The 57,671-nt window shown below is 66.9% G+C and carries 50 protein-coding genes, 2 tRNA genes and 2 pseudogenes (1 of these 54 running past the window's edge); 15 read left to right on the top strand and 39 right to left on the bottom strand.

Annotated features, from left to right (window positions below; genetic code table 11):
• Positions 1–102 carry the 5' portion of a type B 50S ribosomal protein L36 gene (gene ykgO / locus IFT71_RS17325; protein WP_003046794.1) on the bottom strand. It extends 24 nt beyond the left edge of the window, so only the first 102 of its 126 coding nucleotides appear in the window; its start codon is at positions 100–102; its stop codon lies off the left edge, out of view.
• 157 nt (positions 103–259) lie between these two features.
• On the opposite strand from ykgO, the gene IFT71_RS17320 reads away from it, so the two are divergent.
• The 5 genes from IFT71_RS17320 to IFT71_RS17300 all read left to right on the top strand — a co-directional run bounded on the left by IFT71_RS17320 (position 260) and on the right by IFT71_RS17300 (position 4,578).
• On the top strand, positions 260–874 hold the full coding sequence (locus IFT71_RS17320) for a hypothetical protein (protein WP_031395071.1): 615 nt from the start codon (positions 260–262) through the stop codon (positions 872–874).
• An 11-nt stretch (positions 875–885) separates the two neighbouring features.
• On the top strand, positions 886–2,022 hold the full coding sequence (locus IFT71_RS17315) for a M14 family metallopeptidase (RefSeq protein ID WP_192142500.1): 1,137 nt from the start codon (positions 886–888) through the stop codon (positions 2,020–2,022).
• A gap of 91 nt (positions 2,023–2,113) precedes the next feature.
• A complete protein-coding gene (gene gpmA / locus IFT71_RS17310) occupies positions 2,114–2,800 on the top strand; it encodes a 2,3-diphosphoglycerate-dependent phosphoglycerate mutase (RefSeq protein WP_192142498.1) in 687 nt (228 codons plus the stop codon).
• A 243-nt stretch (positions 2,801–3,043) separates the two neighbouring features.
• On the top strand, positions 3,044–3,499 hold the full coding sequence (gene purE, locus IFT71_RS17305) for a 5-(carboxyamino)imidazole ribonucleotide mutase (protein WP_192142644.1): 456 nt from the start codon (positions 3,044–3,046) through the stop codon (positions 3,497–3,499).
• Between the two features lie 11 nt (positions 3,500–3,510).
• Positions 3,511–4,578, top strand: a complete 1,068-nt coding sequence (locus IFT71_RS17300; protein ID WP_192142496.1) for a 5-(carboxyamino)imidazole ribonucleotide synthase — start codon at positions 3,511–3,513, stop codon at positions 4,576–4,578.
• Positions 4,579–4,597: 19 nt separating this feature from the next.
• On the opposite strand, the gene IFT71_RS17295 is transcribed toward IFT71_RS17300, so the two are convergent.
• Positions 4,598–7,204 carry a glycoside hydrolase family 9 protein gene (locus IFT71_RS17295; RefSeq protein ID WP_192142494.1) on the bottom strand — a complete coding sequence of 869 codons (2,607 nt, stop codon included), beginning with the start codon at positions 7,202–7,204 and terminating at the stop codon, positions 4,598–4,600.
• Positions 7,205–7,571: 367 nt separating this feature from the next.
• On the opposite strand from IFT71_RS17295, the gene IFT71_RS17290 reads away from it, so the two are divergent.
• The 5 genes from IFT71_RS17290 (at position 7,572) to IFT71_RS17270 (ending at position 14,110) form a co-directional block, all read left to right on the top strand.
• Complete coding sequence (locus IFT71_RS17290; RefSeq protein WP_342212688.1) at positions 7,572–8,210, top strand: acetylxylan esterase; 639 nt, start codon at positions 7,572–7,574, stop codon at positions 8,208–8,210.
• Between the two features lie 43 nt (positions 8,211–8,253).
• Positions 8,254–9,693, top strand: coding sequence for a family 43 glycosylhydrolase (locus IFT71_RS17285; RefSeq protein ID WP_192142492.1), 1,440 nt, complete (start codon positions 8,254–8,256; stop codon positions 9,691–9,693).
• 167 nt (positions 9,694–9,860) lie between these two features.
• On the top strand, positions 9,861–11,429 hold the full coding sequence (locus tag IFT71_RS17280; RefSeq protein ID WP_192142490.1) for an alpha-N-arabinofuranosidase: 1,569 nt from the start codon (positions 9,861–9,863) through the stop codon (positions 11,427–11,429).
• A gap of 51 nt (positions 11,430–11,480) precedes the next feature.
• Positions 11,481–12,548, top strand: coding sequence for an alpha/beta hydrolase (locus tag IFT71_RS17275; protein ID WP_192142489.1), 1,068 nt, complete (start codon positions 11,481–11,483; stop codon positions 12,546–12,548).
• A complete protein-coding gene (locus IFT71_RS17270) occupies positions 12,545–14,110 on the top strand; it encodes a glycoside hydrolase family 43 protein (RefSeq protein ID WP_192142488.1) in 1,566 nt (521 codons plus the stop codon). The genes IFT71_RS17275 and IFT71_RS17270 overlap by 4 nt, the downstream gene beginning before the upstream one ends.
• Before the next feature lie 18 nt (positions 14,111–14,128).
• On the opposite strand, the gene IFT71_RS17265 is transcribed toward IFT71_RS17270, so the two are convergent.
• The 21 genes from IFT71_RS17265 to IFT71_RS17165 all read right to left on the bottom strand — a co-directional run bounded on the left by IFT71_RS17265 (position 14,129) and on the right by IFT71_RS17165 (position 35,437).
• Entirely contained in the window at positions 14,129–16,033 is a 1,905-nt protein-coding gene (locus IFT71_RS17265; protein WP_192142487.1) for an NPCBM/NEW2 domain-containing protein, read from the bottom strand.
• Entirely contained in the window at positions 16,030–18,702 is a 2,673-nt protein-coding gene (locus IFT71_RS17260) for a glycoside hydrolase family 3 C-terminal domain-containing protein (RefSeq protein ID WP_446740771.1), read from the bottom strand. Before IFT71_RS17260 ends, IFT71_RS17265 begins: the two co-directional genes overlap by 4 nt.
• A gap of 38 nt (positions 18,703–18,740) precedes the next feature.
• Positions 18,741–20,684 (bottom strand): sialate O-acetylesterase, encoded by a 1,944-nt coding sequence (locus tag IFT71_RS17255; protein WP_192142486.1) that lies wholly within the window; start codon positions 20,682–20,684, stop codon positions 18,741–18,743.
• A 23-nt stretch (positions 20,685–20,707) separates the two neighbouring features.
• Entirely contained in the window at positions 20,708–21,040 is a 333-nt protein-coding gene (locus tag IFT71_RS17250) for a hypothetical protein (protein ID WP_192142485.1), read from the bottom strand.
• A 332-nt stretch (positions 21,041–21,372) separates the two neighbouring features.
• Positions 21,373–21,448: transfer RNA gene (locus IFT71_RS17245), tRNA-Phe, on the bottom strand.
• 53 nt (positions 21,449–21,501) lie between these two features.
• Entirely contained in the window at positions 21,502–21,675 is a 174-nt protein-coding gene (locus IFT71_RS17240; protein ID WP_192071526.1) for a DNA gyrase inhibitor YacG, read from the bottom strand.
• Complete coding sequence (locus IFT71_RS17235) at positions 21,675–22,631, bottom strand: ribonuclease (protein WP_192142483.1); 957 nt, start codon at positions 22,629–22,631, stop codon at positions 21,675–21,677. The genes IFT71_RS17240 and IFT71_RS17235 overlap by 1 nt, the downstream gene beginning before the upstream one ends.
• Positions 22,624–23,193 carry a Maf family protein gene (locus IFT71_RS17230; protein ID WP_192142642.1) on the bottom strand — a complete coding sequence of 190 codons (570 nt, stop codon included), beginning with the start codon at positions 23,191–23,193 and terminating at the stop codon, positions 22,624–22,626. The genes IFT71_RS17235 and IFT71_RS17230 overlap by 8 nt, the downstream gene beginning before the upstream one ends.
• Positions 23,194–23,238: 45 nt before the next feature.
• Entirely contained in the window at positions 23,239–23,457 is a 219-nt protein-coding gene (infA, locus tag IFT71_RS17225; RefSeq protein ID WP_031441079.1) for a translation initiation factor IF-1, read from the bottom strand.
• Between the two features lie 156 nt (positions 23,458–23,613).
• Positions 23,614–25,089, bottom strand: a complete 1,476-nt coding sequence (locus IFT71_RS17220; RefSeq protein ID WP_192142481.1) for a DNA methyltransferase — start codon at positions 25,087–25,089, stop codon at positions 23,614–23,616.
• A gap of 175 nt (positions 25,090–25,264) precedes the next feature.
• On the bottom strand, positions 25,265–27,421 hold the full coding sequence (locus IFT71_RS17215) for a sodium-translocating pyrophosphatase (protein WP_192071528.1): 2,157 nt from the start codon (positions 27,419–27,421) through the stop codon (positions 25,265–25,267).
• Between the two features lie 96 nt (positions 27,422–27,517).
• Positions 27,518–28,405: a thiamine-phosphate kinase gene (gene thiL / locus IFT71_RS17210; RefSeq protein WP_192142479.1), complete on the bottom strand. Its 888-nt coding sequence runs from the start codon at positions 28,403–28,405 to the stop codon at positions 27,518–27,520.
• 108 nt (positions 28,406–28,513) lie between these two features.
• A complete protein-coding gene (nusB, locus tag IFT71_RS17205; protein ID WP_031396492.1) occupies positions 28,514–28,969 on the bottom strand; it encodes a transcription antitermination factor NusB in 456 nt (151 codons plus the stop codon).
• A 214-nt stretch (positions 28,970–29,183) separates the two neighbouring features.
• On the bottom strand, positions 29,184–30,479 hold the full coding sequence (hisD, locus tag IFT71_RS17200) for a histidinol dehydrogenase (RefSeq protein ID WP_192142477.1): 1,296 nt from the start codon (positions 30,477–30,479) through the stop codon (positions 29,184–29,186).
• A complete protein-coding gene (gene hisG, locus IFT71_RS17195) occupies positions 30,476–31,141 on the bottom strand; it encodes an ATP phosphoribosyltransferase (protein ID WP_166747068.1) in 666 nt (221 codons plus the stop codon). The genes hisD and hisG overlap by 4 nt, the downstream gene beginning before the upstream one ends.
• Before the next feature lie 98 nt (positions 31,142–31,239).
• The gene (locus tag IFT71_RS17190; protein ID WP_037530847.1) at positions 31,240–31,719 is read right to left on the bottom strand and encodes an RcnB family protein; all 480 of its coding nucleotides are present in this window, start codon (positions 31,717–31,719) and stop codon (positions 31,240–31,242) included.
• Between the two features lie 222 nt (positions 31,720–31,941).
• Complete coding sequence (locus IFT71_RS17185; RefSeq protein ID WP_192142475.1) at positions 31,942–32,817, bottom strand: alpha/beta fold hydrolase; 876 nt, start codon at positions 32,815–32,817, stop codon at positions 31,942–31,944.
• Positions 32,818–32,964: 147 nt separating this feature from the next.
• Complete coding sequence (locus IFT71_RS17180; protein ID WP_183936763.1) at positions 32,965–33,864, bottom strand: pirin family protein; 900 nt, start codon at positions 33,862–33,864, stop codon at positions 32,965–32,967.
• The gene (locus IFT71_RS17175) at positions 33,854–34,300 is read right to left on the bottom strand and encodes an NUDIX hydrolase (protein ID WP_056408949.1); all 447 of its coding nucleotides are present in this window, start codon (positions 34,298–34,300) and stop codon (positions 33,854–33,856) included. The genes IFT71_RS17180 and IFT71_RS17175 overlap by 11 nt, the downstream gene beginning before the upstream one ends.
• 142 nt (positions 34,301–34,442) lie before the next feature.
• Complete coding sequence (locus IFT71_RS17170; RefSeq protein ID WP_192142471.1) at positions 34,443–35,150, bottom strand: glutathione S-transferase; 708 nt, start codon at positions 35,148–35,150, stop codon at positions 34,443–34,445.
• Positions 35,150–35,437 carry a BolA family protein gene (locus IFT71_RS17165; protein ID WP_031396501.1) on the bottom strand — a complete coding sequence of 96 codons (288 nt, stop codon included), beginning with the start codon at positions 35,435–35,437 and terminating at the stop codon, positions 35,150–35,152. Before IFT71_RS17165 ends, IFT71_RS17170 begins: the two co-directional genes overlap by 1 nt.
• Positions 35,438–35,559: 122 nt before the next feature.
• On the opposite strand from IFT71_RS17165, the gene IFT71_RS17160 reads away from it, so the two are divergent.
• Positions 35,560–36,096 (top strand): J domain-containing protein, encoded by a 537-nt coding sequence (locus IFT71_RS17160; RefSeq protein ID WP_183936760.1) that lies wholly within the window; start codon positions 35,560–35,562, stop codon positions 36,094–36,096.
• Positions 36,097–36,100: 4 nt separating this feature from the next.
• Here IFT71_RS17160 and IFT71_RS17155 read toward each other — a convergent pair whose 3' ends face one another.
• The 9 genes and pseudogenes from IFT71_RS17155 to IFT71_RS22020 all read right to left on the bottom strand — a co-directional run.
• Positions 36,101–36,688 carry a DUF922 domain-containing protein gene (locus IFT71_RS17155; protein ID WP_192142469.1) on the bottom strand — a complete coding sequence of 196 codons (588 nt, stop codon included), beginning with the start codon at positions 36,686–36,688 and terminating at the stop codon, positions 36,101–36,103.
• Complete coding sequence (locus tag IFT71_RS21595) at positions 36,681–37,364, bottom strand: Fe2+-dependent dioxygenase (protein WP_192142467.1); 684 nt, start codon at positions 37,362–37,364, stop codon at positions 36,681–36,683. The genes IFT71_RS17155 and IFT71_RS21595 overlap by 8 nt, the downstream gene beginning before the upstream one ends.
• Entirely contained in the window at positions 37,358–38,104 is a 747-nt protein-coding gene (locus IFT71_RS21590; RefSeq protein ID WP_192142465.1) for an SEL1-like repeat protein, read from the bottom strand. The genes IFT71_RS21595 and IFT71_RS21590 overlap by 7 nt, the downstream gene beginning before the upstream one ends.
• An 8-nt stretch (positions 38,105–38,112) precedes the next feature.
• On the bottom strand, positions 38,113–40,620 hold the full coding sequence (locus IFT71_RS17140; RefSeq protein ID WP_192142464.1) for a TonB-dependent receptor: 2,508 nt from the start codon (positions 40,618–40,620) through the stop codon (positions 38,113–38,115).
• Positions 40,621–40,694: 74 nt separating this feature from the next.
• A complete protein-coding gene (locus tag IFT71_RS17135; protein ID WP_031393924.1) occupies positions 40,695–40,937 on the bottom strand; it encodes a ribbon-helix-helix domain-containing protein in 243 nt (80 codons plus the stop codon).
• 22 nt (positions 40,938–40,959) lie between these two features.
• Positions 40,960–42,783 carry a cobaltochelatase subunit CobT gene (gene cobT / locus IFT71_RS17130; RefSeq protein WP_192142462.1) on the bottom strand — a complete coding sequence of 608 codons (1,824 nt, stop codon included), beginning with the start codon at positions 42,781–42,783 and terminating at the stop codon, positions 40,960–40,962.
• Positions 42,784–42,787: 4 nt separating this feature from the next.
• Positions 42,788–43,792, bottom strand: a complete 1,005-nt coding sequence (cobS, locus tag IFT71_RS17125; RefSeq protein ID WP_031393922.1) for a cobaltochelatase subunit CobS — start codon at positions 43,790–43,792, stop codon at positions 42,788–42,790.
• A gap of 155 nt (positions 43,793–43,947) precedes the next feature.
• Positions 43,948–48,612, bottom strand: a complete 4,665-nt coding sequence (locus tag IFT71_RS17120; RefSeq protein ID WP_192142456.1) for an NAD-glutamate dehydrogenase domain-containing protein — start codon at positions 48,610–48,612, stop codon at positions 43,948–43,950.
• Positions 48,613–48,898: 286 nt separating this feature from the next.
• A pseudogene (locus tag IFT71_RS22020) lies at positions 48,899–49,711 on the bottom strand (PAS domain-containing protein); the annotation flags it as partial.
• Positions 49,712–49,854: 143 nt separating this feature from the next.
• Between IFT71_RS22020 and IFT71_RS17110 the strand changes: the two are divergent.
• Positions 49,855–49,930: transfer RNA gene (locus IFT71_RS17110), tRNA-Thr, on the top strand.
• Positions 49,931–49,951: 21 nt separating this feature from the next.
• On the opposite strand, the gene IFT71_RS17105 is transcribed toward IFT71_RS17110, so the two are convergent.
• The 6 genes from IFT71_RS17105 to IFT71_RS21225 form a co-directional block, all read right to left on the bottom strand.
• On the bottom strand, positions 49,952–51,289 hold the full coding sequence (locus tag IFT71_RS17105; protein ID WP_192142454.1) for a hypothetical protein: 1,338 nt from the start codon (positions 51,287–51,289) through the stop codon (positions 49,952–49,954).
• Between the two features lie 160 nt (positions 51,290–51,449).
• Positions 51,450–51,767: a hypothetical protein gene (locus IFT71_RS17100; RefSeq protein WP_192142452.1), complete on the bottom strand. Its 318-nt coding sequence runs from the start codon at positions 51,765–51,767 to the stop codon at positions 51,450–51,452.
• Positions 51,764–51,997, bottom strand: coding sequence for a hypothetical protein (locus IFT71_RS17095; protein ID WP_031393990.1), 234 nt, complete (start codon positions 51,995–51,997; stop codon positions 51,764–51,766). Before IFT71_RS17095 ends, IFT71_RS17100 begins: the two co-directional genes overlap by 4 nt.
• Before the next feature lie 107 nt (positions 51,998–52,104).
• Positions 52,105–52,458 carry a transcriptional regulator gene (locus IFT71_RS17090; RefSeq protein WP_342212687.1) on the bottom strand — a complete coding sequence of 118 codons (354 nt, stop codon included), beginning with the start codon at positions 52,456–52,458 and terminating at the stop codon, positions 52,105–52,107.
• A complete protein-coding gene (locus tag IFT71_RS17085) occupies positions 52,455–52,970 on the bottom strand; it encodes a hypothetical protein (RefSeq protein WP_051916349.1) in 516 nt (171 codons plus the stop codon). Before IFT71_RS17085 ends, IFT71_RS17090 begins: the two co-directional genes overlap by 4 nt.
• Positions 52,967–53,263, bottom strand: coding sequence for a carph-isopro domain-containing protein (locus IFT71_RS21225; RefSeq protein ID WP_206757457.1), 297 nt, complete (start codon positions 53,261–53,263; stop codon positions 52,967–52,969). Before IFT71_RS21225 ends, IFT71_RS17085 begins: the two co-directional genes overlap by 4 nt.
• Positions 53,264–53,348: 85 nt before the next feature.
• Here IFT71_RS21225 and IFT71_RS17080 point away from each other — a divergent pair, with 85 nt between their 5' ends.
• Positions 53,349–53,873, top strand: coding sequence for a helix-turn-helix domain-containing protein (locus IFT71_RS17080; RefSeq protein WP_156363505.1), 525 nt, complete (start codon positions 53,349–53,351; stop codon positions 53,871–53,873).
• 984 nt (positions 53,874–54,857) lie between these two features.
• A pseudogene (locus IFT71_RS17070) lies at positions 54,858–55,419 on the top strand (tyrosine-type recombinase/integrase).
• Positions 55,420–55,507: 88 nt separating this feature from the next.
• Here IFT71_RS17070 and IFT71_RS17065 read toward each other — a convergent pair.
• Positions 55,508–55,870, bottom strand: coding sequence for a hypothetical protein (locus IFT71_RS17065; RefSeq protein ID WP_192142446.1), 363 nt, complete (start codon positions 55,868–55,870; stop codon positions 55,508–55,510).
• A gap of 861 nt (positions 55,871–56,731) precedes the next feature.
• On the opposite strand from IFT71_RS17065, the gene IFT71_RS21900 reads away from it, so the two are divergent.
• The gene (locus IFT71_RS21900) at positions 56,732–57,577 is read left to right on the top strand and encodes a ribonuclease E inhibitor RraB (protein WP_192142444.1); all 846 of its coding nucleotides are present in this window, start codon (positions 56,732–56,734) and stop codon (positions 57,575–57,577) included.
• Positions 57,578–57,671 lie beyond the last annotated feature (94 nt).

The raw sequence follows: 57,671 nt of genomic DNA, 5'->3' as shown, positions 1-57,671 counted from the left end.
ACGGTTGGTCTTGTTGATGACGTAGGTACGGCCACGACGACGGATCACGCGGTTATCGCGGTGACGATCCTTGAGCGACTTCAGGGAATTGCGGATCTTCATGATCGATTCGCTTCTTTTCAAATCTAGGTGTGCGGAAAGACGGGATCGCCTAATGGCGGGGTGTGTCCAAGTCAAGCAACAGACGCACTCGTTCCAGCCGGGAACCCTCCCGGCTGGTCCAAGCGTTACTGTAGCGCAACATTCTAAGGAAGTCCCGATGGCGGTTCGTTCGATCATGGTTCTCGCGCTGGCGGGCGCATCCCTCACGGCCTGCGCGACCGGTCCGTCGCTGCCGCCGACCGAGGTCTTGCGCTATCACCTCGGCGAGCCGCTCGACCGCGGCACGATCGCGGTACAGCCGCTGACCGCGGGCGCGCCGGCGAGCCTCGAGTTCAAGAGCTATGCCGCTGCCGTGCAGGGGCAGCTGATCAAGGTCGGGTACAACCCGCCCGCGCCGGGTGCGAAGCCGATGCTGATCGCGACCGTCGCCTTTACCCGCACCACCCAGGCCGGGCCGCCCAAGCGGTCGCCGTTCAGCGTCGGCATCGGCGGCGGTGGCTTCAGTGGCGGCCGGGGCGGCGGCGGTGTGGGGCTCGGCGGCGGGGTCGGCTTCCCGATCGGCGGGGGCGGCCGCGACGCGATCCTGGTCACCGAAATGGCGGTGACGATCAAGCGGTCGCTCGACCAGTCGCCAGTCTGGGAGGGGCGCGCGCAGACCTTCGCCGACGCAAGGAAGCCCGATGCGACGAGCCAGATCCAGGCCGAAAAGCTCGCCAGCGCGCTGTTCGCGGGGTTCCCCGGCGAGTCCGGTCGCACTATCCAGGTGAAATGAACGATCGCCCGATGACCGCCGCCGCCACCACGCCTCTCGCCATCAACGCCGCCTTCGATGGCGGCAATATCCGCCTCGTGCGGGTCGATGGCGACCGGATCGACCTGGAAATCGTCAAGGACCGCGACTCCGACTATTTCCAGTGGTTCTACTTTCGCGTGGCGGGGGCGGCGGGCCGGACGCTGACCTACCGGATTCTCAATGCCGGTAGTTCGGCCTATCCGTTCGGCTGGCCCGGTTACAAGGCGCGGGCGAGCACCGATCGGCAGGCGTGGCGGATGATCGAAACGCGTTACGCCGATGGCGTGCTCGAATTCGATTTCACCGCCGATACCGACCTCGCCTGGTTCGCCTATTTCGCGCCGTACACGATGGAGATGCATGCGGCGCTGGTCGCGCGGACCGCCCTGCTGCCGGGCGTCACGCACCGCGAGCTTGGCCAGTCGCTCGACGGGCAGGCGATCGATGCCTTCACGATCGGCACCGGGCCCAAGCAGGTCTGGATCTATGGCCGCCAGCATCCCGGCGAATCGATGACCGAATGGTGGATGGAAGGCGCGCTGGAGCGGCTGACCGATTCGGCCGACCCGGTGACCGCGACGCTGCTGGAAAAGGCGACGTTCCACGTCGTGCCGAACATGAACCCCGACGGCACATACCGCGGGCATCTGCGCACCAATGCGGCCGGCGTGAACCTAAACCGCGAATGGGCGACGCCGAGCGCGGAAAAGAGCCCCGAAGTCTTGTGCGTCCGCAACGCGATGGACGTGACCGGCGTCGACGTCGCGATGGACATTCATGGCGACGAGGCGATCCCGGCGAACTTCATCGCGGGCTATGAGGGCATCCCCTCCTGGACCGATGCACATGGCGAGAAATTTTACGATTATGGCCGCCGGCTCGCGGCGCACACGCCCGACTTCCAGACCGAGAAGGGCTATCCCAAATCCGCGCCCGGCACCGCCAACCTGTCGATGTCGACCAACCAGCTTGCCGAGCGCTTCGGCGCGGTGTCGATGACGCTCGAGATGCCGTTCAAGGATCACGACGCGAATCCCGATGCCGAATATGGCTGGTCGCCGGAACGGTCGAAGCAGCTTGCGCATGCCATGCTCGAGACGCTCGCGGATGTAATCGACACGATCTGATCCCTAACCGTCAGCCTGACTTTCGTCAGGATGACGGTTAGGGGGCAATCGCCGCATTTCCATTTCGTCCTTCGCCATTGCAGGAGCCCGCATGCCCAAACTCGTCCTGATCCGCCACGGCCAGTCCAGCTGGAACCTCGAAAACCGTTTCACCGGCTGGTGGGATGTCGACATGACCGCCAAGGGCGAGGGCGAGGCCAAGGCGGCAGGCGAGCTGATGGCGGCCAAGGGGCTCGATTTCGACCAGACCTTCGTCAGCCTGCAGACGCGCGCGATCAAGACGCTGAACATCGCGCTCGAGGCGATGGGGCGGCTGTGGCTGCCGGTCGAGAAGGACTGGCAGCTGAACGAGCGGCATTATGGCGGGCTTACCGGGCTCGACAAGGCCGAGACCGCCGCCAAGCACGGCGACGCGCAGGTCCATATCTGGCGCCGCAGCTTCGACGTGCCGCCGCCCCCGCTCGAGGATGGCAGCGAGTTCGACCTGTCGAAGGACCGGCGGTATGACGGCATCGCGATTCCGAAGGCCGAAAGCCTGAAGGACACGATCGATCGCGTGCTGCCCTATTGGGACGCGCGGATCGCGCCGGCGCTGAAGGACGGGCAGCGCGTCCTGATCTCGGCACACGGCAATTCGTTGCGCGCGCTGGTCAAGCACCTGTCCAACATCCCGGACGACGAGATCACGAGCCTCGAGATCCCGACCGGTCAGCCGATCGTGTACGATCTGGACGCGAACCTGAACGCGACCGATCGTTATTATCTGAGCGAGCGGTAAGCCTTTCTTCTCGAAGGCCGGGGCCCAGTTGGAAAAGTAGCAGTGACGGGGCGCCGTGCTTCGTTAACGGCATCCCCCAACTGGACCCCGGCCTCCGCCGGGGAGTGCGGTCGGAAATGGTGGCAATCGCGTTTGCCGGTCGATCCGTACGATGCCACCAACAGCGTTGCCCTCGTCCCCCCGCGTCGCTAGGCACGGCGCTTCCTGAAGCGGGGGGCGAAATTGGCTCTAGTCGGCATCATCATGGGCAGCACCTCCGACTGGGAGACGATGCGCCACACCGCCGAGACGCTCGATGCGCTCGGTGTCGCGTACGAGACCAGGGTCGTGTCCGCGCATCGGACCCCGCAGCGGCTCTACGACTATGCGACGACCGCCGCCGATCGGGGGCTGAAGGTCTTGATCGCGGGCGCGGGCGGCGCGGCGCATCTGCCCGGCATGGCGGCCTCGATGACGCATCTGCCGGTGCTCGGCGTACCGGTCGAATCCAAGGCGCTGAAGGGCATGGATAGCCTGCTGTCGATCGTCCAGATGCCCGGCGGCATCCCGGTGGGCACGCTGGCGATCGGCAAGCCCGGCGCGATAAACGCGGGGCTGCTCGCCGCGGCGATCCTCGCGACCGCCGACGACGCGCTGGCCGAGCGGCTGAAAGCCTGGCGCGCCGCGCAGACCGATTCCGTCGCCACCGACCCAGCCTGAAAGACGCCGACATGACGCCGCTTCCCCCCGGATCGACCATCGGCATCCTTGGCGGAGGTCAGCTCGGCCGGATGCTCGCGACCGCCGCAGCGCAGCTCGGCTATCACACGCATGTGCTCGCCCCCGACCAGGAAAGCGTCGCCGCGCAGTCCGCCTCGACGATGACGCGCGCCGATTATCACAACCGGATCGTGCTCGCTGACTTTGCCGACGCCTGCGACGTGGTGACCTACGAATTTGAGAATATCGCGGTCGAGCCGGTCGAATGGCTCGCCGAGTGTGTGCCCGTGCATCCGAGCCCGCGCGCCTTGCGGGTGGCGCAGGAGCGGATCGGCGAGAAGCGCTTCGTCGAGAGCGTCGGTGGCTGGCCCGCGAAATGGGCGGCGGTCGACAGCCTCGCGAGCCTGCGCGAGGGGCTGGCGCGGGTCGGGACGCCCGCGGTGCTCAAGACCGCGCGGTTCGGCTATGACGGCAAGGGGCAGGTGAAGATCGACGCGCCCGAGGGTGCGCAGGACGCCTGGGATGCGATCGGCGGCCCCGCGGTGCTCGAGGCGTTCGTGCCGTTCGAGCATGAATTCTCGATCCTGATCGCGCGCGGGCTGGATGGCAGCATCGTCCGCTACGCGCCGCCGCTCAACCTCCACCGCGATGCGATCCTGCGGCACTCCACGGTGCCCGCGCCCGCCGCCGTGCTGGCGCAGGCGGACGAGGCGGCGGCACTCGCCGAGCGGATCGCGACCGAGCTCGACTATGTCGGCGTGCTGGCCTGCGAATTCTTCGTCGGCGCGGACGGCCCGGTGTTCAACGAGATGGCGCCGCGGGTGCATAATTCGGGGCACTGGACGATCGAGGGCGCCGAATGCTCGCAGTTCGAGAATCATATCCGCGCGATCTGCGGGCTGCCGCTCGGCGCGCCGACGCTTACCGGGCGCGAGGCGACGATGGAGAACCTGATCGGCAGCGACGCAGACCGCTGGCAGGATCTGCTCGCCGAACCGGGCGCGCATCTTCATTTGTACGGCAAGGGGACGGCGCGGCCCGGCCGCAAGATGGGTCACGTCACGCGAGTGCGGCGCTAGGCGCGGCACCCGCTGCGCGTCACTTCGCCGGGGGCTTGCCCGCGAGATCCTGAACCGCGTGCGCGAGTTCGATCCACATCGCGCCTTCGGGGATGACATATTCATTCTCGCCCCAGAAGAACGGCCAGTCCTCGTGATTTTCGGGGAAATCGGGCTTCACGATCAGGACGCCCGGCACCACGCCGCCGGCGATGAACGAGAAGTCGGCGCGGTTGTTGCCGTAGGCGACCTCCTTGGATCGTGTCCCGACGCCCGACACGAACGAGATGTCCGAACCGGGGTGATGCCCCAGCAGGAACTCCGCACCGCGGAAGACCGGATCGGCGGGCATGATCTCGGGGAACGCCTTGTGCAGCGCATAGGTGTTCAGCGCACCGGCGATCACCGTGCCGCTTCCGGCCCAGCCCCCCGTCGTGATCGGCACGCCGAACGGGTTTGCTGAGGCCGCCTTGACCGTCGCGGCCGCATAGGCGCGGACCGCGGGGATCATGCCCTCGCGATAGCTTTGCGGCATGAGCGGGATCGCGGCGACGGCGTCGCGCAGGTTGAACGCGAAGCGCCGCTCCATCGCCGGCCATAGCGTCTGGACCGCGGTGGCATAGCGCGGGTCGCGGGTCGTGCGCAGCAACTCGACAGCGGCGGCGAACCGCTCCGAGTCGAGCGGGCCCCCGGTGGTGTTGCCGTGCCGGTACAGGTCGGGGGCATGCGTCTGCTCCTCCGCCCAGATGCGCGTCGCGATTCCCAGCGCCGTCTTGGCCAGCGTCGGATCGGCTTCGGCAAGTGATCGCGATGCGGCGGCGAGCGCGGCGATCGAGCCATAATTGAGCGCCGACGCCTTGGTCGTGAAGGCCCAGCGATCATCGGGGGTGCCGCTGCGGCCACCGCGCTCCTCGCCGAGCTTCAGCGCCGGATCGTGGATCATTCCGTCGGTCTTGGTCGATGCGTCGCCGAGATGCGTATATTGCGCGACGTCGGGCTCGACGATGCCGTGAATCGCATGGCCGACCGCATCGAACTGGGCAACGAGCTGGAGCGTGCCGTGGCGGATCTGCTGGAGCAGATCGGGCGTGCCGTCGGGGACGTGGATCTCGGTCCGGCGACGGGTCCAGTCGACCGCGGTCGTGTCGCGCGTCGGGCGCCATTGCTCCCACGTGTCGACCAGCGACCGGACGACCTGATATTGCGACTGGGTGCGGATGTCGAAATCGCCCGCGTCGAACCAGCCGCCGACCGCGAGACCGGGGATATGCTCCCCCGGCTTGTACTTCGTGTCGGTGGTCGGCCCCTGCGCGTAGAGGTCGATATGCTCGTGGTTCAGCGGCGCCTGGCGTGCATCGTCACGATGCGCGTCGCCATGCCACACGCGATAGCCCTCGTTCACGTACATGTGATCCATCGCGACGGGGAAGTAGACGTCGAGCGTCGGATGCCATGCGCCCGCATAGACGTCGTCGGCGATGCGGAACGGTGCGGTGCGCGTCGCGCCATATTCGAGCATGTAGAGCCCGGGCTGGCGGACGTCACTGAAATCGAGCTGGCGATAGCTGTAGCGCAGATAGTCGCCCCAGCGGGTCGCCGGTGCGGTCTTGACCGTGGTCGTGCTGCCATCGGCGCCGACCTGCAGCAACCGCGCCGGTGCCGTCGTGCGATCGTTGCGATCAAGCTCGATCGTCGCGACCTTGCGCGCACCGGAGGCATAGCCCAGCTGCGAATGCGCGATCACGGGCGCGCGCAGCCAGCCCGGCACGCTGTTCGGCTGGACCTCCCATTCGAGCACGGTCCCGGTCCGCCCGGCGGGGAGGAGCGAGCGGAGCACGAACCAGCCATTCTGCGCTTGATTACGACCGTCGAACAGCTGCACCGGCGCGCTCGACCGGATCGTCACGCGGCGGGCGGGATCCTCCGGCGCGAGGACGAAGCGGGTGCCCTGCGCGATGGCGTTCGGTTCTGCGCCAGGCCCCTCGGCGCGACCGCTCGCCGCATTGCGCTGTGGCGTTGCGGTCATCGTGTCGGCGGGGTGCAGCGGGAAGACGCCGCTGCGATCGTCGGCGAGATAGCCGTGGTGGAAATAGGCGGCGGGGAGAAATTCGAGGTTGAATCCCGCCTTGCCCGCAAGCGTCGCGGGAACGGGCGTGTCGAGGATCACCGCCAGCGCGACCGCCGCGCCCTTGGTCGAGGAGCGGATCCGGTATCGCCAGTTATAATCGGGATATTCGAGCGTGACGGTGACGGTGCCGGCCGCGCGATCGACCTGCCGGTCGACGAATCGCGCGGTCGCATCCCATTGCCCCGGCGTGGCGGACAGGCGCACATCGCCATTGGTCGCGATCCGTTCGCCCTGCTGGATGATCTCGACGCCGCTGATCTTCGAATCGGCGAACAGTCCGTCGTACCAGTTCGAGAAGACCAGCACGTTGACGGCCGGCGCCTCGTAATAGCCCGCCTCGCCAAGCGTCGGTGCAACCGCGTCCGGGCGTGCAGCCCGACCCGTGCGGGCAGGGACTATGCGTGGTCGTGCGGTGGCATCCTGTGGGGCTGCGGCGTACCGCGGCAGTGCAAGCGCCACCCCCGGCGTCGCGGTCGAAACCAGTGTCCCCAGCAGGCAAAACCAAGCAGTTCCCGTCATATACCCTCTCCCACGTCCCAATGTCGCCGGTCTCTGACCGGTCATTCTTACTCAGACTATAGCGCTAACTTTCCTTGACGCTACCATGTCGTCAGGACTGCAAATGCCAGCCGACGCGATGCTGGACATGATAGCGGTATCGACTTGCGTTCGCGCCTTACGAGCAGGGCAGGCATCGGGCGAAGGCGCCGGTGGATCGACCCGATGCCGTGGCGGAGGGAGAGAGAAGACGGGGCTCATCATCGATCGGCGTCGCGCACCGCGGGGATCGCTTGTGCACTGGGCATGCGTGCCGTTGCTGGCAGGCCTATCGCCCGGCACGGCGGCGGAGCCCTTGGCGAGGCCAGGTCCGGACTCAATCGCCGCCGTGGCGGATCCCCAGACTGCGGCCAGACCGATACCGCCCGCGCTGGCGCCCTATTTCACGGCGGTGTCGGACGCGGCGACCACGCCCGACCGCGACGGCTTTCTGCGCCGCTGGTTGTTGCTCGAACCGATCGCGAAACCCAATCGCACGAACACCGGCTTTACCGCCACTTATGTCCGGCAGGCCTTGACCGCATCTTTGCCAGGGTCGCCAACCGCAATCCCGAGGGACGGGCAGGTCGAGACGGGTGCCGCGCCACTGCGCTGGCATGCGCTTGATTCGAAGGCGTTCGACGTCAAGCTGTTCAACTTCGCCAAGGCACTGGGGGCGCCGACCTATGGCGTGATATTCTGGGCGGTGACGATCGTCGACAGCCCCCGCGAGCAGCGCGACGTCCGCCTGGCGGTCGGTTCGAACGCGGCATCGATCTGGTGGCTGAACGGCACCGAGGCGGTCGGGCTGTTCAACGACCGTCGCATGGTGATGGACGACGTGCTGTCGGATCGCGTGACGCTGCGCAAGGGACGCAACGTCATCCGCGGCGCGGTGATCAACGGCCCCGGGCTGAGCAGCTTCTGCGTCCGCTTCGTCGACGAAGCCGGCCGTCCGATCACCGATCTGACGACCCATGTTCGATAGCCCCCGTCGCGATACCGCGGTTCGGCAACAGGGAGGTACCCGGATGTGGTGCGGACTGATCGCGGTGTGCCTGGGGTTTGCGGGCGCAGCGCCCGCCGCCGCGCAACTGGCGGGCGAACCCTTCATCCACGATCCCTCGACCGTCACCCTGTCGGACGGGAAATATTACACGTTCGGCACCCGCGGCGGCGGGCTGGTGTCCGACGACGGCTGGACCTGGCATGGCGAACCCGAGCGGCCGGGCGGCGGGGTGGCGCCCGACGTCATCCAGATCGGCGACCGCTATTACGTCGCCTATGCGGTCGGCGGCGGGGGCATGGGGGGCGGCCATGCCAGCCAGGTCAAGATGATGTGGACGCTGTCGCTCGATCCGGCATCGCCGCGCTTCAAGTTCCACGACATCGGCGTCGTCGCGTCGAGCGACGGGGTCGAGACGGCGGATGCGATCGATCCTGCGTTTCTCTACGCCGAGGGGCGGTTGTGGCTGACCTACGGCACCTATTTCGGCCCGATCCGGATGATCGAACTCGACCCGAAGACGGGACTGCGCATGGCGGGCAACGCCCCCGTCGACGTGGCGATCGACATGGAGGCCACCGCGATGCTGTATCGCGACGGCTATTATTATCTGCTGGGGACGCACGGCACGTGCTGCGACGGGCCCAATTCGACCTATCACATTCGCGCCGGCCGGGCGCGCAGCCCGCTTGGCCCCTATGTCGACCATATGGGGATCCCGCTGCCGCGGGGTGGCGGCAAGATGGTCGTCAGCGCGCGCGGTCGCCGTATCGGACCGGGGCATTTCGGACGGATCGCGCTCGCCGGCGGGGTCGAGAAGCTGTCGCTGCATTATGAAGCCGACATGGATCGCAGCGGCCGGAGTGTCCTTGCGATCGAACCCCTGCGGTGGATCGACGGCTGGCCGGTCGTGGGCGAGACCGTGGCGCCGGGCACCTATGAGATCGCCTCCGAGCGCAGCGGCTATGCCCTGAGTCTGGCGACCGATATCGTCCGCATTCCGTTCGACGTCCGCCGCAGTTTCATGGCGGCCGCGACCGATCCGGTCGGGCCGATCCCCGACCAGACGCTGGCACAGGACTCTGCCGACTGGCCACGCGGGCGGATCCGGGTGGATCTGGCGGACTATCTGGTGCGGCCGCATCAGTTGTGGACGATCACGCCGGTGCCCGCGGCGGGGGGCTATTTCGGCGCCCCCTATTACCGGATCGCGATCGCAGGCACGTCGCGCATGCTCGCCGCCACCCCGACCGGGGAGGTCGAGACGATCACCGCCGCCACCGTGGGCGCCGAGCCCCTATGGCAGATCGATCAGCTCACCGACGGCAGTTACCGGATCAAACCGAAGGTCGTGCCGGGCGACGGGCGCGATCTCGCGCTGGTCGCGATCGGTGCGAGCACGCCGACACTCGCGGCCTTCGATCCGGCAAGCCCGGCAGGACGATGGACGTTCAAGCGCCCCTGATACGGCCATCGGTCGCCGAGCGGAGTTGACGGATGCGTAGAGTCGACTACTCCTACTATTAACTTCAAAAGACGGGGCCTCGCCAAGGGGCCGAAAGGGAGAGCATGAACCGGATCAGTCCTCGCCTCGCACGGTCGTGCGCCATCCGCCCTCGTCGCATGGGACGCATGACCGCAGCGTCGTTGCTCGCGCCGCTGATCCTTGCGGGCACGGCGCTGTCCGGCGCCGCCGCAGCGCAGACCCTGTCGGCGGAGCCGGCCAGTGCGACATTGCAGGCTGACAAGCCCGGCCCGCAGATCCACCGCGACGTGTTCGGGCAGTTCGCCGAGCATCTCGGTCATGGCATCTATGGCGGCATCTGGGTCGGCAAGACCTCGCGGATCCCCAATGACGGCGGCTACCGGCGCGACGTGCTCGCGGCGATGAAGGCGATCAACGTGCCGATGGTGCGCTGGCCCGGCGGCTGCTTTGCCGACGAATATCACTGGCGTGACGGGATCGGCGCGACCAAGGCGCGGCCGACCAAGGTCAATACCAACTGGGGCGGCGTCAACGAGGATAACAGCTTCGGCACGCACGAATATTTCGGGCTGATGGATCGGCTGGGCGGCAGCACCTATGTCTCGGCCAATGTCGGCAGCGCACCGCCTGCCGAGACTGCGCAATGGGTCGAATATATGACCGCGCCGCAGGGTACCACCGTGCTGGCCAAGGAGCGCGAGCGCAATGGCCACGCCGCGCCGTGGAAGATCCAGTATCTCGGCATCGGCAACGAATTATGGGGCTGCGGCGGCAACATGCGTGCGGAATATGCCGCCGACCTGACCAACCGCTATGCCCAGTTCGCCAAGTCCGCCAACGGCCCGATGCTCAAGATCGCGAGCGGCCCGAGCGATTCGAATTATGAATGGACCGAGGCGATGATGCGCATCGCCGGCAAGAATATCGACGGGCTCGCGCTGCATTATTACACGCGTCCGCGCGACAAGAACTGGGCCGACAAGGGGCCGGCGCTGGGCTTTGCCGAGCGCGAATGGGCAAGCACCATGGCGCACACGCTGCAGATGGAGGAGTTCATCACCAAGCATTCGGCGATCATGGACAAATATGATACTGCCAAGCGCGTGATGCTTGCGGTTGACGAATGGGGGACATGGTACGATCCGACGCCGGGCAGCAACCCGGGCTTTCTCGAACAGCAGAATTCGGTGCGCGATGCGGTCGTCGCGGGGCTCAACATCAACATCTTCGCGCGCCATGCCGACCGGGTGAAGATGGCGGCGATCGCGCAGATGGTGAACGTGCTGCAGGCGATGCTGCTGACCGACGGCGCCAGGATGGTGAAGACGCCGACCTATTGGGTGTTCGACCTGTACAAGCCGTGGCAGGGCGCGACGTCGTTGCCAATCACGCTGACCTCGCCTTGGTATCACAAGGACGAGGTGGCGGTGCCCGCGGTCAGCGCGTCCGCGGTGCGTGACGCGGCGGGGCAAGTGCATGTCGCGCTGGTCAACCTCGACCCCAATCGGGCGATGCCGGTCTCGGTCGCGATGACGGGGTTGCAGGCGACCCAGGCGAGCGGCCGGATCGTCACCGGTCCGACGATGGACGCGCATAACAGCTTCGATTCGCCGGATGCGGTGACCCCGCAGCCCTTTGCCGATGCCCGGATCGCGGGCGGGACGCTCAGCGTGACCGTCCCGGCAAAGTCGGTGCTGGTGCTCGATCTGCGCTGACCGGCCGGCCGGGCATGACGTGTTCGGCGGCGATGATGGATGGGGGATGCGATGCGAAGTCGTGGTGGAACGTGGCTGCTGGGTGCGGCGCTGGGGCTGGCATCGATCGGGAGTGCGGGCGCGCAGGTGAAGACCCCGGCGCCCGCGGTCGTGGCAGGCGCGAAGGCCGTCACGGTCGAGCGCATCACCGTCCATTCCCCCGCCATCACCGGCAATCTGGAGGGGAATAGTCCCGACCGCGCGGTCATCGTCATTCTTCCGCCCGGCTACCGGACCAGCCCCGGCAAGCGCTATCCCGTGGTCTATGCGCTGCACGGCTATTCGATCGGCGTGGAGCAATGGATCGGCGAGATCCATGTGCCGCAGACGATAGAGGGGGCGTTCGCCAAGGGCGTTCGCGAGATGATCGTCGTGCTGCCCGACAGCAAGACGGTGCACAACGGCTCCTTCTATTCGCGGTCGGTGACGGTGGGCGATTTCGAGCGCTTCGTCGCGCATGACCTGGTGGCCTATGTCGACGCGCATTACCGGACGATCGCGGATCGGCGCAGTCGCGGCCTCGCGGGGCATTCGATGGGCGGCTATGGCACCGCGCGGATCGGGATGAAGCATGCCGATATTTTCGGCGCGCTCTACATAATGAGCCCCTGCTGCCTGTCGACGCGCGCGCTGGGCACCCCCGATGCCGCGGTTGAGGCCACGATCCGGGCGCTGAAATCGCCCGCCGACGGCGCGTCGCTGCCCTGGGGCGTGCGGGCGCAACTCGCCACGGCCGCCGCCTGGTCGCCCAATCCCAAGGCCCCGCCGCTCTATCTCGACCTGCCGGTCAAGGACGGCCAGCCCCAGCCCGACGTGACCGCGCGCTGGGCCGCCAACGCCCCGCTCGCCATGCTCGACCAATATGCCGGTGACCTGCGCCGCTATGCCGCAATCGGGATCGACGTGGGCGACCGCGACGGCCTGAAGGACGACGCGGTCAAGTTTCACGAGGCGCTCGATCGCTACGGTATCATAAACGGCTTCGCGATCTATCCGGGCGATCATACCAGTGGCGTCGCGGGACGTGTGCAGAACCAGATGATGCCGTTCTTCGCGCGCGCGCTGGCGTTCGGCAAATGAAGGCGGGATCGGCGATCGCCGCGAGCCTGCTCTTCGCGACCGCGGCCTCGGCGCAGGTCTGGCGATCGGATCAGGGTGATGGCAGCTACCGCAACCCGGTGCTCTATGCGGACTATCCGGATCCCGACATCATCCGCGTCGGTCGCGACTATTATTTCGCGTCGACGACCTTTGCGAACACGCCGGGGATCACGATCCTGCACAGTCGCGACCTGGTGAACTGGACGATCACGTCGCATCTGGTGGCGCGTCTCGAGGGTCGGCCGCAATATGACCTGGTCGGCGGCAACGCCTATCGCAAGGGGCTCTATGCCTCGAGCCTGCGCTATCACGCGGGCACCTATTATCTGGCGAACACGCCGGTCGGGCAGAATACGCGAATCTGGTATGCCAGCGACGTGCGCGGCCCGTGGCGCTACCATGAGCTCGATCGCCAGGCGTTCGATCCCGGCCTGTTCATCGAGCCCGACGGCCGCGCCTATCTCGCCACCGCGAGCACCGCCGACGGGACGATCACGCTACTGACGCTAGACCGTGCGCTCGCGCACGTCACGGCATCACGCAAGATCCATTATATCAAGGGGGCCGAAGGGTCGAAGCTGCTGCGGCGTGGCGATTATTACTATCTGTTCAACGCGCTGCCGCCCCGGCTCGCGCTCTCCGTATCGCGGTCGCACAGCCTGTTCGGGCCGTGGGAAACCCGCGACCAGATCGACGACACGACCGGTGGGCATCAGGGTGCGCTGGTCGATCTGCCGGACGGGCGCTGGTTCGGGTTCGTGATGGAGGATAGCGGCGCGATCGGGCGGATGACCAATATCAGCCCGGTCTTCTGGCGCGACGACTGGCCGATCTGGGGGACGCCCGCCGCGCCAGGCCGCGTGCCGCGTCAGGCGGCCAAGCCGATCGCGGGCCATCGCTTTGCCGAGCCCGCGACGTCGGACGATTTCGGCGGGCGGCGGCTCGGGCTGCAATGGCAGTGGAACCATAATCCCGACCCGGACCGCTGGTCGCTTGCCGCACGCCCCGGCTGGCTGCGATTGCGCCCGACCGTGGCGGAACGCTTCTGGTCCGCGCGCAACACGCTGACGCAAAAGGGGCAGGGGCCCGCGAGCCGCGGCGAGGTGAAGCTGGATATCGGCCATCTGGCGCCCGGCGATCGCTGCGGTTTCGGCACGCTGGGACAGATCAGCGCGAACCTGACCGTGACGCGCGACGCGAACCGCCGGGCACGGGTCGCGATGGAAGTGACGACCGACCGGGTCGAGGGGGCGCAGACCGAAACGCGTGCCACCACCGACCTGCCGCAGGGTAATACACTGTGGCTGCGCACCGACATGGATTTCACGACGAGCCGGGGCCGGGTCGCCTATAGCGCGGACGGTGTTCGCTGGACCGGGCTCGGCGGTGACTTCCCGCTCGCCTTCGCATGGCAGACCGGCACGTTCCAGGGCGAGCAGTTCGCGCTGTTCTGCTACGCGCCCGCCCGCAGCACCGGCTGGGTCGACATCGACAGCTTCCGCCTCTCGCGACTGACACCGGCTAGCGGCGCGGCCCGATAGGCCGGCGCCGGTCGCAGCCTATCGCAGCAGCGCCGCCTCCGCCCAGGCGACGGGCTGCGCCGCGGTCGCGATGCTGCCGCGGGCGACGAGTTCGACGATCCGTACGCCCTTGATGTCCGCGCGCAGCGGCGCGGCGGCCATGCCGAACGCCATCGCCGGCGAGGTCGCGAGCAGCCGCCCGTCCCCCCAGACCTCGAACGTGACCGTGCCTGCCTTGGGGGTGCCGGAATCGTTGACGCCGACCTTCGTTGCGAAGCGCGTGAACCCGGCATTGCGCACCTCGAGACGCGACTGGCCGAGCACGCCGAGCCCCGTGTCGAAGTCCGTCCCGGCGATCCGCAACAGCTTGCCATAGAGTGCCCGGTCCGCCTCGGCCCCGCCCCAGCCGCCATATTGCGGATGCTCGCCCGGGCCGTGCGTGCCGATCCAGGGGGTGATCGAATGGTGGATGGTCGGATCGGCCTGGGGCGATGCGACGCCGTCCACCGCCGGATTGACGCGTCCGGTCTGTTCGGAAAGATAGAGCCCGTCGGCAAGACGCCGGGTGCCGGCGGCGCGGAACACGCGCGTCTCGTGCGGGGCCAGCGACAGGGCCATGTCCTTGCGGAAGCTGCTGTCCGCCTTGCTCCACAGGTCGCGCAACCGGACATCGGTATCGGGCCGCAGCTTGAGATGCTCGGCGGTCAGCGTCGCCTTGGCGGGCTGCGCGGTCCGGTTGACGACCGCGACGCCCTTGCTGCCGTCGGCCAGCGTCTTGACGAGGATCTGCACCTCGTCCGAGTCATAGGCGAGCACCGCCTGATTGCCGGCCGGGTCCTGGTTCAGCGCGACGATGTCGGCATTGCCGAAGATCACGAGCAGATCGGGCGTCAGCTTGCGCAGATCATAGCCGATGATCAGCGGCGAGTTCAGCATCGCCCAGAGCGTGAAGTGCGCCCGCGCCTCGACCAGATGGCTGCGATCGAAATCGCCCGACCCGACGAACAGCATGTCGGCGTCGTTCCACGACCCGGGATGCGCATAGAGCGCACGGTGCGTGACGGTGTCCATATTGGTCAGCATGCGCGGCCAGAGCGGCTGGATGTCGTCGCTGGTGCGCGAGGTGTTGCCGACGTCCTTGCCCCAGGCGCGCACGTCGCCGGCGCCCCAGAGGCACAGCGAGTAGACATAGGGACGTCCCGCCGCCTCGGCGCGGATCGCCGCCCCGACATCTTCGTAGAGGCGGCGGATACCCGCGACGTCGGACCGGCCGAGCGACTGCATGTCGACCAGCGGCGGCAGCGCGCGATAGAGGCCCGATCGCACGCGCGGCGCATCCGCGGGCAACCCCCGGATACCGCAGGCATCGACCTTGATGAAATCGAAATTCCAGTCGCGGAAATAGGTCTTCATGTCCTGATCGACATGGCCGTAGAGCCCGACTTCGCGTTCGGCGACGCTGCCTTCGGGCTGGTTCTTGAAATCGGGGGTGTAGATCTGGCCGCAGCTGTTGCGGCCGATATCCGAATAGATCCCGGCCTTCAGCCCCATCGCATGGAGCCGGTCGGTGAGCGGGCGGAAGCTGGTGTCGGGGCCGGTCGCCGCAGACGGGAAATGGCTGGTGCGGATGATCATCCGCCCGTCAGGCTGGCGGCGCTTCAGCCACCAGCCGTCGTCGATATTGACGTAGCGATAGCCGAGCGTTGCCAGCTTCGTGTCGACCAGCGCCTGCGCGGAGGCGAGCACCTTCTCCTCGTCGACATCGCTGTTAAACGCATTCCACGAATTCCAGCCCATCGGCGGGACGGGGGCGTGGCCATCGGCATTCGCGCTCCACCGGCCGGTCGCCGCAAGCGGATCGCGCGGGGCGGCGTGGGCGGGTGAGGCGGCGGCACCGGCGAATGCGAGCGCGGTGCCGAGCCGCAGAACCGAGCGGGCGATCATAGCGGCAATGCCGCGGAAGCGCGCGCGGTGAAGCGTGTCGTCGCGCCCGGAACGCCGGTGCCGGGCTGGCCCGACCCCAGCGTCACGCGGTACGTGCCGGCAGCGACTGATCGCGTGCCGTCGAGCGCGACCGAACTGAGGTCGCGCGGCGACAGGTCGAAGCTGAGCATGCGGGTCTCTCCGGGGTTGAGGTCGACGCGGCGAAATCCGCGCAGTGCGATCCGCGGCGTGCCGGGCCGGTCGGGGAAATCGAGATAGAGCTGCGCGACTTCGGCGCCTGCGCGCTTGCCGATATTGCGGAGCCGCGCGGTGACGCGGATGCCGGTCTCCGCCCCGCCCGGCGCGGGTTCGACCCGGATCGCATCATAGGCGAAGCGCGTGTAGCTGAGCCCCGCGCCGAACGGATAGACCGGCGTGCCGGTGAAATAGCGATAGGTGCGTCCGGCCATCGCATAGTCGCCGAACGGCGGCAGATCCGCGACGCTGCGGTAGAAGGTCAGCGGCAGGCGGCCCGACGGATTGGTCCGGCCGGTCAGGATATTGGCCGCGGCGAGACCGCCCTGTTCGCCCGGGTACCAGGCTTCGAGGATGGCGGCGGCGTGATCCTTGGCCCAGGCGAGATTGATCGGGCTGCCGTTCATCGCCACCAGCACGATCGGCTTGCCTGCGGCGCGCGCCTGTTCGAGCATCGCGATCTGGTCGGCGGGAAGGTCGAGCGTGGTCTTGTCGCCGCCGGCAAAGCCCGGGACGCTGACGCCGGTTTCCTCGGCTTCGAGATCGGAGGTGAGGCCGACGACCGCGACGACGATGTCGGCCGCCGCGGCGGCGCGTTTCAGCGCGGCACCGGGATCGTCCGATACGCGTTTCCAGACGAGATCGACGCCGCCGTCGATCGCGATGCGGTAGCGTCGCCCGGCGGTGAGCGTGAGCGTCTTCATCCCGGGCAGATCGTTCCAGCGCGCCTTGCGACGGTCCGACACGACCACCCCGTCGACTTCCAGCACGCCGCCCGCCCCCGACAGGCCGAGGCGATAGTTGCCGGTTTCGGGGGGGATGAGGTATCCGGTTCGGATCGTCCGGTGCACGTCGGCGACCCCGGCCAGCGCGAGCTGACGGTCGCCGACATCGGGCTCGATCCGGGTCACGACGGGGGTGTCCCGATAGCGCACCGCCGCGACGATCGCGTCGCGCGTGCCGGGGGCAAAAGTGGTCGGCAGCGGGGTGACCGGGTTGTAATAGCGCGCGAGCACGCCCGGCTTGCCGTCGGGGGTCTGCAGCGCGGTGGTCGGAACGCGGTCGCCGTCGGTGACGGACTCGCCGAACGGGACCAGCGTGATTCTGTCAGTGCCGAGCGTCGTGCGCAGGCCGTCGACGATCGAGACGGGCGGTCCCGACAAGGGCGATGCGTAATTGCCGCGCAACACGCGCGTCGCGTCGCCCAACGGCCCGATCACCGCGACCTTCGTCCCGGCGCGCAGCGGCAGGACGCCGTCATTCTTCAGCAACACCATCGACCGTTCGGCGGCGGTCAGCGCGAGCCGGCGATGCTCGGCGGCACCGACCGCGTCGACCGGTACTGCGGCGGGCGCGCTGGCCAGACCGGGCAGATCGCCGGTGCGGTAGCGCGCCGCGAACAGGCGGACGAGGCTGCGATCGATATCGGCCGGGGTGACGAGGTCGCGCTGCAACGCGGTGCGATAGCGGGCGTCGAGCCCCGCCGTGTCGCTCAGCGTATCGCCGCTGCATTCATTGTCGACACCCGAGCGCAGTGCCGCGGCGACCGCGGCCGCGCCATCGGGGGCATATTTGTGGTTGTCGGCAATGTCCTTCACCGCGTCGCAATCGGACACGACATAGCCCGAAAACCCCCAGGCGCCGCGCAGATGCGTCTTGAGCAGCGGGTCGCTGGCACAGGCAGGCTGACCGTTGATGCGGTTATACGCGCACATGACCGACCCCGCCTGTCCGTCGACGATCGCCGCGCGGAACGCCGGCAGGAACGTATCCTCGAGGTCGTGCGCGGAGACATAGACATTGGCCTGGTGTCGCGTGGCTTCCGGCCCGCTATGGACGGCGAAATGCTTCGGCGTGGCGATGACCTGCGGGCGTGCGGGATCGGGGCCCTGCAGGCCGCGGACGAAGGCGACGCCCATCGCCGCGGTCAGGGCGGGATCCTCGCCATAGGTTTCCTGGCCGCGTCCCCAGCGCGGATCGCGGAAGATGTTGATGTTGGGGGACCAGCTGTCGAGCCCGGTGCCGATATGCCCGACCCGCCCGGTTTCGCGCGCCAGCGTGTGAAGCCCGCGGACCTCGGTGCTGATCGCTCCGGCCACCGCCTGGACGAGCGGCGCATCGAAGCTGGCGGCCAGACCGATCGGCTCGGGGAAATTGGTCGTCGCGATCGGGCCCAGCGCGCCGTGGAGCGATTCCGTCCACCAGTTATAGGCCGGAATGTCGAGCCGCGGGATGGCGGGCGCGACGTTGAGCAGTTGGGGCAGCTTCTCGTCCGCGCGCAGCTGCGCGACGAGCGCGGTGGCCCTGACCGTGGCCTGGTCGGGCGCGGTCGGGCTGGTCTGCGCAGCGACCGGGGCCGCGACGAGCGCCATCGCAAGCGCGAGCGACGGGCCAATCGCCGCGCGCCGGGTGGGCATCATAGTCTTGCGCACCATCGTCTTCCCCATGCTCGCAGGACGCCGCCGCCGGCGCGTCACGATAGCGGCGTTTGGAACGGACCGACGGGCAGCCCCGCATCGTCGACCAGGTTGATCGCGGGCGCGTCCGACCAGGCATAGCGGACCCGCGTGACGGGCTGGCCGTCGCCGGGCAGCGTCACCTGCGAGCCGACGACCGTGCCGGATGCGTAGCGACAGCTTGCGGCGGCGGCACCGCACAGCTCGAACCCGATCGCCTCGCGCGCGCTTTTCGCGTGCAGCGCGCCGGTCACGCCGGAAAAATCGAGCGCGACGCCGCCGCCGGGCGCGCGCTGTGCACGGGCGATTGCCGGGCCCGAGGGTGCGATCCGTTCGCCATAGACCGTCGCCCGCATGACCTGGGCAAGCCGCTGCCCCACCGCATGTTTTTCGCCCGGATGGATGTCGAGTGCATCGCCGATGTCGAGCGTGACCGCGACGCCGGCGTGGCGGTCCGCGGCGGCGACGCGCCGCTGTGCATCGCGCACGGTGGCCCAGCCGCTCTCGCCTGGCGCAAAGGACGGGGCTCCGTAGCCGGCGAGCTGGGCGATCGCGAAGCCGGCCTGCGGGCTGCCGAGACGCGTGCGCCAGTCGGCGATCAGCGCGGTGAGACGCTGGTCATAGCCCGGAATGCCGGTGTCGGACTCGCCCTGGTACCAGGCGATCCCGGCGACGCGCGTCCGGCCGAGCGGTGCGATCATCGCATTGTAGAGCGTCCCGGCGCCGTTGATGTCGTCCCACGGCACCCGGGGGGCGGAACCCGCGATCCGCCGCGCCTTCGCATAGCGCCAGCCATCGCCGAGCGGCACGCTGCTCCCGTCCCCGAAGGTGATCCGCATCGTGTCCGCAGGACCGGTCATCCCGCCATAGGCATAGACGTCGTCGTCGTTGACGGTGATGACGTTGCGCCCGGCCTTCAGCGTGCCGACGGGTAGTGCATAGACGCGCGATTGTGAGGCGAGGCTGCTGCCGCCGACACCGATCCCGTTGACCCAGGTCCGGTCGGCATCGTCGATTGTCCCCAGCACGAGCGTGGCGGGACCGCGCGCCTGTTCGGCGGTGATCTCGACGCTGCGCTGATACCACAGCATGCCGTTGTAGCTGGCGAGGTCGGCGATGCCCCAGGTCTCGAAATTGGTCATCGCGGGCACCGCCTGCCAGTCGAGCGCGGCGCCGGGTTGCCACGGCTCGCGCCCGACCGCGTCGCCCGATCCGGTCCGCCACCATGTCTCCCACAGCGTCATCGCACGCCGGTTCGCCGCCCCGGGATCGCGGGCATAGAGCGCCAGCAGATCCGCCTGGTCGCCGAGCCCCGCCTGCCGCAGCGCGGGATCGCTCATCCACGCGCTGATCCGCGACCCGCCCCAGCTCGCATGGATCGCACCGATCGGCACGGCCGCGCTCCGCCGGAGCGCCTGCGCCATGTAGAAGCAGGCCGCGGAGAAGGCGGGCTGGCTCGTCGGGCCGGCGACGGTCCAGCGCACCGCATCGTCGAGCCGCGCGACGGGCGTCGCGGCGGCGCGCTTCGGGATGGTCAGCAGGCGCAGGCTGGGGTCGACGGGTGCATGCGCGTCGGGGATCAGGTCCTGCGCCTCGCTGACCGCCAGTTCCATGTTGCTCTGGCCGGAGCAGAGATAGACATCGCCGATCAGCACATCGTGCAGCACCGCCGCACCGCTCTGCGCCGCGATCGTCAGATCATAGGGACCGCCGGCGTCGAGCGCGGGCAGCTCCGCGGCGAAGCGGCCTACTCGGTCCGCCTTTGCCGTGACCGAACGCCCCGCGAGCGTAATCATCACCGTCTCCCCCGCCGCGGCGTCGCCGGACAGCGCGATCGGCTGACCCCGCTGGATCACCGCGTGATCGGTCAGCACGCCGTCGAGGCGCGGGGCGGCCAGCGCGGCGGACGCGCTGCTGGCGAGAAGGACGGCGAAGGCGAGACGCACGGGCAGGCGTTGCATGATTCGATGGGTCCTCTGGCAGGTCAGACGGGCTGGAGCCCGGAGCGAACGAAACGGTGGATACGATCGCGGTGGTGAGGCGGGCTGGCCACCAGACGGTGTGTCGGGGCGTCGTTTTCGATCGAGCCGGGCGTCACCGCCGTGCGTGCGCGGAGGCTGACGACTATGTCGTTACCAGCCCCGTCTATTGCGGGCAGGGGTAGCGTGTTGCTCTGAATGGCAAAGTCGTGCGCGAAGGCGGGCAGCGCGCAGGTCAACGTGGCAAGGCTGGTCGCGTGCGCGACCGTAGGGCCGCCGCGGGCGAGCGTCGGGTTTTGGGCCGCAACGGTGGAAGCAGCAGACGTCGTCGAGCCCATCCTTGCCTCCCCTCATGGGTCGCATTGCCTCATCGTGCGTGAGGCATGGGCGACCGAATTGCATGTCTCCGACTTCAGAAGGAGATGCGCAATTTAGCATTTGCGATAGCGCTCACACTAGCCTGGATGTCGGGCTTTGCAAGTATTTGTCCGAGTGAAGTCAAAACGGCTCTCAACGCCAGAGCGCCATGCGATCTGGAGCACAATTGATCAGACTATAGGCTCGATGGCCGCCCGGGAGAGGCTGGACCATGAGCGGCAAGATGCGGCTGCTGAGCGCACATTGACGCTCGCCGGCGCTTGAAGTCCGCGGTCGCGGCAGAAGGGAAAAATGGTGCCCGGAGACGGGGTCGAACCGCCGACACTGCGATTTTCAGTCGCATGCTCTACCAACTGAGCTATCCGGGCATCGTCCGATCGGGATCGGATGAAGGGCCGATCGTGCGATCGGAAGGGCGCGTTTAGTCGGGCTCTTCACCGCTGTCTAGCCCCGTTTGCGATATTGCGCGCCCGGGGATGCGATAGCCTTCGCCGAGCCATTGCAGCAGGTCGCGGTCGCGGTGTCGGCTCGAGCAAAAGGGGGCGTAGTCGGAGACCGCGGGCTGGCCGCAGATCGGGCATTTCACGGCGGGCATCAACGGCTCTCCAGATCGTGGACGACGCCCGTACGACGGGCGAGCGTCGCCAGCCAGTCGGGGTGCGCCATGAGGCGGGCATGGACCGCGGCGGGCAGCGCATGGCGCCGCGGGGCGGTCGGCGGGGTGCGCTCGAGTGTGCGCAACGCGGCGCGGGCGGCGGCACCGACGGGATCGGCGCGCAGGATCTCGGGGATCGAGGCGCGGGCGCGCGGGCGGATGATCTGCAGGAAGCCGAAGCCGTTGACCGCGGTGCGCTCGAACGGGGGCGGCAACGACGCGTCGATCGCCGCGGCGACGGCGTTTCGCTGGGCCTTGCCGGCGATGGTGGGGAAGTCGACGCCGATCGAGCCGCCGATCCCGTGGCGGCGGATCGCGCGCGCGACGGCGTGCGCGGCGGCGACCGCCAGCGGGTCGAGCGGCGGCGCGCCGTCGACATCGAACAGCGTCATCGCAGGCGTCGGCGACAACCGCAGCGCGCCGAGCGGGAAGACGATCTCGCCGCTCATCGCCTCGTCGAGCAGTTCGGACCAGCCCGCGGCCTCCAGCGCATCGGGCTCGTGCGCGCGCGGGGCATGGATCGGCAGGCCGGTCGCGACGAGGCGGTCGTACAGCGTCGGCGCGGCGCAGGGCGACCGGTCGGTGGCGTTCGCCTTGGCGAGCTTGGCGCGGCCGGCCTCGGGCAGGGCCTCGCGGACGATCTCGACGGTCAGGCTGGCGCCTTGCGTGATGCCGGGCGGCAGATGGCTGACCAGCGCCTCGCCGCCGTCGAGCGCGACGCGGCCGCGCCCGCCGCCCAGCGCCTCGACGAGACGTGCGCGTGCGACATGGCCGACGCGCAGCGCCACGTCGTCGCGCTCGATCAGCGCCTCGACGATCTGGTCATTCTCGACCAGCGCGGCGCGGTCTTCGCCGATGCCGGCTTCGTAGAGCCAGACGGGGCCGGGTTCAGGCAAGCGCGAGGCCGGCGGTCTTCAGCAGCGCGCGGGTTTCGAACAGCGGGAGCCCCACGACCCCCGAATGGCTGCCCGAGAGAAAGCGCACGAACGCCTCCGCGCGGCCCTGGATCGCATAGCCGCCCGCCTTGCCGAGCCCTTCTCCGCACGCGATGTAGTCGTCGATCTCGGCGGTCGAGAGCGGCTTGAACGCGACGATCGTGTCGGCGAGGCGGGTGCGGACGGTGCCGGCGGCGTCGATCACGCAGACCGCGGACAGGCAGTGATGACGTCGCCCGGACAATTTGCCGAGCAGGTCGCGCTGGATGTCGGCCGTGTCGGCGGGCGGCAGGATGCGGCGGCCGAGCGCGATGGTGGTATCCCCGGCGATGACGATCTCACCCGCGGCGCGATCGACCGCGCACGCCTTCTCGACCGCGAGACGCAGCGCATAGGCGCGCGGCACTTCGGCCCGGTGGGGGCTTTCGTCGATATCGGGGGACGCAACGCGCGACGGCACGACGCCGAGCCGCGCCAGCAGGTCGCGGCGGCGGGGCGAGGAGGAGGCTAGGACGAGCACAATTGCCTCGATCTTGCTGCACGACCGCGGACGACCCGCGGCCAGCGCTTATTTGAAGCGGTAGGTGATGCGACCCTTGGTCAGATCATACGGGGTGAGCTCACACAGCACCTCGTCGCCGACCAGCACGCGGATGCGGTTCTTGCGCATCTTGCCGGCGGTGTGACCGAGAATCTCGTGGTCGTTTTCGAGCTGTACCCGGAACATCGCGTTGGGGAGGAGTTCCACCACGCGTCCGCGCATCTCGAGCAGTTCTTCCTTGGCCAAATATAATCTCTGAATTGGGGGAATTTCGGGACGAGCGCCCTTACCGCAGCTTGGCGAAAAAGGAAAGCACGCCCGAAAGGCGCGCATGGCCCTTATGCCCATACGCGCCCCTCAGACCTGGATGTCGGTGTTCGCCGCGTCCGAAACAAGGGCGCGTCACAGCAGCCCGGGCTGTGTGCCCGTGGCTTCGCGCGCGGCGCGGCGGAAGGCGGCGCGGTCGACATTGGGGATCCGCGGCCGCTTGCCCTGGAACAGGTCGGCGAGCGTGAGGATCTGAAGCCGCGGGAACGTCTCGTCGACGCCGGCGCGGTAGATGCCGACCGCGGCGGCGCGGCGCTCCATCTCGCGCGTGGGCCTGGCGTTCATGATCAGCACGCCGATCGGCGCCTTTTCGCGCGCGATCGTCGCCGCGAGCGTCTCGACCATCGTCACATCGGGATTGAGCCCGCCCTTGACCGAGACGATCGCGCGGTGCGTGACCATCTTTCCTGCGGCGACATCGTGATCGTTGAAATAGATGAGCCCGTCGATCCCGCCATCCGCCCCCTTCTTGCGGCCGCCAAAAGGGAGCGCATCGACCAGCGACACCGCCCACCACTGAAACTGGTATTTGTCGCGCAGCGCCAGATCGCGTGCGGAGGCGAGGTCCTTGGGGGTGCCTTCGACCGTGAAGGTGACGCGGGGAAACGCGTCCTTCATGCGCTTTTCGATCAGCGAAATGGCGAGATGCGTGATGTCGATCCCAATCCATTGCCGGCCCATTTTCTGCGCGGCATGGACCGCCGTGCCGCATCCACAGAACGGATCAAGCACCACGTCGCCTTCGTTCGACGACGCGCCGATGATGCGTTCGAGCAGGGCCACCGGCTTCTGGGTCGGATAGCCGAGACGCTCCCGCGACACCGGGGCGATGATAGGAATGTCCCATACGTCGTTCATCGCGACGCCTGGCGACGTGCCGCTCTCCTGCGTGGGATTGCGGGTTCCGTCGGGAGCGAAGGTCACTTTCTGCATCGCCCCGCGCCAACGTTTGATCGAACTCGCCGACGGGGGCATCGTCAGAACGTTGAACAGATTGCCCGTTTCGGTCTTACTGTAGAACAGCAGGCAGTCGTGCATCCGTTGAAAGCGGTGGGAGACCGTCGGCCAGCGCCGATAGCTCCAGATGATCTCGTTCTGAAACTGCCGTTTGCCGAACGTCGCGTCGAGAAGAAGTTTCAGATAGTGGCTCGCGGTCGGGTCGCAGTGGAGATAGAGGCTGCCGGTCGGTTTCAGGACGCGGTGCAGTTCGAGCAGCCGCACTGCCATCATCGCCAGATACGCCATCATGTCATTGTCGCCGAGAAACCCGCGCATCGCGTTGAGCAGGTCGAATGCCTTGGTGTTGCCGCTGCGCGCGACCTGGTCGAAGGCTTCCTCGGCGCTGTCGTTCCAGTGCCAGCTGTCCTCGAACGCCTCGATCTGCGCGTTCGAGGCGCGGCCGTCGGGTTCCTTGAACAGGATGCCGTAGGTGGCGTTCGAATTGAACGGCGGGTCGAGATAGATCAGGTCGACGCTCTCGTCGGCGATCTCCTTGCGGAGGACGGCGAGATTGTCGCCATAGAAGAGGTGGTTTTCGGGGCGGTTGCGCATCGGGGCAGGATGCGGGGGCAAAAGCCGGTCCGTCCAAGCCAGATGCATCCGCGGACGGTCTATCGGGTCCGTTACGGCGGTATTGGCGGGGGGGTGTTACGGAGGGGGCAGCGCGTGCCGCCCCCTCCGTCAGGCTGCACCTGCTACCTCCCCCTTGCGGAGGAGGATCGTCGAGTCAGCCCACCCCGCCGCCGGCCAGCGCGGCGAGCAGTAGCAGCGCGACGATGTTGGTGATCTTGATCATCGGGTTCACCGCCGGGCCGGCGGTGTCCTTGTAGGGATCGCCGACGGTGTCGCCGGTCACCGCGGCCTTGTGCGCCTCAGATCCCTTGCCGCCGTGGTTGCCGTCCTCGATATATTTCTTGGCATTGTCCCAGGCGCCGCCGCCGCTCGTCATCGAGATCGCGACGAACAGACCCGAGACGATCACGCCGAGCAGCATCGCGCCGAGCGCGGCGAAGCCCGAGGCCTGGCCGGCGACCGCGGTGATGATGAAATACACCGCGATCGGCGACAGCACCGGCAGCAGCGAGGGCACGATCATCTCGCGGATCGCCGCCTTCGTCACGAGATCGACGGTGCGCGCATAATTGGGGCGGCTGGTGCCAAGCATGATGCCGGGATTGTCGCGGAACTGCGCGCGGACCTCCTCGACGACCGCGCCCGCCGCGCGACCGACCGCGGTCATCCCGAACGCGCCGAACAGATAGGGGAGCAGCGCGCCGAGCAGCAGCCCGACGATGACGTACGGGTTGCTGAGGCTGAAATCGACCGTGACCTGCGGGAAATAGGTCGCGAGATCGGTGGTATAGGCGCCGAACAGGACGAGCGCGGCGAGCCCGGCCGAGCCGATCGCATAGCCCTTGGTCACCGCCTTGGTGGTGTTGCCGACCGCGTCGAGCGCGTCGGTCTTCTGCCGGACGTCGTCGGGCAGGCCCGCCATCTCGGCGATCCCGCCGGCATTGTCGGTGACCGGGCCATAGGCGTCGAGCGCGACGACCATCCCCGCCTGGGCGAGCATCGCGGTGGCGGCAAAGGCGATGCCGATGATCCCGGCAAGCTGGTAGGCGACGATCACCGCGACGACGATAACAAGGGTGGGCAGCGCGGTGGATTCGAGGCTGATCGCGAGGCCTTGGATGACGTTGGTGCCGTGGCCGGTCTCGGATGCCTTGGCGATCGACTGGACCGGGCGGTGGTTGGTGCCGGTATAATATTCGGTGATCCACACGATCAGCCCGGTGACGACCAGCCCGATCATCATCGACCAGAACAGGTCCATGCCGGTGAAGCTCTGCGTCAGTGACGGCGCGGCCTGGGTGGTCAGGTCGTCGGTCGCGGGATCGAGATAGCCTGCGCCGCCGATCACGCGGTGGAGGTCGCCGAGCACGTACTGCGTGGCGAGGTAGATGGCGGGGATCGACAGGATCGTCGAGGTGAAGAAGCCCTTGTAGAGCGCGCCCATGATGCTGCCGCCGCCGAGCCGGACCATGTAGGTGCCGATGATCGAGGTGACGATGCACACGCCGCCGACGAGCAGCGGGAGCGTCATCAGCCGCATCAGCTCGGCGCCGCTCGCCTGGATCAGCAGCGCGATCGAGATCATCGTGACGCCCAATGTGACGACGTAGGTCTCGAACAGATCGGCGGCCATGCCCGCGCAGTCGCCGACATTGTCGCCGACATTATCGGCAATGACCGCGGGGTTGCGGGGGTCGTCCTCGGGAATGCCTGCCTCGACCTTGCCGACCAGGTCCGCGCCGACGTCGGCTGCCTTGGTGAAGATGCCGCCGCCGAGCCTCGCGAAGATCGAGATCAGCGAGGCCCCGAAGGCGAGCGCGGTCAGTGCCTCGACGATGATCCGGTCGTTGGGCGCGTGACCCGCGGGGCCGGTGAGGTACCAGAAGAAGGCGCTGATCGCGAGCAGCCCGAGCCCTGCGACGAGCATGCCGGTGACCGCGCCAGAGCGGAACGCCATGGTCAGCCCGGCCTGGAGCGAGGTGCGCGCGGCCTCTGCGGTGCGGACGTTCGCCCGGACCGAGATGTTCATGCCGACATAGCCCGCGACCCCCGACAGCACCGCGCCGATGACGAAACCGATCGTCGAGATTATGCCCAGCGTGGCGAGCAGGATGACGGCGACGATGACGCCGACGATCGCGATCGTGGTGTACTGGCGGCCGAGATAGGCCTTTGCGCCCTCCTGGATGGCGGCGGCGATGTCCTGCATCTTCGCGTTGCCGGGGGATGCGGCGAGCACCTGCCGACTGGTGACGAAGCCATATAGGACGGCGATGACGCCGCAGATCATGGCCAGATAGACGGTCGTCATACGGCACTATCCCTTTTTTCAGTTCCTCCCCGGTCTCGGCTTTGCCGAGTCCCGTCCAAGGAACCTATCAGTGCAGGGGTATTGCGCAAGCGACCGTCAGGCGCGGTGCTCATAGCCTAGACTTGGCGGCAGCGGGACGGGCGTGCCGGCATCGTGAAGGACCAGCCCCGATCCCGTGAAGAACGCCCCTATTCGGGTGGCATCGGTGGCGAAATCTTCGGGTGCGGCGAACAGCAGCTGATAGTCGTCGCCGGCGGTCGCTGCCGCGACCCGGTCGCCCGAAACCCTGCGATAGGCGTCGGAGAGGGGGATGGCGGCGAGATCGATCGCGACGGCGAGGCCGCTGGCCAGCGCCATGCGCGCAGCGTCGATGAGCAGCCCGTCGGATACGTCCATCATCGCATGGACGTGGCGGGCGAGGCGGCGGCCATCGGCGAGGCGGGGCTGCGGGCGGCGATACGCGGCGAGCAGCTTGGCCGGGCCAGCCTTGCCGAGCGCGATCGCCAGTCCTGCGCCGGCATCGCCGATCGTGCCGGTGACGTAGAGCGCGTCGCCCGGCTTCGCGCCGGCGCGGGCGGGGGCGGCGGCGTCGCTGCCGAAGGCGGTGACGGTGAGGATGCGGGGTGCTCCCGGGGGGAGGGTGACCGTGTCGCCGCCGATCAGCCGCGTGTCATGGGCCGTAAGGATGTCGGCGAGGCCTTCGAGGAACGCGCGGTCCCATGCGTCGTCGCCGAGCGGGTAGTTGAGCAGGATGCCCTCGGGGACCGCACCCTTGGCGGCGAGATCGGACAGGTTGGTCGCGACGAGCTTCCACGCGACATCCTGCGCGGGGTCGGTGGGAAGGAAATGCACGCCCTCGACCAGCGTGTCGGTGGTGACGACGAGGGGCCCTGCGTCGAGCAGCGCCGTGTCGTCGTTCAGGCCGCGCGCCGCGGGGTGGAGCGGGAGGCGGCGCAGCGCGGCGATGAACTCGGCTTCGGTCATGTCCTCCGCCAATACAGCAGCGTCATCCTGACGAAAGTCAGGACCCAGAGTAACGAACGCTCCGTCCTGTTACTCTGGGTCCTGGGTCAAGCCCAGGATGACGATCGTTTACGCCCGGACCTCTTTCGCGATGCCGTCGAGCAGACCGTTGACGAAGCCCGATTCGCGCTTGTCGTAAAAGGCGTGCGCGACGTCGACATATTCGCTGATTACCGCGGCGACCGGCACGTCCTTGCGCGCCAGCAGTTCGTAGGTGCCGACGCGGATGATCGCCTTCATCGGCTTGTCGAGGCGGGCGAGCGTCCAGCCCTTGGCGAGCTTGCCCTCGATCAGCAGATCGATCTCGCCGCTGCGGGCATTCGCGCCGGTCACGAGGTCGTCGAAGAAATCGACGTCCGCCTCGGCATATTCGACGTCTTCGATCGTCGCGCCGAGCCGGTGCTGGTGGAATTCGTTGAGCAGGACGGGCATCGCGGTCCCCTCCATTTCATGCTGGTAGGTCGCCTGGACGGCGGCGAGTCGCGCGGCGGCGCGTGCCTTGGTGCGGGGAGCGGTTCTGGACATAAGCGGTTGCCTGTACGCGCGGGGGGGCTGCGTGTCAGCCCTTCGCGTTTCTTACGCGTGGGGGCGTGAAGAAGATTGGTTCGCGCGGAGGCCCGGAGGCGCGGAGGTGTCGACCTTGCCGCGCAGCGGCCCTCCAATCACCCGCTGATGATGATCGGAGCGGCTGCGCCGTATATAACATCTCCGCGCCTCCGCGCCTCCGCGCGAACAAAAATCAGTGGTTGAGGCGAAGCCGCAGCGCCACCGATTTTGCGTGGGCCGGCAAACCCTCGGCGTTGGCGAGTGCGACGGTGGCGGGGCCGAGTTCGCGCAAGGCGGCTTCGTCGAGCGCGAGGAAGCTGGTGCGCTTCATGAAGTCGAGCACCGACAACCCGCTGGCGAACCGCGCGCGGCGGCCGGTCGGCAGGACGTGGTTCGGACCCGCGACGTAATCGCCGATCGCCTCGGGGGTGTAGCGGCCGAGGAACACCGAGCCCGCATGGCGGACGCGGTCGAAAAAGCCCTGCGGGTCCGGAATCGCGAGCTGGAGATGCTCGGCGGCAAGCCGGTCGACCAGCGGGATCGCGTCCGCCAGCGTGTCGACGACGATGATCGCGCCGTTCGCATCCCAGGCGACGCGCGCGACCGCCTCGGTGGCGAGCGCGCTGAGCTGGCGATCGACCGCGGCGGCGACCTTGTCGGCGAACGCCGCGTCGTCAGTGAAGAGGATCGACTGGGTGGTGACGTCGTGCTCGGCCTGGCTGAGCAGGTCGGCGGCGGTCCATTCGGGGTCGTTCAGCGCGTCCGCGACGACGACGATTTCGGAGGGCCCTGCGACCATGTCGATGCCGACGACGCCGTAAACCTGGCGCTTGGCCTCCGCGACCCAGGCGTTGCCGGGGCCGGTGATGACGTCGACGGGCGCGATCCGGCCGGCGCCGTAAGCGAGCGCGGCGACGGCCTGCGCACCACCGACACGCCAGACCTCGTCGACGCCCGCGAGATGCGCGGCGGCGAGGACGAGCGGGTTGATCTGGCCGTCCGGCGTCGGCGTGACCATGGCGAGCCGGCCGACGCCTGCGACCTTGGCGGGGATCGCGTTCATCAGCAGCGACGAGGGATAGGCGGCGCGACCGCCGGGGACATAGATGCCCGCGGCGTCGACCGGGAGCCAGCGGGCGCCGAGCCGGACACCCGCGGAATCGACCGAGTCGCTGTCGAGCGGGCGCTGCTTCTCGTGATACGCCCGGATGCGCGCGGCGGCGAGTTCGAGCGCGGTGCGCAGCTCGGGCTCGAGCGCGTCGAACGCGGTCTTGCAGTCGGCGGCGTCGATCTGCCAGCCGGTCGCTTCGAGGTCGTGGCGATCGTGCTTCTGCGTGAGGTCGCGCAGCGCGGTCTCGCCGTCGCGGCGGACGGACGCGATGATCGCGGCGACGTCCTGCGTGACGCCTGCGTCCGATTCGCGGCGGTCCTCGACGAGCGCGGTGAAGCGGTCGGCGAAGTCGGCGTCGGTGGTGGAAAGGCGGATCATGCGGCCTGCTCCTGCTCGACGGCGCGGCGGAACGCCTCGACCAGCGGCACCACCCGTGCGCGCGTCTTCATCGCGGCGCGGTTGACGACCAGACGGCTGGTGACGTCCATGATCCGCTCGACCTCGACCAGGCCGTTTTCCTTGAGCGTGCGGCCCGACGAGACGAGGTCGACGATGCGCGGCGCGAGGCCGAGCGTCGGGGCGAGCTCCATCGCGCCGTTCAGCTTCACGCATTCGGCCTGGACGCCGCGGGCGGCGAAATGCGCGGCGGTGACGTGCGGATATTTGGTCGCGACGCGGACATGGCTCCAGCCGCGCGGATCGTCCTTCGCCGCCATTGCGGTGGGCTCGGCGACCGACAGGCGGCAATAACCGATGCCGAGATCGACCGGGGCATAGAGTTCGGAATAGCCGAATTCCGCGATCACGTCCGAGCCGACGATGCCGAGCTGCGCCGCGCCGTGCGCGACGAAGGTGGCGACATCGAACGCGCGGACGCGGATCAGCGAGATGTCGGGGTCGTTGGTCGCGAAGCGGAGCGCGCGGCTGTCTTCGTCCGAAAACGCCGCTTCGGGATGGATGCCGGCGCGGGCGAGCAGCGGCAAAGCCTCGGCGAGGATACGTCCCTTCGGGACGGCGATGATGATCTGGGAGTCTGGCACGCGCCGGGCTTTACGATCGGGCTGGGGAGGGTGCAACCGGATCGCCCCGATCGCCACAACAATACGGCCCGGGATCGCTCCCGGGCCGTCGTGGCGGCTTAGTAGAAGAAGCCGTTGTTGACCTGTGCGACGCGACCGTTGCGCGTGTCGACCAGGACGACGTCGCGGCCATAGCGGACCCAGCGCTGATAGCCGAAGCCCGGGCGCGGCAGGCGATAGGTCTGGTAGTCGTTGATCCAGTAGTTGCGGCCATAATATTGCGGCGCGAACCGGTGGCCGACGTTGATCGGGCGATAACGATAGCCGCGCGGGCCGACATAGGCCGGACGACGATAGACGTTGGCGTGGCTGCGGCGATAGTCACGCCAGTCCTCGCGACGCTCCTGACGGTCTTCGCGCAGCTCGCGGCGGGCATCGCGGACGTCGCCGCGGTCGCCGAAACGGCGCGCCTGCTGAAGTTCGCGCTGGCTCTGACGCACTTCACGGTCGCTGCGGCGGACTTCGCCATAGCTCTGCGCGGTGGCGAACGTGGGAACCAAGGTGGCGGCGGCTACGGCCGCGAGGATCAACTTACGCATGACTGCTCTCCTGTCTTCGTCGCCGTATCAAACGGCATGACAGGGGATTTGCTCCCCGGCCGCTGAACGGTTTCAGAATGCGGTGGTCAGGATTCAGACAGGTGGCGGCTACGCCTTCCACCACTTTCGTCATCGTGACAAAAGTCAGGATCCAGGTTTACTGAAGACAGTCTCCTGCGACTCTGGATCCTGACTTTCGTCAGGATGACGAGGAGTGGGCGGTCAGATCCCCCAGCGGCGCATTGCGGCGATCACCGCGTCGGGCTTTTCCCAGGGGACGAAATGGCCCGCATCGACCTTCTCGATCGTCAGCTCGGGGACATAGTCGGCAAGATCGAGCTGGCTCGGCAGCAGCGCGGTGTCGCGCATGCCCCAGATCACCAGGACCGGCATCTTCATCGGCGGGAAGGGTGCGTCGAGAAAGGCGGGGCGGGGCGGGGTCTCGTCCATCGCGGGGACGACGATCGCGCTGGCGCGGTACCAGTTGAGCATCGCGGTCATCGCGCCGGGCTGTGACCATTCGTCGAGATAGGCGGCCTTGTCCTTGCCCGCGATCGCCTGAGTCACGTGATGCGCGAAGGTCGAGCCGAGGAATTTCTCGAGGCCCGTGCCGGTGAGGCCCTGGTCGATACTCGTGTCGCGGAAGCGGCGGATATACTGGCTCGCCTTGCGCTGTTCGGGATCGTCGAAGATCGTCCGCTGGAAGACGAGCGGGTGGGGGGCGTTGACGATCACCAGCCGTTCGATCCGGTCGGGATGCTGGAGCGCGGCCATCCAGGCGACCGCGCCGCCCCAGTCATGCCCGACCAGCGTGAAGCGGTCGATCTTGAGCTGATCGGCGAGTGCGAGCAGATCGGCGACGATCTTGTCGGGGGTGTAATTGGCGACGCCCTCGGGCTTCGACGAGCGCGCATAGCCGCGCTGGTCGGGGGCGATGACATAATGGTCGCGCGCGAGGTCGGGGGCGATGTGGCGCCAGGTGCGGTGCGATTCGGGGAAGCCGTGGAGGAGGATGACGGGCGGGTTGGCGGGATCGCCGCTGATCGAGACGTCGAGGTCGACGCCGGTGGATAGTCGGAGGCTCTGCAGCTCGGTCATGTCTCTCTCCCGCGTGGTGCCCCGGATCTGGCCGGGGGTCGATATGGTCTGCACCGATAGGGGGAGTGTGCGGTACCGCGCAGGGCGGGACAAGGGCCGGATCCATTTTGCGATCCTCCCCCTGGCGGGGGAGGATCTATCTGCGGGTCAGGGGTAGCTGACCGTCTTGGGTATCGCCGGGATCTCGATCCGTTCCTTCTCGTCGCCGGGGACCTTCGGGAAATTGCCCGCATTCCAGTCGCGTTTCGCCTGTTCGATCCGGTCGCGGTTCGAGCTGACGAAGTTCCACCAGACGTGGCGCGGCGTCGTGAACGCATCGCCGCCGCACAGCATCGCCCGCCCGCCGCTCGCCGATCGCAGCGTCGCGGCGATGCCGGGGCGCAGGACGTAGAGCACCTGCGGCTCGAGCGGCACGCCCTCCAGCGTCGCCTCGCCCATCGCGAGATAGACCGCGCGCTCCTCCGCGGCCGCGTCGATCGGCACGCTCGCGCCGGGATCGAGCGCGATGTCGGCGTAGATCGTGCCCGAATAGGTCGTGGTCGGCGCGCTCTGGCCCCACAGACTCCCCATGATGATCCGCGAGCGCGCGCCGTGCGCCTCGATCACCGGCAATTGCGCCTTGGTGACGTGTTCGAACGCGGGATCGATCTCCTCGACCGCCTCGGGCAACGCCAGCCATGTCTGGATACCCGACAGGTTCGGCCCGCCGGCGCGCTCGTCGCCGGGCGAGCGTTCGGAATGGACGATGCCGTGACCCGCGGTCATCAGATTGACCGCGCCGGGTTCGATCCGCGCCTTCGTACCGAGCGAATCGCGATGGTCGATCGCGCCGTCGAACAGATAGGTGACGGTCGACAGGTTGATGTGGGGATGCGGGCGCACGTCGATGCCCGTACCGACCTCGAGATGTGCGGGGCCCATCTGGTCGAAGAACAGGAACGGGCCGACCATCGTCCGCTCCTTGTTCGGCAGGGTGCGGTGGACCTTGAAGCCGCCCAGATCATGCGTCGAGGGCAGGATGGTCTGGAGGACGAAATCATCCAGCATGGCGTGTCTCCGTGGCGTCGAGGAGTTCGACGAGGTCCGCTGGATAGAGGACTTCGTCATGCCCCGCGATGTCGTTTCGGGAAAACCAGCGGTGACCGACGAGCAGCTTGCGCTCCTGATCGGTGAGCCCGCCTGCCGCGACGTCGCACGTATCCACGTCGACGCGGAAATAGCGTTCGTCGGCGGTCACCTCGACGCCCTCGAAGGTGCGGAAGTCGACGACGCGGCGTGCGACCTCGGGGCCGCAATCCATGTCGAGCCCCACCTCTTCCCACAATTCGCGACGGGCGGCGGCGGCATAGCTCTCGCCCGGATCGACCGCGCCACCCGGCGTGCACCAGAGCGGCGGGCGATCGTCGGGGGTGAAGCGGAACATCAGCACGCGGTCCTGCGCATCGACGAGCAGGATGCGCGCGGCGGGGCGGGGGGTTCTCACAGCCCGAGGCACCTCCCCGGCGAAGGCCGGGGTCCAGTTGGAAAGGTCGATATCGCGAAGGGCTGCCCATCGTTATGCCTGTCCCCCAACTGGACCCCGGCCTTCGCCGGGGAGGTGTTGGATGTCGGGAAGCGACCAAGGCTCATGCGGCGTCGAGTTCGGGATAGTGGCGGAAGATGCCGTCGGTGTTGAACGCGATCCGCCGGGCGCTGTTCAGATAGGCCCTGATCGCGGGGATCTCGGCGACCTGGTCGCGGATTCGGATCAGGTTGGGATAGTCGGGTTCGAGTGTGCGCATCCGCTGCGGAAACATGTAGCGAAGCCCCTCGACGATCTGAAACAGCGAGGTATCGGCATAGGTCCAGCGATGGTCGATCAGCCATTCGCCCGGATTGGCCTGTGCCGCATCGTCGAAGTGACCGAGGAATTTGGGCAGGCGCTCCTCGCGGAACTGCTTCGCGGCGCGCGCGGCCTCGGGCTTCTGGTCGGCGTAATAGTCCATCATCGCGACCGGATGGTGGACGTTGTGGACCTCCGCGACGAGATCGGCGAACGTCAGCTGCAGCTGGTTGAGCCACAGCCGATCGGCCATGTTCGATGGCGCGAGGTCGTGGCGTTCGCCCAGATACATCAGGATGTTGGCGACCTGTGCGATCACCAGACCATTAAGTTCGAGATAGGGCGGGGCGAAGGGCGTGCGGCCGGTGCGGTCGTTCAGATCGGCCATCAGCGCCTCGGCACCGCGATCGTGCGCCGCATCCGTATAGGGAATCTCGCCGCCCTCAAGCGCAAGCCGGACGAACTCGCCGCGGCCCTGAAGGCCGGGCCAGTACCAGAGCGTATAGGCCATCATGCCTCTCCAGGCGCGCGCGCCTTGATCGCGAGCGCGTGGATCTGCGTGCTGAGCAGTTCGGCGAGCGCGTGGTTCACGAGGCGTTGCCGGGCGACGCGGTTAAGCCCTTGGAACGCCGGTGCTTCCACCTCGACACGGAAATGCGTCTCGCCGGTGCCGTCGTCCCCCATATGTCCGGCATGCAGCGCGCTCTCGTTGACGACGGTCAGATGGGTCGGGGCGAGCGCGGCGGTGAGGCGCGCGGTGATCTGGTCCTGTACGGAGCCGGTGGCGAGGTCTGTCATCCGACCTATATAGCCCGTTTTGGATAGACGGGGAGCCGGTGACGCAAGACGCGAGAAAAGAGCGCAAGGACCGGCCCAGCCCCCGTTTCCACGGGCGCGTGGAGGGCAGCGGACGTGTGTGCATGTGGCCGGGCTGCGCCGAACCCGGCGAATTCCGCGCGCCGCCGCTCGAGGGGCCGAGCGATGGCGGGCCGCCGCAGTTCCGCTGGTTCTGCCTCGAGCATGTCCGCGCGTTCAACGCAGGCTATAATTATTTCGACGGGATGACCGCGGACGAGATCCATCATGCGCAGCGGCCGATGGCGGGATGGGAACGCGAGACCCGGGCCTTTGCGCATGGCGGCGGCGACACGCCCCCCAAATGGGCGGACTTTGCCGACCCGATCGATGCGATCGGCGCGCGGTTCGGCGAGCGGATGGCGGCGGGTTTCGGGGGGGCGCGCAAGGACGGCCGCGTGCTGTCCGATGGCGAGCGGCGATCGCTGCGCGTGCTGGGGCTGGGGACCGACACCGACCGCACCGCGCTGCGCAAACGCTATAGCGAGCTGGTGCGGCGCTATCATCCCGACCGCAATGGCGGGGACCGGGCGCATGAATCGGAGTTGCAGAAGGTGATCGCCGCCTATCAGCATCTGAAGGGGGCGGCGGCGTTCGCCTGACGGGTCAGGGGGTGGGGAAGCTTGCCCCGTCCCTGGTGCCATGCGCGGTCTCGCGGTCATAGGCGACATGATAGGCATCGAACCCGGCCAATACGGCCTGCGCGGCGGCGTCCGCGGTCCGGCAGGTCGCCCGCCGGACCGCGGCCAGGATCTCGCCGCGGTGGCGATAGGTGTAGCGGACATGCCCCGCCTCGTGCCGGGCGAGCGCCGCGGCATAGCGGTCCCAATCGGCGCGCTCGGCGGCGGTCAGCCGGGCGGTCGCGGCGAGTTGCGGCATGCGCACGGTCGCCTTGTAGCGGATCGTCGCCGCCGCAAGATCGCAGCCGCCGTGTCTGGTTCGCGGCCAGGACCAGCGCAGGTCCCAGCTGCTCAGCGCATCGACCCGGCGGCCGTCATGCGCATCGGTCGGCCGGGCGGCGTCGATTGCGCGGCGGACCGCCATCGCATCGCCGCCATCGACCGGGTAATAGTCGATCGTCACGTCCGGTATTCCGGCAAACGCTAGGTTAGCGTGCGCGCTCGACTGGCTGGTGATCGCCGCGATCGCGAGCAGCGCGACGAGGGGCCGGATCGGCAGGGCGTGGTCACGCATCGGCCCAGCGACGGAGCAGATTGTGATAGACGCCGGTCAGTCGGATCGTCGCCGGGTCACTCATCCCTTGCGCCGCGGCGACCGCCTGTACGCCCTGATCGAGATCGAACAGGATCCGGCGCGCGCCGTCGTCACGGACCATCGACTGCAGCCAGAAGAACGACGCGGTCCGCACGCCGCGCGTCACCGGCGTCACCCGGTGCAGGCTGGAGGCGGGATAGACCACCATGTGCCCGGCGGGCAGCTTGACCGATTGCGGCCCGAACTGATCCTCGATCACCAGTTCGCCGCCGTCGTAGTCGGCGGGGTCCTCGAGAAAGAGCGTCGCCGACAGGTCGCTGCGGATCCGGAAATCGCTGCCGCGGCGGATACGGATCGCGGAGTCGACGTGCAGCCCGAAATCCTGCCCGCCGGCATAGCGGTTGAACAGCGGCGGGAAGACCTTCAGCGGCAGCGCGGCGGCGATGAACAGCGCCGACTGCCCCAGCGCGTCGAGGATCATGCCGCCGGCGTCCCTCGCCGCGGCGGACTCCTCGGGCAATTGCTCGTTGCGCTTGGCGAGCGCGCTTTGCACGCCCGAGGTCGCGTTGCCGTCGACCCACTCGGCCGCGTCGATCAGCGCACGGACCCGCGCGACGCCGGCGGAATCGAGCACGTCTGGAACCGCGATCAGCACTGCGCGCCCTCCCGCAACGCCGCGACGCCGCGCGTGCGGAACGCCGCGATGTCGCTGGCCGCGAGAAACGCCTGCGCCTTCGTCACGAACGCGGCGTTGCCTCGCGCGCCGGCCTGTTCGAGCCAGCCGAGCGCGGCGTCGATCTCGCCCGCCGCACCGAGCATCCGCGCATGGTTGAAACAGCCGCGGAAATCGCCGCCCTCTGCCGCGCTGGCATAGCAGGCCGCGGCACGCGCGAGGTCGCGGGGGCAGCCCCAGCCATCCTCGGCGAAGCTGCCGACGAAGTTGATTGCCTTCGCGCTGGCAAGCCCCGTGTTCATCGCCGCAACCCTCTCCAGCAAGGCGAGCGCGGCCGGCCTGTCCTCGGGCACGCCGTCGCCCAGCGCCAGCAGCGTCGCGTAATTGTACATCGCCCAGTCGAGCCCGCGCGCAGCCGCGACCCGGTAGCATTCGGCCGCGCGCGCCTTGTCGACCGGCGTGCCCCAGCCGAGATCATAGCAGCGCCCGACCATGTTGAGCGCCATCACGTGATGCTGCGCCGCCGCCCTGACGAACCAGGCCAGGGCGGCAGCCGGATCGGCCGCGACGCTGGCACCGTCGAGCAGCATCTGCCCGTACACCGCCTGTGCCTCCGCCACGCCGGCGTCTGCCGCCTCGCGCACGAACGCCGCGCGCTCCTCCGGACTGCCGGAGAGGCGCGCGGCGATGGCGTCGGGCGAAAGTGTGTCTAGCGCCGTCACTCTGGCCCTCAGAACCGCAGGTTGACCGTGCCGAACACCGTACGGCCCGCGGCGAGCGTGGCATAGTGGTTGGCATAGGTCTGCGAGAAATAGGTCTTGTTGGTCAGGTTCTGCGCGTTGACGCTGAGGTCGATCATGTCGGTCAGCTTGTAGCTGGCCCGGGCATCGAACCGCCAGTAACCGGGCGTGCTGCGGGTGAGGACCTTGGTCGCGGGGGTTACAGTGACGACGCCCGCCGCAGTCTGTCGCGCGGCGCGATTGTCCGCATAGCCGCCGATCTGTTCGTCCATGTACAGCGCGGTCCCGCCGATCTGCAGCCGGCGAGTCACATCGACATTGGTCGTCGCGGTGAAGCTGTTCTTCGCGGTCTGCGGCACCTGCTTGCCGGTGTTGACCGACACGACGCCGGTGGTCCGCGCTGGCTGGACGACGGTCGTCACCCCGTTCGCGGTCGTCGTGATCGCGGGGGCGGTCAGCGTCGTGAAGCCGCCGTCGATGATCTTCGGGTCGAGATGCGTGAACCCGCCGAAGACGGTCCAGCCGGGGAGGATCGTGCCGCTGACGTTGAACTCGAACCCGCGGATCCGTGTCTCGCCAATGAACGATGCGGTGTTCGTGTCGTCGAGCACGCGCGCGTTGGAAATCTCCGTCTGGAACACCGCCGCGCCGAGCTGCAGCTTCTCGGCGAACAGGCTCGCCTTGGCGCCGACCTCGTAGGACTTGGTCTTTTGCGGCTTCAACAGCCCGAGCACTGCGACGGTGATCGCGTTATCCTCGCGGCCTTCGCCGAGCAGGCTGTTCGGCGGCGTCGCGGCGGTCGCGTAGCTCGCATAGAGGCTGGTTTCGGGGGTCGGCTTGAAGACGAGCCCTGCTTGCCAGTTGAAGAGGTTGTCGACGCGCGTGAGCTTCGTCTGCGTTGCGCCCGGCAGCGTGATCGTCGATTCGAACCGGTCGTAACGCGCACCCAGGTTCAGGATCAGTGCGGGGATCAGCGTGATCGAATCGAACGCGTAGACCGCTTTGGTATTGGCGTCGTTCTGCGTTTCGGTGGACAGCGCGCCCCGTGCGATCGGGGTCTGCGTCGTCGACGTGTCGCTCGCGTAGTTGACCCATGGCGCATAGGGATCCGGATCGAACAGGCTGACGCAATAGGAGCGCGCGATCGTCGCCGTGTTGCAGCGTGGCGAGATCGTCGAGCCGTTCGCCGACACGAACGTGCCGCGCCGCGTCTTTTCCCACGAAAGCTCGGTGCCGAGCGAGAAGCTGTGCTCGATGCCGCCGGTATTGAATTTGCCGTACAGGTCGGTCTGGTCGACGATGCTTTCGCTATAGCCGTAGCGCGTGTTGCCGCGCGTCCAGACATAGCCGCCATTGGTCACGTTCGCGCCCGTATTGGTCGCGGTGGTGCCATAGACATTGCCCTGGCTGTCGTCGGGGAGGGTGAAGATGAAGCTTTGCGTGCTGTGCGTGTAGCGTGCGGTGTTGCGCAGCGTGATGCCGCCGAAATCATGCTCGACGCGGATCGTCGCCTGGTTGGTGTCGGCGTCGCGGAAGTCGCGCGCGGCCAGCCCGTAGAAGTTTTTCCGGGAGACAAAGCCGGTCTGGCCCCCCGCGGTCGTCACGGTCCCGAGCGCGGGCCCTGTCGTGACGCTGCCGGTGCCGGGGTGATTGTTGATCGTGTAGAGATAGGGGATGCCGCTGTCGGGCAGTTCGCTGCTTTCCATGTGATAGAAGCTCGCGGTCAGCCGGGTCGGCGTGCCGAGCCCGATCGCGACGGAGGGCGCCACGCCCCAGCGCTTCTGCCAGATCGCATCACGGCCCGCGACGTCCTGGTCGTGCCACATGCCCTGGATCCGGAACGCCGCGGTGTCGGAGATCTTGAGGTTCAGGTCGCCGGTGACGCGCTTATAGTCCGCCTCGCCATAGCTGCCGCTGAGCGATCCGAACGTGTCGAGCACGGGCAGGCGCGACAGGATGTTGATCGTGCCGCCCGCCGAGCCGCGGCCGCCGAGCGTCGAATCGGACCCGCGGACGATCTGGACTGACTCCACCGCGAACACCTCGCGCGTCTGCGAGGCGAGGTCGCGGACACCGTCGACGAAGATGCTGCCCTGGCTGTCGAACCCGCGGATGAAGGGGCGGTCGCCGATCGGATTGCCGCCCTCCGCGGCGCCGAAGGTGATGCCGGGCACGGTGCGCAGCGCATCCGCGAGGCTGTTCGATCCGGTCTGTTCGATCACCTCCTTGGGCAGGACGATGATCGAGCGCGGGGTATCGACCAGCGGCGCGACCTGTTTCGGGCCGGCGTCGCGTTCGCGGTGGCCGTTGACCAGGATCTCGTCGCGGTGCTGCACGTCGGCCGTATCCGTCGGGGTGGCCTTGGGCGTCGCCGTCGTCCGGTCGGCATCGGCGGCGAGCGCCGGCGCGGTCGTGAAGGCACCGATGCAGGACAGGGCCAGAAAGGCGGGCATCGTGGCAGGACGCGGCGCGACGCCCCGCGGCGAAACAGTCGACATAGTGAAACCCCTTTTGCTCTTGAAGTATCGCTATTGAGAGTCGTTCGCACTGTCAATGCTAATGCGACTGGTTCTCAAGTCGACTCGTCGAACAGCCAGCTTCGCAAGGCACTGGCAAGGTTCGGGGGCACGTCCGCGACGATGCGCAGCGCGTCGATCTCGGCGACCAGCGCAGACAGAGGCAGGCCGAGACGGACCGCCTCGCGTTCGAGCGCCTGCCAGAAGATCGGTTCGAGGCTGATCGACGTCTGGTGACCGGCGATCGTGATCGACCGCTTCACGGGGCCTGCAAACCCGCCGCGCGGGGGGGCGATCACGCGCGTGGTGGCCGAATGGCCGTCACTCGGTGTCGAAGAGCGATGCGAGCTGCTCGATGATCGTCCCGCCGAGCTGTTCGACGTCCATGATCGTCACCGCGCGCGCATAATAGCGCGTCACGTCGTGGCCGATGCCGATCGCGACGAGCTCGACCGGCGACCTGGTCTCGATCCAGCCGATCACCTGACGCAGATGGCGTTCGAGATAGGAGCCCGAATTCACGCTGAGCGTCGAATCATCGACCGGCGCGCCGTCGCTGATCACCATCAGGATGCGGCGTTCCTCGGGCCGCGCGACGAGCCGGGCATGCGCCCACATCAGCGCCTCGCCGTCGATATTCTCCTTCAGCAACCCCTCGCGCATCATCAGCCCGAGCGAGTTGCGTGCGCGCCGCCACGGTTCGTCGGCGCGCTTGTAGACGATGTGGCGGATGTCGTTGAGACGGCCGGGCTGGGGCGGGCGACCCGCCGCAAGCCAGGTCTCGCGCGACTGGCCGCCCTTCCATGCGCGCGTGGTGAAGCCGAGGATCTCGGTCTTCACGCCGCAGCGCTCGAGCGTGCGCGCGAGGATGTCCGCGCTGATCGCGGCGATCGAGATCGGGCGTCCGCGCATCGACCCCGAATTGTCGATCAGCAACGTGACGACGGTGTCGCGGAAATCGGTCTCGCGCTCGGCCTTGTAGCTGAGCGACAGCGTCGGGTTGACGATGACGCGGGCGAGCCGCGCCGCGTCGAGGATACCCTCCTCCTGGTCGAAATCCCAGGAGCGCGACTGCTGCGCCATCAGGCGGCGCTGCAGGCGGTTGGCGAGCTTCGAGACCGCGGACTGGAGATGGACCAGCTGCTGGTCGAGATAGCCGCGCAGTCGTGCCAGTTCCTCGGCATCGCACAGCTCGGTCGCGGCGATCACCTCGTCGAACTGCGTCGTCCATGGCTTGTAGTCGAACGCGGTGCCCATGTCCGCCATCGGCCGGTTGGGGCGGACGGGCTGCATGCCCTCCTCACCGTCATCGCCGGCCTCGCCGTCGATGTCGTCCATCGACTCGTCGCTCTGCTCCTGGCCGTCGCTTTCCTCGTTCTGCTGTTCGGACTGTTCGCCGCGCGCCTCGACTTCGCCCTGGCCGTCCTCGCCCTGATCGTCGCCTTCGTCGCCCTCGTCCTGCTGCTGCTCGTCGGTGCCCTCGTCCTCGGAGCCGCCCTCTTCGCTCTCCTCGGGGACCTGGTCCGCCTGGACGAGCTCGAGCTCGGCGAGCATCTTGCGCGCCAGGCCCTGGAACGTCTTCTGGTCGTCGATCGCATAGGCCAGCGCGTCGAGATCGGTCTTCTGCTCGATCCACTCGCGCACCAGCGCGAGGCCGGGGGCGGCGACCGCGGGCGATTCCTGCCCGGTCAGCCGCTCGCGCACCATCAGCCCGAGCGCGGTCGACAGCGGCACCTCGTCGCGGTTGCGCGCGCGCGTGATCGGGTCGGCGCGCAGCCGGACGTCGAGCGCCATGGCGAGATTGTCGCTGATCCCGGCATAGCCGCGCGACCCCAGCGCCTCGACACGTGCGGTCTCGACCGCATCGAACACCGCCCGCGCGACCGCCTCGACCGGCGCCGCACGGTTATGCAGCGCAATGTCGTGATGCTTCAGCTGAAGCGCGAAGCCGTCAGCGAACCCGCGTGCTTCCGCGACCTGTTCGGGGGGCAGCGCGCGCGCGGGCATCGGCACCTTGATGTGCTTGCCCGACTGCGCCGGCGCGTCCGCGGTGAAGGCGAGCTCGACCTCGGGCTCCTCCGCGATCGCGCGCGCGGTGCCGGCGAGAACCGCCTTGAACCGGTCGAGGGGCGTTTCGTTCGCCAAGGCCTCAGGCCTTGCCCATCACGCTCTCGGGCAGGTCCTTGCCGAACACGCGCTGGTAATATTCCGCGACCAGCGACCGTTCTGCCTCGTCGCACTTGTTGAGGAACGACAGGCGGAACGCGAAGCCGACGTCGCCGAAGATCAGCGCGTTCTGCGCCCAGGTTATGACGGTACGCGGGCTCATCACGGTCGAGATGTCGCCGTTGACGAAGCCCTTGCGGGTCATGTCGGCGACGCGGACCATGTTCTCGACGACCTTCTTGCCGTCGGGCTTGTCATATTCGCCCGACTTGGCGAGCACGATCTGCGCCTCGACCTTGGCGGGGAGGTAGTTGAGCGTGACGACGATGTTCCAGCGGTCCATCTGGCCCTGGTTGATCTGCTGCGTGCCGTGATACAGCCCGCTGGTGTCGCCGAGGCCGACCGTGTTGGCGGTCGCGAACAGGCGGAACCAGGGGTTCGGGCGGATCACGCGGTTCTGATCGAGCAGCGTCAGCTTGCCTTCGGTCTCGAGCACGCGCTGGATCACGAACATCACGTCGGGACGCCCTGCGTCATATTCGTCGAACACGAGCGCGGTCGGGGTCTGCAGCGCCCAGGGGAGCAGGCCTTCGCGGAACTCGGTGATCTGCTGGCCGTCCTTCAGGACGATCGCGTCGCGGCCGATCAGGTCGATGCGGCTGATATGCGCATCGAGATTGATGCGGATGCACGGCCATTTCAGACGTGCCGCGACCTGTTCGATATGCGTCGACTTGCCGGTGCCGTGATAGCCCTGAACCATCACGCGACGGTTGTGCGCAAAGCCCGCGAGGACCGCGAGCGTGGTGTCCGCGTCGAAGACATAGGCGGGGTCGAGATCGGGCACGCGCTCGTCCGCCTCGGAGAAGGCGGGCACCTCCATGTCGGAATCGATCCCGAACATCTCGCGCACCTTCACCATGCGGTCGGGTGCGTCGAGAATCGTCGTCTCGCGGCTGTCGGGCTGGGTATTGGGGATATCGGTCATGCTGGCCTCGTGTTCCCGGTAGCTCTAGGCCAAGCGCGGGTGAATACTCAACCGCGACGTACGCGATTGTCGGGAAGACATCATCGAACCGCCGGACGCGCGATGGGTTCCCGCCCCGCCGGGAATGTGGCGGGGCAGGGCTTCGGTTTGCGTTCCTATCGGCCGAGCAGCACGCGCGCCTGGCTGGCGATCTGCGCGAGCATCGCGGCGTTCGGGACGGCGGCGTGGCGTGCACGGTCGATCACCGCCTTGAACTGCGCGACGCGGGTGGCATTGCTCGCCAGCCACGTGTCGACCGCGCCCTGCGGATCCCTGGCCCCGCACCGCGCGAGGAACTCCAGCCGCAACTGCTGGAAATCGCGCGCAAGTCCGGCGATCAACAGGCGTTCCCACGGATCCGACGGCGTGATCCGCGCGGCATTGGCCTGTGCCCAGTCGAGCCCGAGCGCCTGCCCCAGATGCGTGAAGGCGCGGGTCAGCACCGCCTCGTCGAGCGCGAGGCGCTCGCCGAGGTCGGCAAGCCCGACCGCACCGTCGAGCTCGAACAGCCGGACCACCTTGATCGCGAGGTCGTGCGGGGCACCCGCGGTTTCGAGCTGCGCGGCGATGCGGTCACTCTGCGCGCTCGCCTCCTCGAGGAGCAGCGCCTTGGTCTGGCCATCGAGATGCGTGATCCCCTTGGCGAGCCGGGCGAGCACGGCACCGGGCATCGTGCCGGGGGCGGACACGCGCAGCAGATCCGCGATCTGCGAGCGCGTGGCGACCGCCACCTCGTCGAACAACGCGATGCGTGCGGCTTCGGGCATCGGTCGTGACTCGATGTCCGCCCAGAGCGAGGGCAGGTCGAACAGCCGTTCGGCGACGACGAACATCGCCGCGATATCGCCCATCGCCGCGCCTTCCTCCTCGGCCAGCTCGAACGGGTGGAGCACGCCGAGCCGGTTGACGATGCGGTTGGCGAGCTTGGTCGCGACGATCTGGCCGCGCAGCCGGTGGTCGTCGATCGCCTGCGCGAAATGCTCGCGCATTGCGGCCGGGAAGGCGGCGTGAAGATCGGGTTTCAGTGCGGGGTCGTCGCCGAGCCCGGCATGCTCGATCGAATCCTGCAGCGCGAGCTTCGCGGTGGCGAGCAGCACGGCGAGTTCCGGACGCGTCAGGCCATGGCCGTCGAGCCCGCGGCGGAGCAGGTCGTCATTGGCGGCCAGCCCCTCGACCGCGCGATCGAGCCGTCCGCTGCCCTCGAAGATCTCGATGACGCGGACATAGCTCGGCATCGAACCCGGGCCGCCACCGCCGCCGGTCGCGCCGCCAAGCCCGCCGGGCCCTGCCAAGGCTCCCGCGCCCTCGGCGATCGACAGTGCGAGCGTCTGGAGCCGGTTGTCCTCGAGCACGAGATGCGCGACGTCGTCGGTCATGCTGGCGAGCAGCGCGTTGCGATCTTCGTAGCCCAGGCGTCCCTCGATCATCTCGCGGTTCAGCGCGATCTTGATGTTGACCTCGTTGTCCGAGCAGTCGACGCCCGCCGAATTGTCGATGAAGTCGGTGTTGATCCGCCCGCCGCGCTCGGAAAACGCGATGCGCGCGGCCTGCGTGACGCCGAGATTGGCGCCTTCGCCGATTGCGGTGACGCGCAGATCCTCGGCGTTCACGCGCAGCCGGTCGTTGGCGGGATCGCCGACCTGGACGTTGTTCTCGGATGCCGCCTTCACATAGGTGCCGATGCCACCGAACCAGAGCAGGTCCGCGGGCGCCTTGAGGATCGCGGAGATCAGCGCGCCGGGTTCGATCTCGTCGACCGCGATGCCGAGCACGGCCTGCGCCTGGGGCGAGAGACGGATGACCTTGGCGGTGCGCGGATAGACGCTGCCGCCTTCGGAGATCAGCGCGGTGTCGTAATCCGCCCAGCTCGAGCGGGGGAGGGCGAACATGCGCGCGCGCTCGTCCCAGCTGGCGGCGGGATCGGGGTTCGGATCGATGAAGATGTGGCGATGGTCGAACGCCGCGACGATCTTGAGCGACTTCGACAGCAGCATGCCGTTGCCGAACACGTCACCCGACATGTCGCCGCAGCCGACGACGGTGATCGGATCGCTCTGCACGTCGATGCCGCGCTCGGCGAAGTGACGCTGGACCGAGACCCAGGCGCCCTTGGCGGTGATGCCCATCGCCTTGTGATCATAACCGACCGAGCCGCCGCTCGCGAACGCGTCGCCCAGCCAGAAATCGCGTTCGAGCGCGAGCGCGTTGGCGACGTCGCTGAACGTCGCGGTGCCCTTGTCCGCGGCGACGACGAAATAGGGATCCTCGCCGTCGAGGATCGCGACGCCCGCCGGATGGACGACCTTGCCCTCGACGATGTTGTCGGTGATCGACAGCAGCGTGCGGATGAAGATCCGGTAGCTCTCGGTCCCTTCCGCCAGCCACGCGTCGCGGTTCGACGGGGCGGGGAGCTGTTTGGGATAAAAGCCGCCCTTCGCGCCGGTCGGCACGATCACCGCGTTCTTCACGCGCTGCGCCTTCATCAGCCCGAGAATCTCGGTGCGGAAATCGTCGCGACGGTCGGACCAGCGCAGCCCGCCGCGCGCGACCGGGCCGGCGCGCAGATGGATGCCCTCGATCCGCGGGCTGTACACCCAGATCTCGCGCCAAGGCACGGGCGCGGGGAGGCCGGGGATCAGGTGGCTGTCGAGCTTGAACGCGAGCGCCTCGGCCGCGGCGGGCGTGAAGGCGTTGGTGCGCAGCGTCGCGCCGACCAGGCTATGATAGGCGCGCAGGATGCGGTCGTCGTCGATCGCGGTCACCGCGTCGAGCCCGGCCTCGATCGTCGCGTCGGCATCGGCGGGATGCCCGGCATCGGCCGGATCATGCGTCGCGGCGAAGCGCGCGATCAGCGCGGTCGCGACCCTGGGTGCGCGGCGCAGCGCGTCGACCACCGTCGTCAGGCCGTAGGGCAGCCCCGCCTGGCGCAGATAGCGGAACCAGGCGCGGAACAGCACGACCGCCTGCGGGCTCATCCCCACTTCGACGATCAGCCGGTTGAACGCGTCGTTCTCGGCCGCGCCCTCGAGCACCGCGGCGATCGCGCGCTCGAGCGTCGCGGCGTCGGCCTGTGCGACCGCATCATTCGTCTCGAGCACGAAGTCGTGCACGAAGGGATCGCTGTCCTCCTGCAGCCGGGTCGGCAATTCGCCGATCACGCGGAAACCGAAATTCTCGAGCACTGGCACGGCATCGGACAGCGGCAGCGCGCCGCCCAGCTTGTAGATCTTGAGCTGGCGGTCTTCGCCGGGCGCGCTGGAGATCAGGCGCACCCCGCGCGAGCCCGGCCCGTCGAGTGCGGCAAGCCGCTGGATGTCCTCGGCGGCTTCGGCCGGGCTGCTGAGGTTGCGGTAGTTTTGCGGGAAGGCGGCGGCCCAGCGCAGCGCGAGGCGGGCGGCGCGCGGCGACGGCAAGGTCTCGACCAGCGCGGCCTCGACGTCGGACACCCAGCCGCGCACCATCCGCTGCAGCCTGAGCGCGAGCGGCGCGACGTCGGGCACGCGGCCTTCGCCGCGCAGGTCGAGCGTGTAGCGCAGCATCGCGGTCTCGCCGTCCTCGAGCGCGATCGACCAGTTCAGAACGGTGGCATTCGCGGCCTCGGCGAGCATCTCGCCGATCGCGGTGCGGCGGCCGGTCGTGACGTCGTCGCGCGGCAGCCAGACGAAGCCGAACAGATGACGGCCGAGCGGCGATGCGACCAGCACCAGCGCGGGACGCGGCCGGTCGGCCAGGCTCATCGCGGTCAGCGCGAGTTCCTCGAGCGCGTCGGGCGCGAACGCGATCACCAGATCATGGGGCAGGGCGGTGAATGCGTGGGTCAGCGCCTTGCCCGCATGGCCGCGGGGATCGAAGCCGAACTTCGCCTTCATCGCGGCAAGTCGCGTGCGCAGGATCGGCACGTCGCGCGGCATCGTCGCCAGCGCCGCACTGGTCCACAGACCGCTGTAGATCGACAGCCCCGCGATCGTCTCGCCCTCGATCACCGGGACCACGACCAAGTCAAGCGGGACGGCGCGGTGGACGGTCGAGATCAGGTTCGACTTCAACAGCAGCGGTGCGAGATTGCCCGCCTCGAACCACTGGATCGCGAGCGCGCGCGAGGCCTCCGCCAGGATCGGCACGGCATGCGGATTGCGCGCGATGCCAAGCGCGGCGCCGCCGCTGCCGTCGCGGTGCCAGACCTGATGCCCGAGCAGCGTCAGATGCCCGTCGAGGAACCAGCGCAGCAGCGCCGCGCCTTCCGCATCGGGACCGTCGCTGTGAAGCAGCGCGATATCGGTCGCCATCGCGCCCTGCATCGCGCGCCAGTCCTTCACCGCCGCGCGCACATCGGCGAGCACCCCGGTCAGTTCCTCGATCAGCCCGCGCCGATCGCGCGCGTCGGCGCGCTCCATCTCGAGATAGATCAACGATTCGGCAGGGCCGCTGTCGCCGATCGCCTGGAGCACGCCGTCGGGGCTGCGCGTCGTGTGAACGACCGGGTGGATGATGCGATCGATCGCGATGTCCTGCGCGGCGATCGCCGCGGAAATCGAGTCGACCAGGAACGGCATGTCGTCGTTGACGATCGCCAGCCGCATGCGGCGGCGCGTGTCGTCGGCGCTGATCGGCTCGAGCGCGATGGCGGGCGCGCCATCGTCGCGGCGAAGCGCCGTGGCGACGACGAAAGCCGCGGCGTGCGCCGCCTCCGTCGTGCCGAAGTCCTTGAGTTCGCCCGGAAGCGCGCGTTCGGTCAACCGGGCGGCGAGCGCGTCGGTCAGCGTCGTGGAAAGATCAGCCATGACCGCGCCTATGCGCCGGGTAGGATACGACCTCAAGGCTTGTGGCAGGTGCGAACACCGCTGTTGCGGTGCAGCATTCGGATGCGCAACGGCGCGGCGCGAACACGGTTTTCGCCTACCCGATCGCGGCCATCGCCTGCGCGGTGAGGGCCGCGTCGTCGGTGATCGTGCCGATGATGTCGAGCCCGCCATCCACCCCCGCGCGGGCGACGAGCAGGACGATCGCGCCGGGCTCCGCATCGGTCCGGAGCACGACATGCGCCAGCGTGTCGGGCGCCGGGCCATCGGTCGGGCTGGTCGCCGCTATGGGGTCGGCGAATTCGGCACTCGGCCCGTCGGCCCAGATCGGCACGCCCGGCGAGGTGGCGGGCGCGTGCCCGGTCGAGGCCAGCGACGCGCCGAGCCCCGGCATCGTCGGCGCGTGGCGGGCATAGGCGGTGCGCCCGGACGCGGGTACCGGCGCGGCGCGAACCGCCGCCTCGAGCTCGGCGGCGAGCGTCGCCTGCATCCGGTCGTCGGCGAGTTCCTTCCAGTTGATCACGCCATACAGGAAATCGATGCCCTCGTCGCTCGACGAGAACGGCATGAGGATGCCGCGGTACAGCGTCGTTCGCCCGCGGCTGTTAACGAATTCGGCCTCGAACCCGATCGGCGCGCGATTCGCGATGATCTGCAGATAATGATCGGTCAGCCGCGACAGCAGCGACCGGCTGGGCACGTCGGCGATCGACGTGATCGGCCCGACCAGCCCGCATTCCTCACGCAGCTTGGCGCCGAGATAGGCGATTCGCGGATCATCGATCGTCATCACCGCCGCGGCATCCCGATCCGCATCCGCGCCCGGATCGGTGCGAAAGTCGAGCAGCACGCTGTGCGGTCCGAAATCGGCGATCGAGCCCGGATCGAGGTCCGCGATCGTCGGATAGGGGCGTCCCCTCAGCAGCGACACCCAGTGGTTATAGGCGCGGACGTGCATCCGGCGTTCGTCCCCGCCCAGATCGAACATCACGTCGTTGACGCCCGCGTCGGTCGCCCCGCCGGGAAGTCCCGTCGCGGCCTCGTCGATCTCGCCGTATTCGCCGTCCGGCTCGCGTCGCATGCCCATACCGAAAACTTCCCCGTTCACTTACGGCTGCTTGTGCACGCTGCTTGGTAAACGGCACGTAAATGCGGGTTAGTGCTTGTCACCGCAATTTTCTCCTGTTAAGCGCCGCCCCCTCGACCGGAGATATCCGTCGTCGGGCCGCTTTAGCTCAGCTGGTAGAGCATCGCATTCGTAATGCGGGGGTCACAGGTTCGAGTCCTGTAAGCGGCACCATCGACATCTAGTTGAAAACTCTCACATTTTTCTGTCCTCCCGCATGGTCGAGGATTTTTCAACTCCGGTACGGTTCCGGTGCATTGCACCCGGCGCAAGCTTTTCGATGTCTGAAATGATGCTATCGAGCGCGCGAACGACGCTGGGGAACTCGCCGATCGCATAGACCTCGGTCTGGCTTCCCGCGCGGTGGCCCATGAAGCCCTCCAAGTCCCATTTCTCGGCGCCGCGGTTGCGCACGAGCGTCGCCAAGCTGTGGCGCAGCACATAGGGGCGCCATTCGCGGGCGGTCGGCATGTCCAGCTTCTTCAGCATTGTGTCCCAGGCGCGATCGACGTCCTGCACGGGGCGGCCGTGATGGTTCACCAGCCAGCCGCGGCCTGCACGCTCGGCGGGCTTGAGCGCCATGTAGGCGGCGTATTCAGCGCGCAGCCAGCGATCGAGCACCGGCAGCACGGGTAGCAGCGCGCGATGCTTCTTGTTCTGCGTGCGGCCCTGCGGGTTGAGGTCGATCGTCGGGGCGCCGGGCCACCATTGCTGGCGATCGGGCGCGACGCTGATGTCGACCACTGCGCCGGGCCGCGCGATCGTGCAGACCGACGCGACGAGGAACGCGTGGAGCGAGCCGCGCTGGCGATCGGGTTCGGCGGCATAGGCGAACATCTTCGCCAGTTCCTCGACGCCGATTCGCGTGCGGCGCTGGCGCTGCACCTGGCGGGCGGGGAGGGGCTTGTAGATCGGGCGCTTGTCGGAGCGCGGCGGCTCGGCGTTGGCTGCGTGGTTCAGCACTGCGATCAGCTGCGCGATCGAAGCCTCAGTCGCGGCGGGCGAGCGGGTGCGCGATACCGTGACCTCACCTTTGCCGTTGCGCCACTCGACCGGCTGCAAGCGCGACCAAGCGCGAAACGCGTGGACGAAGACCGACGAGCAGGCGGCGGCGCAGCTGGTGGCGTGACCAAACCGGCCTTCCGCGCCCAACGACTGCTCAGCGTCAAGAAACCCGACGACGTGCGCCAAACGTCCGGCGATCGTGTCGGCCGACACCCGTGTGTCGCCCCACTCGATCTTATAGTCCGCGATAGCGTCGGTCAGCAGATAGGTCTGCGCCTGCGCCAGCGATTGGCCGCAGGCGTGGCAGAATGCCGGGGCCTCGCCCTTGTCGGCAAGATAAAGTTTGTCGAGCGCGAGGATCGCCGCCGTCTCGTCTACCGTACCCGTCGACGAGCTGCGCTCGCGTCGCGTGGCGGAATCGTACCACCAGACATAGAGATTGGGGCTTCGACGAGTTCCGTCTGCCCGTTCGTCATGAGCGAGCCAGTATTTGCCCCGTTGATAGACCGGCGGCGTGCGTCGCGACATTGTGTTCGTTCTTTCAGATATTCGGATTTGGCGCGGTGCGTCATGTCGAAGAGGCCGAGGCTGCCGAGCAGATCAAGGTCGGCGGACTCGAGCCGGATGCCCTTCCCAAGTTCGGCGGCGCGGGCGAGTTTCTGGTCGAGCCGGACGATCGAGGGGGCGTTCACTGGATCGCCTCGCGAAGCTTGTGGGCGTGGGCGACAAGCCCCTCGCTGCGCGATGCGAGCGCGGCGGCAGCATCCGTTAGGTTTGCGTCGGATGCGCCGCGGTCGCCGCTGATCTTGAAGTTCAGAGCGCGAACCGTGATGCACAGTTTGTCGGCCAGCCGGCCTTTGCCAAGCAATCCGGCGACGGTATCGAGCCCCATCATCCGGACCACCGCCACCGGAAACGCGACCTGTTCCCGTTTTCGGGAACAGGTGCCTAAACGTTTCAATGGCGCAGGTTTGCATGCTTTGGCGGGTGCGGCGCTGTTCATCATGCTGGTCCTCTTGGTGCGGGGCGATCGAGCGGGCGCGCCAGTGGCCGCTCTTGTAGAAAGCGTTTCGACAAGAGCGGTGGGGTGGCGGGGACATCTCCGAGCGCGAGGCCGCAAATGCGTTGCCATTCCGTCGCGACCGTCGCGACGATGACGCCGAGCGCGGTCGCGCCCCCGCCCATGAACAGGCCAATAGAGACGCCGTGGAAGATGGGCATCGTGACGTGGATCATGGGGCAATCCTTGCAGGCAAAAGGGTGGCGGCACCGGAAGCATGATCTTCCGAGGCTGCGGCGGGATGGTTCAGGACGGTCGCGGCAGCTCGGCCGCGGGAATCAGATCAGGGGATCAGCCGGGGGATGCCGACTTCCGCCGCGTCTGGCGCGTGGTCGTCATTGGCCGGCACGCGGTGGTCGTCGTTGGCCGGCAGGTGATTGTCGTCGTTAGCGGGCTTCGAGCGCCATTGGCCGTACGGCAAGCGGATCGCCGGCTTCGGGATCATGCTCGGCCGCACAATGCGGAAGATGCAGTGCCGCGCCACGGAGACGTGACCGCAATTGGCGTTCTGAAAAACATTGCGGATATCTTGCAGCAGCTGATCGATTTCAAATGAGTCACAGTCTATCGAGTGCGTTAGGCCGTGCGGGCACACCATGGCCGGAGCGCGCGGCGTATAGCTTCTCCTCTTCGTCACTGATGGGTCCCCCCGGTATTGCCCGACCCCGTCGACATGGTGGGACGAAGGAAATTTGGCAGGCGCCGACGAATGCGGCGTAAAACGCCGTCAACCTGCTGCGCCTCGACCAGCGCACGATGATGATCGCGCGGGGACGAACCGGGCTGGGCGGCGGCAAAAAGGGCGGAGTGCAGTTCTCCTGCCTTGTGGATGAAGTCGAGCGAATCCGCCACGAGCGCGAGGCGACAGGCTTCCTGCTGCAGGATCTTGATCCCGAGTTGCTGACTAAACGCGTCGCGGAACGGCGCATCCTCACCGCCTGCAAGGCGATGGGCGGTATCTAACGCCAGCGCTTGCATGAGGGTCGGCAGCGTTCCCGTGTCGGGGTCGGACCACTCGCGCATAGTCCGCGCGGAATAGTCGCGCTTAGTGAGCGCGGTGATGACGCGCGCAGCTTCGGCCGGGCCGATCTGCGCGAGAACCTTAGTCATCGCGTCCTGAAACGTATCGGGCGTGCGGAGCTTGGTCATGCGCCGCCTTCTCGCTGCAAAACCGAACGCTGATGGCAATCGACCTCGCCATAGGGAGGAGGTAGATCAGTTAAACGAGGCACGTCTGAGAGCCCATTAAGCGGAAATACAGCGGCTAGGGCACTGATCTGAATGCTAAGTTCGCGGGCCTTTTTCAAGACCTCCGGCTGCTTGGTCGATGGAATACGGCCTGCGGTTTTCGAGCTTTGAACGCTGGACGGCCGTTCAATGAGCGCAGCAGCCATCGGCCGGACGCCGCCAAATCGATCAAAGAGGTTGGATACAATGACCATGAGCAGCTATGTACGATAAAGTCGCACAGCATATCAACGATTATTTCGCACAGACAGCGTGCGAAATTTTCGCGACGTAGCACGCGTGGAACCCGCTGCTATCAGGCTCAAGAAACTGCGCGAGGCTGCTGATCCAGCTCTAAGCGTGCGTAAACTCGCGCAATTGCTAGGCATGCCCGCGTCGACGTACGCGTTTTACGAGGACCCGAAAAAATTTAAGAAGGCTTATCTGCCGATCGAACTGACAAAGTCACTCGCCCAGCATTTGACACCTCATGGCATAGACCAGTGGGATGTGTTGGCGCTGGGCGGCTTCGAGGAAACGAATGCGCCGTCCATCGAGGCCAGTATCACGCCCGTCGCGCAGTTCGCGACCATGCAGGTCCTGTTGCCAGACGCGCGCGCTCTGGAGCGGATGTTTCTTGGGATTCTGAAAGCTTCGGAGGGCTTGCCGCAGGAAGCGCTCGCGCGTGAACTCGCACAGCTGCTTCCCAGAGGGCTCGGGCTTCTTCAAGGGCCGCTCGTGTTCGAGCAGACGGATGACGACGATGCTCCTCAAGCCGATCCTGAAGACGGTCACGACGATCGTCCCGCGCGCCAGCGAGCATAGCGCAGGTTGTTTCACACCGAGCGCATCCACGCTCACATCGGGGCCGAGACTGGAACACTAAAACCATAACGCCGACTCATATCGTTCTTATTATGTTCCGGTCCGTACGGCGCGATTTCCAACAAAAATAGGGGGTGCCTGCGAAAACTGGCGTCTTCCTAACATCGGGCTGCTCAAAGCGAGAAAATCCGATCGCGGAATGGTTCAGCTTGGAGGGTTTACGCTGAGCAGATGTCATCCTTGGTGGAAAGCGGACCTTCCGTTTTGCAGGCCGGACCCCAGGAAACCGGCCGAACGGGTATCCCAGGTGCATCAATGTTTTGCATCGCCGAAGCCCGCGGTTTCCTGCCGTTCTTCGGCTGATGCGCAATCCGTGACTTCTGCATCGCGTCGCGGTTGAGGGGTAAATCGTTACGTAGGGTATTCGTCACCAGTCTAGGTGCATACTCAGCGGATCGGCAACGGGGAGACGCGGTGATGATGGCAACGATAATCACGTTCGGAATGGCCCTGATCGCATCCTTGCAGGCACAGGATACGTCAAAGGCGAATTCATCGTTTCAACAGGCAGCGCCTGCCGTCCCCGATAGCAAAACGCCTGTTTTTCCATATCCTGTGTACGTGGTGCCCGTTCAACAGAGGGACGATCGCACGCCTAAGCAGCGTTGCTGGGATAAAGAATCCGCCAGGATCGGGGAAACCCTCAGCGACCTCGATCGGCGTGCGATCGATCTGAAATGCAGCCAGCGGTAGCGATTAAACTTGATGCAAAACTTTTGATTTTCGCATCACGAACGGCGGCTTTGGGGATCGGCGGGACAAGCCTCGAATGACCGACTTTGGGCGGCTGCGGAACGGCTGCAATTCTAATGCCACGGCCCAAGCCGAATGCACCTATCAATCCAGAGTAAATGCCCCTTCTGGAAAGCCATGCCACCCCGTGCCCGTTCTCGCCTTGGCCATGATGGCCGCGGAGAAAAAGCTATGGGTACGTCAGAGTTCGATCCAATCGCAGGCGAACGCCGCCCCTGGAACGGCGGACGCAAGGTGGGTGCCAAGCGTGCACTCAAGCCGCGACAGGTCTGGGCCATTCGCTTCTTCCTCGATCAGCACCGGCGACTACGGGATCGAGCATTGTTTGACCTGGCGATCGACAGCAAGCTGCGTGGTTGCGATGTGGTCAAGATGAGGATCGGCGATATCGTCCTTGGTGGCCATGTCCGAACCCGTGCGATCATGGCTATAGAGGCGAGGTGGTTCGCTCGCCGACTATGTCTTTCCTAGCCGCACCGATCATGCCCGCCCGCTCAGTACGCGCCAGTACGCCCGGCTGGTTGCCGAATGGGTGAATGGCATAGGGCTGCGCCGTGAAGAGTATGGGACCCACTCGCTTCGGCGGACCAAGGCTTCCATCATCTACAAGGCGTCAGGCAATCTTCGCGCGGTGCAAATCCTGCTCGGCCACGCCAAGATCGAGAATACCGTCCGCTATCTTGGCGTTGATGTGGAAGACGCTTTGACTTTGTCAGAGGGCATCGAGGTGTAACTTACGCCGGCTTCTCGCCTCTGTGAGAAGCCGGACCGGGCGGACGAGCGTCGAAAGCAGCCCTTCCGCTGCCGCCCATAAGCGGACCCTAAGGTTGGTAGGGCCACCTCCAGATTGGGACATCCCTCGCGCCATGCAGACTTTGCCACGAAAGCTCCGCCGCCGGATGGGTAAGAAAGAGAACGCCTAGGGCGATAATGATCGCCGGAACGACTGCTTGCGCAACCAGCGCCTTACCACTTCGCATCTGCCAGGATCGAACCACACCTTCGAACACAATGCCGACCGCCGCTAACAGCAGCACGCAGCCAACCATTACTGATATCAAGAGGCCAAGCATCTCGAGAAAGTTCGCCGCCACAGGTGCGAGAAGCGCATTGGTAATCCACGCAAGGATCCAGCCACCGGTGAGGCGCAGGATTATAGGTAATTTCATGAAGCTAGTGACCATATCGCAGATCTACAGAAAACGTCCGCATTCCACCAGGTCGCGACGTTCGCACTGCTGATCGGCATTAATCCGAAGCGGTCAGTTTGCATTCGCCCAGTTCCGGCCGTTGCATACGGTCAACGATCGGCGCTTATGCAAGAGGCACGCCTTGCCAACCATGCTGCAAGCACTGGCAGCCCAAAGAGCAGTGGCGACAAGACGGCAAGCTTTGAAATAGCGGTTTGCGGTGGGTGCAAGATTAGAAATGATACTGGAATTATGTACGCAGCTAGCGCCATCAACCAAGTCACAGCTGGTCGAACGCCAGAATCTAACGCGCGCTGCCCACACAAGATGCCGAAACAAATCGGTAATGCTATAAGTGAATAATTTAATAGTGCGTGTTGTAGATTGTCAAATGACAAGAGAAGCAACGATGCCTGGAACAGGATAAGAGTGAAAGCTATTGGGGTAAAATACTTGGATTTTAAAGGGGTATTTGGCTTCAATGCCCCAGAGTCACGTACATCAAGAAAGATCGAGTAGATTAAAGCACAATCTACTACTATGCTGAGGGCGGCAAGTATAATCAGCCAATCGGGCACCGGGCGATTAGTCACGGGCTCAACGGCGAATATAAATGGCCCCCCAATCCCGAAAGCCACAACTAGACTGCGGACTATGTTTGATCGCTTTTCGGTGGGCATTTTTGCGGAACTAGTGGCATTTGTCGGACGGATCAACTCAGCTTTCGAGCCAAGGCGATTGTCCGCTCTCCACCAGGATCAGCCAGCCCGCTCACGCCCACAAGCGGGCGTTGATAGCCGCTTCGCTACCGACTACGAACACTGGACCTGAACGAGGAATATCTGGGAACCTGGCGTGATTAAACGGATTGCCTCCTTGTTAGTTGGTCTATCGTCCATTTCGCAGCCTCTCAGCGCGCAGGCAGACAAGGCTGCTTCCGCAAAGAGCGAGCGTTGGATGATCTATGACCGTGTGGCGTCCGACGGCAAGCCGCTGGTGGTTGTTGTCAAAGCGGGAAATGCCAGCGCTAAGGCTCTGCTGCTCAATGGACGTGCAACGGCCGTAATCTGCCGGGCCGATCTCCCGAATGTGAATGACCAAGGAATGCCAGAAGGTACACAGCGCCTTTACCCCTTAGAAGACAACATCGATAAGGAGCCCGCGTTACTTGCGTCAGGTGTAATTCGTGTCGCGAGCGTGACGGGTCAAGGTCAGCGTCGCATGTTCGTTTTGCATCGTGACCCGCTTGATCTGTCACAGTTACTAAGAACGATCAAAGCGCGAGGCTTTTCCTGCGATGCCTCAGAAGTGAACGATCGATCCGCATTGATTCGCCTTTTAACTCCTACTCCGCTCGAAGTTCAAATGAACGGTGATCAAGAATTTATCGCTAATGTCCAGAAAAGCGGCGATGATGGGCATACGGCGAGAAAAACTGACTTCTGGTTCTACGGAAAAAAGAGGTCGCTTGAAAAGCTTTCTTTCGATCTCAAGTCGAGAGGATTTACGATTGATCACTGGCTAAACGATCCGACCGGGGTAGTCCTTTCGCGTAAGATGCCGGTCGACTTTGCAGTATTCCGAGAACTAACGCCGATCATAGTCGAGGCCGTCAAGCGGTCCGAGGTCGATTACGACGGGTGGGAGACGGTTGTCGTATCTCAGCCTCCAACAAAGGCGGACGGTAGAAGGGATTATTAGCGATGTGAACCTAATGTCCGCTAACCACCAAAATCCGCCATTTCGCTATCATCCATTAGGCGTTCATTCGTGGTTTTCTCGAGCATTCTCAATG

It is taken from the genome of Sphingomonas sp. CFBP 13733 (assembly GCF_014841795.1).
Taxonomy (GTDB): domain Bacteria; phylum Pseudomonadota; class Alphaproteobacteria; order Sphingomonadales; family Sphingomonadaceae; genus Sphingomonas; species Sphingomonas aerolata.
Note: the sequence above shows the minus strand (reverse complement) of the source record. Positions and strands in the feature narration are given on the sequence as shown.

What these genes read in the sequence shown, in the direction of transcription:
- IFT71_RS17280 (WP_192142490.1), top strand. Translation starts at nt 9,861, where the DNA reads ATGACCGCAGCGTCGTTGCTCGCGCCGCTGATCCTTGCGGGCACGGCG.
- IFT71_RS17265 (WP_192142487.1), bottom strand. Translation starts at nt 16,033, where the DNA reads ATGATCGCCCGCTCGGTTCTGCGGCTCGGCACCGCGCTCGCATTCGCC.
- IFT71_RS17095 (WP_031393990.1), bottom strand. Translation starts at nt 51,997, where the DNA reads ATGATCCACGTCACGATGCCCATCTTCCACGGCGTCTCTATTGGCCTG.
- IFT71_RS17120 (WP_192142456.1), bottom strand. Translation starts at nt 48,612, where the DNA reads ATGGCTGATCTTTCCACGACGCTGACCGACGCGCTCGCCGCCCGGTTG.
- hisD (WP_192142477.1), bottom strand. Translation starts at nt 30,479, where the DNA reads ATGATCCGCCTTTCCACCACCGACGCCGACTTCGCCGACCGCTTCACC.
- IFT71_RS21225 (WP_206757457.1), bottom strand. Translation starts at nt 53,263, where the DNA reads ATGGTCATTGTATCCAACCTCTTTGATCGATTTGGCGGCGTCCGGCCG.
- purE (WP_192142644.1), top strand. Translation starts at nt 3,044, where the DNA reads ATGGGCAGCACCTCCGACTGGGAGACGATGCGCCACACCGCCGAGACG.
- IFT71_RS17315 (WP_192142500.1), top strand. Translation starts at nt 886, where the DNA reads ATGACCGCCGCCGCCACCACGCCTCTCGCCATCAACGCCGCCTTCGAT.
- IFT71_RS17100 (WP_192142452.1), bottom strand. Translation starts at nt 51,767, where the DNA reads ATGATGAACAGCGCCGCACCCGCCAAAGCATGCAAACCTGCGCCATTG.
- IFT71_RS17105 (WP_192142454.1), bottom strand. Translation starts at nt 51,289, where the DNA reads ATGTCGCGACGCACGCCGCCGGTCTATCAACGGGGCAAATACTGGCTC.
- IFT71_RS17185 (WP_192142475.1), bottom strand. Translation starts at nt 32,817, where the DNA reads ATGACCGAGCTGCAGAGCCTCCGACTATCCACCGGCGTCGACCTCGAC.
- cobS (WP_031393922.1), bottom strand. Translation starts at nt 43,792, where the DNA reads ATGACCGATATCCCCAATACCCAGCCCGACAGCCGCGAGACGACGATT.
- IFT71_RS17140 (WP_192142464.1), bottom strand. Translation starts at nt 40,620, where the DNA reads ATGTCGACTGTTTCGCCGCGGGGCGTCGCGCCGCGTCCTGCCACGATG.
- IFT71_RS17295 (WP_192142494.1), bottom strand. Translation starts at nt 7,204, where the DNA reads ATGACGGGAACTGCTTGGTTTTGCCTGCTGGGGACACTGGTTTCGACC.
- IFT71_RS17180 (WP_183936763.1), bottom strand. Translation starts at nt 33,864, where the DNA reads ATGCTGGATGATTTCGTCCTCCAGACCATCCTGCCCTCGACGCATGAT.
- IFT71_RS17085 (WP_051916349.1), bottom strand. Translation starts at nt 52,970, where the DNA reads ATGACCAAGCTCCGCACGCCCGATACGTTTCAGGACGCGATGACTAAG.
- gpmA (WP_192142498.1), top strand. Translation starts at nt 2,114, where the DNA reads ATGCCCAAACTCGTCCTGATCCGCCACGGCCAGTCCAGCTGGAACCTC.
- nusB (WP_031396492.1), bottom strand. Translation starts at nt 28,969, where the DNA reads ATGTCCAGAACCGCTCCCCGCACCAAGGCACGCGCCGCCGCGCGACTC.
- IFT71_RS17260 (WP_446740771.1), bottom strand. Translation starts at nt 18,702, where the DNA reads ATGGTGCGCAAGACTATGATGCCCACCCGGCGCGCGGCGATTGGCCCG.
- IFT71_RS17190 (WP_037530847.1), bottom strand. Translation starts at nt 31,719, where the DNA reads ATGCGTAAGTTGATCCTCGCGGCCGTAGCCGCCGCCACCTTGGTTCCC.
- IFT71_RS17255 (WP_192142486.1), bottom strand. Translation starts at nt 20,684, where the DNA reads ATGCAACGCCTGCCCGTGCGTCTCGCCTTCGCCGTCCTTCTCGCCAGC.
- IFT71_RS17250 (WP_192142485.1), bottom strand. Translation starts at nt 21,040, where the DNA reads ATGGGCTCGACGACGTCTGCTGCTTCCACCGTTGCGGCCCAAAACCCG.
- IFT71_RS17320 (WP_031395071.1), top strand. Translation starts at nt 260, where the DNA reads ATGGCGGTTCGTTCGATCATGGTTCTCGCGCTGGCGGGCGCATCCCTC.
- IFT71_RS17240 (WP_192071526.1), bottom strand. Translation starts at nt 21,675, where the DNA reads ATGCCCGCCGTGAAATGCCCGATCTGCGGCCAGCCCGCGGTCTCCGAC.
- IFT71_RS17155 (WP_192142469.1), bottom strand. Translation starts at nt 36,688, where the DNA reads ATGCGTGACCACGCCCTGCCGATCCGGCCCCTCGTCGCGCTGCTCGCG.
- thiL (WP_192142479.1), bottom strand. Translation starts at nt 28,405, where the DNA reads ATGACCGAAGCCGAGTTCATCGCCGCGCTGCGCCGCCTCCCGCTCCAC.
- IFT71_RS17270 (WP_192142488.1), top strand. Translation starts at nt 12,545, where the DNA reads ATGAAGGCGGGATCGGCGATCGCCGCGAGCCTGCTCTTCGCGACCGCG.
- IFT71_RS17160 (WP_183936760.1), top strand. Translation starts at nt 35,560, where the DNA reads ATGTGGCCGGGCTGCGCCGAACCCGGCGAATTCCGCGCGCCGCCGCTC.
- IFT71_RS17275 (WP_192142489.1), top strand. Translation starts at nt 11,481, where the DNA reads ATGCGAAGTCGTGGTGGAACGTGGCTGCTGGGTGCGGCGCTGGGGCTG.
- IFT71_RS17285 (WP_192142492.1), top strand. Translation starts at nt 8,254, where the DNA reads ATGTGGTGCGGACTGATCGCGGTGTGCCTGGGGTTTGCGGGCGCAGCG.
- IFT71_RS17300 (WP_192142496.1), top strand. Translation starts at nt 3,511, where the DNA reads ATGACGCCGCTTCCCCCCGGATCGACCATCGGCATCCTTGGCGGAGGT.
- IFT71_RS17170 (WP_192142471.1), bottom strand. Translation starts at nt 35,150, where the DNA reads ATGGCCTATACGCTCTGGTACTGGCCCGGCCTTCAGGGCCGCGGCGAG.
- IFT71_RS17065 (WP_192142446.1), bottom strand. Translation starts at nt 55,870, where the DNA reads ATGGTCACTAGCTTCATGAAATTACCTATAATCCTGCGCCTCACCGGT.
- IFT71_RS17165 (WP_031396501.1), bottom strand. Translation starts at nt 35,437, where the DNA reads ATGACAGACCTCGCCACCGGCTCCGTACAGGACCAGATCACCGCGCGC.
- IFT71_RS17220 (WP_192142481.1), bottom strand. Translation starts at nt 25,089, where the DNA reads ATGCGCAACCGCCCCGAAAACCACCTCTTCTATGGCGACAATCTCGCC.
- IFT71_RS17215 (WP_192071528.1), bottom strand. Translation starts at nt 27,421, where the DNA reads ATGACGACCGTCTATCTGGCCATGATCTGCGGCGTCATCGCCGTCCTA.